52 protein-coding genes and 5 tRNA genes (2 of these 57 running past the window's edge) are annotated in these 56,059 nt (G+C 65.6%); 31 read left to right on the forward strand and 26 right to left on the reverse strand.

Translation table 11 applies throughout. The features are described from left to right. The 5 genes in view from QCE48_RS06255 to tssJ are tightly spaced (at most 24 nt apart) and all read left to right on the forward strand, a layout consistent with a single transcriptional unit that may run on beyond the window. Positions 1–631, forward strand: the 3' end of a protein-coding gene (locus tag QCE48_RS06255) for a hypothetical protein (protein ID WP_309785670.1). Its footprint begins 647 nt before the window's first position; the window shows 631 of its 1,278 coding nt (coding positions 648–1,278); its start codon lies beyond the left edge, outside the window; it ends in the stop codon at positions 629–631. After that, the gene (locus QCE48_RS06260) at positions 612–2,840 is read left to right on the forward strand and encodes an ImcF-related family protein (protein ID WP_309785669.1); all 2,229 of its coding nucleotides are present in this window, start codon (positions 612–614) and stop codon (positions 2,838–2,840) included. Before QCE48_RS06255 ends, QCE48_RS06260 begins: the two co-directional genes overlap by 20 nt. Before the next feature lie 24 nt (positions 2,841–2,864). Then, entirely contained in the window at positions 2,865–4,319 is a 1,455-nt protein-coding gene (locus QCE48_RS06265; RefSeq protein WP_309785668.1) for a type VI secretion IcmF C-terminal domain-containing protein, read from the forward strand. Further along, positions 4,316–6,175 carry a type VI secretion system baseplate subunit TssF gene (tssF, locus tag QCE48_RS06270; RefSeq protein WP_309785667.1) on the forward strand — a complete coding sequence of 620 codons (1,860 nt, stop codon included), beginning with the start codon at positions 4,316–4,318 and terminating at the stop codon, positions 6,173–6,175. The genes QCE48_RS06265 and tssF overlap by 4 nt, the downstream gene beginning before the upstream one ends. A 14-nt stretch (positions 6,176–6,189) precedes the next feature. Then, positions 6,190–6,690 (forward strand): type VI secretion system lipoprotein TssJ, encoded by a 501-nt coding sequence (tssJ, locus tag QCE48_RS06275; protein ID WP_309785666.1) that lies wholly within the window; start codon positions 6,190–6,192, stop codon positions 6,688–6,690. Positions 6,691–6,885: 195 nt separating this feature from the next. Here tssJ and QCE48_RS06280 read toward each other — a convergent pair whose 3' ends face one another. The 9 genes from QCE48_RS06280 to QCE48_RS06320 form a co-directional block, all read right to left on the reverse strand. After that, a complete protein-coding gene (locus QCE48_RS06280) occupies positions 6,886–7,635 on the reverse strand; it encodes a M48 family metallopeptidase (RefSeq protein ID WP_309785665.1) in 750 nt (249 codons plus the stop codon). Between the two features lie 236 nt (positions 7,636–7,871). Continuing rightward, positions 7,872–8,810, reverse strand: coding sequence for a malonate decarboxylase subunit epsilon (gene mdcH / locus QCE48_RS06285; protein WP_309785664.1), 939 nt, complete (start codon positions 8,808–8,810; stop codon positions 7,872–7,874). Next, a complete protein-coding gene (locus tag QCE48_RS06290; protein WP_309785663.1) occupies positions 8,807–9,451 on the reverse strand; it encodes a malonate decarboxylase holo-ACP synthase in 645 nt (214 codons plus the stop codon). The genes mdcH and QCE48_RS06290 overlap by 4 nt, the downstream gene beginning before the upstream one ends. Then, positions 9,436–10,257, reverse strand: coding sequence for a biotin-independent malonate decarboxylase subunit gamma (mdcE, locus tag QCE48_RS06295; RefSeq protein ID WP_309785662.1), 822 nt, complete (start codon positions 10,255–10,257; stop codon positions 9,436–9,438). Before mdcE ends, QCE48_RS06290 begins: the two co-directional genes overlap by 16 nt. After that, entirely contained in the window at positions 10,254–11,102 is an 849-nt protein-coding gene (locus QCE48_RS06300; RefSeq protein ID WP_309785661.1) for a biotin-independent malonate decarboxylase subunit beta, read from the reverse strand. Before QCE48_RS06300 ends, mdcE begins: the two co-directional genes overlap by 4 nt. Further along, positions 11,099–11,401, reverse strand: a complete 303-nt coding sequence (locus tag QCE48_RS06305; protein WP_309785660.1) for a malonate decarboxylase subunit delta — start codon at positions 11,399–11,401, stop codon at positions 11,099–11,101. Before QCE48_RS06305 ends, QCE48_RS06300 begins: the two co-directional genes overlap by 4 nt. Positions 11,402–11,414: 13 nt before the next feature. Next, positions 11,415–12,275 carry a triphosphoribosyl-dephospho-CoA synthase gene (locus QCE48_RS06310; RefSeq protein ID WP_309785659.1) on the reverse strand — a complete coding sequence of 287 codons (861 nt, stop codon included), beginning with the start codon at positions 12,273–12,275 and terminating at the stop codon, positions 11,415–11,417. Positions 12,276–12,280: 5 nt separating this feature from the next. Beyond that, positions 12,281–13,942 carry a malonate decarboxylase subunit alpha gene (gene mdcA, locus QCE48_RS06315; protein ID WP_309785658.1) on the reverse strand — a complete coding sequence of 554 codons (1,662 nt, stop codon included), beginning with the start codon at positions 13,940–13,942 and terminating at the stop codon, positions 12,281–12,283. Continuing rightward, the gene (locus tag QCE48_RS06320; RefSeq protein ID WP_309785656.1) at positions 13,939–14,721 is read right to left on the reverse strand and encodes a GntR family transcriptional regulator; all 783 of its coding nucleotides are present in this window, start codon (positions 14,719–14,721) and stop codon (positions 13,939–13,941) included. Before QCE48_RS06320 ends, mdcA begins: the two co-directional genes overlap by 4 nt. Before the next feature lie 214 nt (positions 14,722–14,935). On the opposite strand from QCE48_RS06320, the gene QCE48_RS06325 reads away from it, so the two are divergent. The 3 genes from QCE48_RS06325 (at position 14,936) to QCE48_RS06335 (ending at position 17,351) form a co-directional block, all read left to right on the forward strand. Then, positions 14,936–16,261: an MFS transporter gene (locus tag QCE48_RS06325; protein WP_309785655.1), complete on the forward strand. Its 1,326-nt coding sequence runs from the start codon at positions 14,936–14,938 to the stop codon at positions 16,259–16,261. Between the two features lie 151 nt (positions 16,262–16,412). Continuing rightward, entirely contained in the window at positions 16,413–16,763 is a 351-nt protein-coding gene (locus QCE48_RS06330; protein WP_309785654.1) for a hypothetical protein, read from the forward strand. Between the two features lie 222 nt (positions 16,764–16,985). Further along, entirely contained in the window at positions 16,986–17,351 is a 366-nt protein-coding gene (locus QCE48_RS06335; protein WP_309785652.1) for a hypothetical protein, read from the forward strand. A gap of 71 nt (positions 17,352–17,422) precedes the next feature. Here the strand turns inward: QCE48_RS06335 and fabI are convergent, their stop codons facing one another. Next, a complete protein-coding gene (gene fabI, locus QCE48_RS06340) occupies positions 17,423–18,214 on the reverse strand; it encodes an enoyl-ACP reductase FabI (protein ID WP_309785651.1) in 792 nt (263 codons plus the stop codon). A 271-nt stretch (positions 18,215–18,485) separates the two neighbouring features. Between fabI and QCE48_RS06345 the strand changes: the two genes are divergently transcribed. The 5 genes from QCE48_RS06345 (at position 18,486) to QCE48_RS06365 (ending at position 24,870) form a co-directional block, all read left to right on the forward strand. After that, positions 18,486–20,276, forward strand: coding sequence for an extracellular solute-binding protein (locus tag QCE48_RS06345; RefSeq protein WP_309788256.1), 1,791 nt, complete (start codon positions 18,486–18,488; stop codon positions 20,274–20,276). Positions 20,277–20,307: 31 nt separating this feature from the next. Further along, on the forward strand, positions 20,308–21,345 hold the full coding sequence (locus tag QCE48_RS06350) for an ABC transporter permease subunit (RefSeq protein ID WP_309785649.1): 1,038 nt from the start codon (positions 20,308–20,310) through the stop codon (positions 21,343–21,345). A gap of 1 nt (position 21,346) precedes the next feature. Further along, positions 21,347–22,456, forward strand: coding sequence for an ABC transporter permease (locus QCE48_RS06355; RefSeq protein ID WP_404982695.1), 1,110 nt, complete (start codon positions 21,347–21,349; stop codon positions 22,454–22,456). Next, on the forward strand, positions 22,453–24,051 hold the full coding sequence (locus tag QCE48_RS06360) for a dipeptide ABC transporter ATP-binding protein (protein ID WP_309785648.1): 1,599 nt from the start codon (positions 22,453–22,455) through the stop codon (positions 24,049–24,051). Before QCE48_RS06355 ends, QCE48_RS06360 begins: the two co-directional genes overlap by 4 nt. A gap of 144 nt (positions 24,052–24,195) precedes the next feature. Beyond that, positions 24,196–24,870, forward strand: a complete 675-nt coding sequence (locus QCE48_RS06365) for a C40 family peptidase (protein ID WP_309785647.1) — start codon at positions 24,196–24,198, stop codon at positions 24,868–24,870. A gap of 93 nt (positions 24,871–24,963) precedes the next feature. On the opposite strand, the gene QCE48_RS06370 is transcribed toward QCE48_RS06365, so the two are convergent. Continuing rightward, the gene (locus QCE48_RS06370; RefSeq protein ID WP_404982692.1) at positions 24,964–25,944 is read right to left on the reverse strand and encodes a patatin-like phospholipase family protein; all 981 of its coding nucleotides are present in this window, start codon (positions 25,942–25,944) and stop codon (positions 24,964–24,966) included. Positions 25,945–26,216: 272 nt separating this feature from the next. Here QCE48_RS06370 and gltX point away from each other — a divergent pair, with 272 nt between their 5' ends. From gltX to QCE48_RS06405, 7 genes are all read left to right on the forward strand, one after another. Then, on the forward strand, positions 26,217–27,626 hold the full coding sequence (gene gltX / locus QCE48_RS06375; RefSeq protein WP_309785645.1) for a glutamate--tRNA ligase: 1,410 nt from the start codon (positions 26,217–26,219) through the stop codon (positions 27,624–27,626). A gap of 142 nt (positions 27,627–27,768) precedes the next feature. After that, positions 27,769–27,844: transfer RNA gene (locus QCE48_RS06380), tRNA-Ala, on the forward strand. A 168-nt stretch (positions 27,845–28,012) separates the two neighbouring features. Further along, positions 28,013–28,088, forward strand: a tRNA-Glu gene (locus QCE48_RS06385). 72 nt (positions 28,089–28,160) lie between these two features. Beyond that, positions 28,161–28,237: transfer RNA gene (locus tag QCE48_RS06390), tRNA-Asp, on the forward strand. A 74-nt stretch (positions 28,238–28,311) separates the two neighbouring features. Next, positions 28,312–28,387 (forward strand) — tRNA-Glu (locus QCE48_RS06395). A gap of 7 nt (positions 28,388–28,394) precedes the next feature. Continuing rightward, positions 28,395–28,471 (forward strand) — tRNA-Asp (locus QCE48_RS06400). 179 nt (positions 28,472–28,650) lie between these two features. After that, on the forward strand, positions 28,651–29,115 hold the full coding sequence (locus tag QCE48_RS06405; RefSeq protein ID WP_309785644.1) for a GNAT family N-acetyltransferase: 465 nt from the start codon (positions 28,651–28,653) through the stop codon (positions 29,113–29,115). Positions 29,116–29,145: 30 nt separating this feature from the next. On the opposite strand, the gene QCE48_RS06410 is transcribed toward QCE48_RS06405, so the two are convergent. Continuing rightward, on the reverse strand, positions 29,146–29,976 hold the full coding sequence (locus QCE48_RS06410; RefSeq protein WP_309785643.1) for a helix-turn-helix transcriptional regulator: 831 nt from the start codon (positions 29,974–29,976) through the stop codon (positions 29,146–29,148). A 114-nt stretch (positions 29,977–30,090) separates the two neighbouring features. On the opposite strand from QCE48_RS06410, the gene QCE48_RS06415 reads away from it, so the two are divergent. Further along, positions 30,091–30,504: a gamma-glutamylcyclotransferase family protein gene (locus tag QCE48_RS06415; RefSeq protein ID WP_309785642.1), complete on the forward strand. Its 414-nt coding sequence runs from the start codon at positions 30,091–30,093 to the stop codon at positions 30,502–30,504. Positions 30,505–30,554: 50 nt separating this feature from the next. Here the strand turns inward: QCE48_RS06415 and aceB are convergent, their stop codons facing one another. Continuing rightward, positions 30,555–32,147, reverse strand: a complete 1,593-nt coding sequence (aceB, locus tag QCE48_RS06420; RefSeq protein ID WP_309785641.1) for a malate synthase A — start codon at positions 32,145–32,147, stop codon at positions 30,555–30,557. A 69-nt stretch (positions 32,148–32,216) separates the two neighbouring features. After that, complete coding sequence (locus QCE48_RS06425) at positions 32,217–32,999, reverse strand: haloacid dehalogenase type II (RefSeq protein ID WP_309785640.1); 783 nt, start codon at positions 32,997–32,999, stop codon at positions 32,217–32,219. A 137-nt stretch (positions 33,000–33,136) separates the two neighbouring features. Between QCE48_RS06425 and QCE48_RS06430 the strand changes: the two genes are divergently transcribed. Together QCE48_RS06430 and QCE48_RS06435 are read left to right on the forward strand one after the other, a co-directional pair. Then, a complete protein-coding gene (locus QCE48_RS06430; protein WP_309785639.1) occupies positions 33,137–34,039 on the forward strand; it encodes a LysR family transcriptional regulator in 903 nt (300 codons plus the stop codon). Between the two features lie 70 nt (positions 34,040–34,109). Then, the gene (locus QCE48_RS06435; protein ID WP_309785638.1) at positions 34,110–34,544 is read left to right on the forward strand and encodes a universal stress protein; all 435 of its coding nucleotides are present in this window, start codon (positions 34,110–34,112) and stop codon (positions 34,542–34,544) included. A 146-nt stretch (positions 34,545–34,690) separates the two neighbouring features. Here the strand turns inward: QCE48_RS06435 and aceA are convergent, their stop codons facing one another. The 3 genes from aceA to QCE48_RS06450 all read right to left on the reverse strand — a co-directional run bounded on the left by aceA (position 34,691) and on the right by QCE48_RS06450 (position 38,723). Next, the gene (gene aceA / locus QCE48_RS06440; protein WP_309785637.1) at positions 34,691–35,995 is read right to left on the reverse strand and encodes an isocitrate lyase; all 1,305 of its coding nucleotides are present in this window, start codon (positions 35,993–35,995) and stop codon (positions 34,691–34,693) included. 411 nt (positions 35,996–36,406) lie between these two features. Next, positions 36,407–38,011 carry a DEAD/DEAH box helicase gene (locus tag QCE48_RS06445; protein ID WP_309785636.1) on the reverse strand — a complete coding sequence of 535 codons (1,605 nt, stop codon included), beginning with the start codon at positions 38,009–38,011 and terminating at the stop codon, positions 36,407–36,409. A gap of 442 nt (positions 38,012–38,453) precedes the next feature. Then, the gene (locus tag QCE48_RS06450; protein WP_309785635.1) at positions 38,454–38,723 is read right to left on the reverse strand and encodes an acyl-CoA-binding protein; all 270 of its coding nucleotides are present in this window, start codon (positions 38,721–38,723) and stop codon (positions 38,454–38,456) included. A gap of 151 nt (positions 38,724–38,874) precedes the next feature. Between QCE48_RS06450 and tsaB the strand changes: the two genes are divergently transcribed. Genes tsaB through QCE48_RS06470 form a run of 4 tightly spaced genes read left to right on the forward strand, consistent with a single transcriptional unit; the run spans position 38,875 to position 42,113 of the window. Continuing rightward, positions 38,875–39,690 carry a tRNA (adenosine(37)-N6)-threonylcarbamoyltransferase complex dimerization subunit type 1 TsaB gene (gene tsaB / locus QCE48_RS06455; RefSeq protein WP_309785633.1) on the forward strand — a complete coding sequence of 272 codons (816 nt, stop codon included), beginning with the start codon at positions 38,875–38,877 and terminating at the stop codon, positions 39,688–39,690. After that, positions 39,687–40,181: a ribosomal protein S18-alanine N-acetyltransferase gene (gene rimI, locus QCE48_RS06460; RefSeq protein WP_116561754.1), complete on the forward strand. Its 495-nt coding sequence runs from the start codon at positions 39,687–39,689 to the stop codon at positions 40,179–40,181. The genes tsaB and rimI overlap by 4 nt, the downstream gene beginning before the upstream one ends. Further along, positions 40,168–41,127: a uracil-DNA glycosylase family protein gene (locus QCE48_RS06465; RefSeq protein WP_309785632.1), complete on the forward strand. Its 960-nt coding sequence runs from the start codon at positions 40,168–40,170 to the stop codon at positions 41,125–41,127. Before rimI ends, QCE48_RS06465 begins: the two co-directional genes overlap by 14 nt. Beyond that, complete coding sequence (locus tag QCE48_RS06470) at positions 41,127–42,113, forward strand: DUF1853 family protein (protein WP_309785631.1); 987 nt, start codon at positions 41,127–41,129, stop codon at positions 42,111–42,113. The genes QCE48_RS06465 and QCE48_RS06470 overlap by 1 nt, the downstream gene beginning before the upstream one ends. On the opposite strand, the gene thiD is transcribed toward QCE48_RS06470, so the two are convergent. The 4 genes from thiD to lplT are packed head-to-tail and all read right to left on the reverse strand — an operon-like array spanning position 42,100 to position 45,722. Next, positions 42,100–42,906, reverse strand: coding sequence for a bifunctional hydroxymethylpyrimidine kinase/phosphomethylpyrimidine kinase (thiD, locus tag QCE48_RS06475; RefSeq protein ID WP_309785630.1), 807 nt, complete (start codon positions 42,904–42,906; stop codon positions 42,100–42,102). The genes QCE48_RS06470 and thiD overlap by 14 nt on opposite strands. 14 nt (positions 42,907–42,920) lie before the next feature. After that, entirely contained in the window at positions 42,921–43,568 is a 648-nt protein-coding gene (thiE, locus tag QCE48_RS06480; protein WP_309785629.1) for a thiamine phosphate synthase, read from the reverse strand. 1 nt (position 43,569) lies between these two features. Next, positions 43,570–44,382, reverse strand: coding sequence for a hydroxyethylthiazole kinase (thiM, locus tag QCE48_RS06485; protein WP_309785627.1), 813 nt, complete (start codon positions 44,380–44,382; stop codon positions 43,570–43,572). 32 nt (positions 44,383–44,414) lie between these two features. Then, a complete protein-coding gene (gene lplT / locus QCE48_RS06490) occupies positions 44,415–45,722 on the reverse strand; it encodes a lysophospholipid transporter LplT (protein ID WP_309785626.1) in 1,308 nt (435 codons plus the stop codon). A gap of 254 nt (positions 45,723–45,976) precedes the next feature. Here lplT and alr point away from each other — a divergent pair, with 254 nt between their 5' ends. From alr to QCE48_RS06505, 3 genes are all read left to right on the forward strand, one after another. After that, entirely contained in the window at positions 45,977–47,047 is a 1,071-nt protein-coding gene (gene alr, locus QCE48_RS06495; RefSeq protein ID WP_309785625.1) for an alanine racemase, read from the forward strand. Positions 47,048–47,099: 52 nt separating this feature from the next. Beyond that, complete coding sequence (gene radA, locus QCE48_RS06500) at positions 47,100–48,482, forward strand: DNA repair protein RadA (RefSeq protein ID WP_309788254.1); 1,383 nt, start codon at positions 47,100–47,102, stop codon at positions 48,480–48,482. Positions 48,483–48,606: 124 nt separating this feature from the next. Next, on the forward strand, positions 48,607–48,870 hold the full coding sequence (locus tag QCE48_RS06505) for a DUF2866 domain-containing protein (protein WP_116561746.1): 264 nt from the start codon (positions 48,607–48,609) through the stop codon (positions 48,868–48,870). Here QCE48_RS06505 and QCE48_RS06510 read toward each other — a convergent pair. Then, entirely contained in the window at positions 48,867–49,892 is a 1,026-nt protein-coding gene (locus tag QCE48_RS06510) for a CaiB/BaiF CoA-transferase family protein (protein WP_309785624.1), read from the reverse strand. The genes QCE48_RS06505 and QCE48_RS06510 overlap by 4 nt on opposite strands. 26 nt (positions 49,893–49,918) lie before the next feature. After that, entirely contained in the window at positions 49,919–51,850 is a 1,932-nt protein-coding gene (locus QCE48_RS06515; protein ID WP_309785623.1) for an ATP-binding cassette domain-containing protein, read from the reverse strand. 144 nt (positions 51,851–51,994) lie between these two features. Here QCE48_RS06515 and QCE48_RS06520 point away from each other — a divergent pair, with 144 nt between their 5' ends. Further along, positions 51,995–52,474 (forward strand): glutathione peroxidase, encoded by a 480-nt coding sequence (locus QCE48_RS06520; RefSeq protein ID WP_309785622.1) that lies wholly within the window; start codon positions 51,995–51,997, stop codon positions 52,472–52,474. A gap of 4 nt (positions 52,475–52,478) precedes the next feature. Here QCE48_RS06520 and cls read toward each other — a convergent pair whose 3' ends face one another. From cls to dapE, 3 genes are all read right to left on the reverse strand, one after another. Further along, on the reverse strand, positions 52,479–53,957 hold the full coding sequence (gene cls, locus QCE48_RS06525) for a cardiolipin synthase (protein WP_309785621.1): 1,479 nt from the start codon (positions 53,955–53,957) through the stop codon (positions 52,479–52,481). 158 nt (positions 53,958–54,115) lie between these two features. Next, a complete protein-coding gene (prmB, locus tag QCE48_RS06530) occupies positions 54,116–55,000 on the reverse strand; it encodes a 50S ribosomal protein L3 N(5)-glutamine methyltransferase (RefSeq protein WP_309785620.1) in 885 nt (294 codons plus the stop codon). Positions 55,001–55,018: 18 nt separating this feature from the next. Further along, a protein-coding gene (gene dapE, locus QCE48_RS06535; protein WP_309785619.1) for a succinyl-diaminopimelate desuccinylase crosses the window boundary here: on the reverse strand, positions 55,019–56,059 show its 3' portion. The gene runs 99 nt beyond the window's last position; only the last 1,041 of its 1,140 coding nucleotides appear in the window; its start codon lies beyond the right edge, outside the window — the gene reads right to left on this strand; the stop codon is at positions 55,019–55,021.

Below are 56,059 nucleotides of genomic sequence, written 5' to 3' on the forward strand. Positions count from 1 at the left end.
GGAGGTTGCGAGCCTGCGTCTGGCCCAGGTTCGCGACGCGATGCGTCTGGCGGCGCTTCCGCCACTTGAGGTTCAGGCGGTCCCGGCTGCCGACGGGTTGCTGGTGGTCGATGCCTGGCTCGATGCGCGTGAGCACCGTCCACTTCTCGTTGTCGCGGCAGCATGGTACGACGATGACATTGATGAAGGCCTCGCTGAGGGATGCGCTGCCGTGCTGCTCGACGCAGGCTATTTCAGGCTTCCGCAGGAGGTCAGCAGAAAGGCGACGCTGCATAGGCCCATTGCGGACGATTCTGCTGAGCCCGAATATGGTTTCGCGAATGCCGCGATCTGGGGCAACACCGATGCCGCCGCGGTGACGCGCGCGTGGATCACCCGTGCAGTTGAAGGCTGCGACCGGGCCCTGCGTGCCGCCGGGTTTGTGGCCGCAGCAAAAGACCCCGCGCAATACCGGCTGGATCGTATTGTTGGCGACGTACGTTCAGCGAACGGCCTGCTGGCGATTGCCGGTGCTGTTGAATCCGGCGTCAGTGATGGACCGCAGCTTGTTGTCGACGGTCGGCAGTCGGCAATCCTCCACGTTATACCCGCAGTTCAAACGGCTTCAACGCATGACGATACCCAAAAATAACCTGCTGAAAATGGAGCCTCAAGCCGCCTCCTCCGGGGCGGCTCCGAGCCTGGTTGCAATCTGGGGCCTGCCCCTCGCAGCCCTGGTTCTTGACATTGCTGCACTCGTGCTGGTCTGGTTCCGGAGCGAACGTCTCGGCATTCCAGATGGAACGCCTCGCACGCTGGTACTGGTTAGCATTCCAGTGTTACTTGTCGTCATCGTGATCGTTCATCTGGTCGCGATATCCACCGGCGCGTATGTGGGTGCTGCGAGATTGTTCCGTCTCGAAACAGGCGAAAAGGGGGTAACCACAACGCCGAAACCGCTCAAGCGCGATGCACGGCTGCAACGCGTCTATGACGACCTGCGCGTCTCGCAAGGCTGGTTCTGGCGCCGGCGCCTGCGCTGGCTGCTAGTGAACGGTACGGACGAACGCGTCGATCAGGCCGCGCCCGGGCTGAAGCAGGCGGGCGTCATGCACGTGGGCGAAACCGTTTTGGTCCATGCGTCACCGGACGGGGTCGAGGCGGCGAAGTGGCTGCGCCAGATCCGGCAGTTGGGCCACCGTTGCGCAGTCGATGGTCTCGTACACGTGACGCGCGCCGATGAGACCGATACCGATCTACCCCGAACGCTCTCGACGCTTGGCGCCGCGCTCGGCCGCGACGCACCCGTTACGTTCCTGCATCTGGTGCAAGCGCACGGCAGCGCGACGGAGCCGTTCGATGCCATCGGCGCCTTCATGCCGAACGCTGCGCGCGGACAGGCGCAGACCGCCGTGGCAAGACTGGCGCGGCTGCTTGTGGAGGTCGAGCAGACAGCGGCGGACGCGGGTGTGCGCCTGTGTGCTGAGCCGCATCGGACCTCCTGGATGCTGGAGATCTCAAAGTACGTCGGCGACCATCGCGAGCGGATGGCTGAGAGCCTGCGCGCGCTGGCTGCGTCGAACTGGCTGCGCGCGCCGCTGGCGGGCGTCATGTTCGCGCCGGTCTTCCCGAGCGCGGCCGTCGTACCGGTGCCGCTCATCGATACGGACGGTACTCCCGGCCAGCCTGTCGACGCACCAGCGATGCAGACGGTGGCCCGCGAACAACCTGCCGCCCTGCTACCGGTATGGCGGGAGATCGCGGCAAGGTCACCTCACTATCGGGGCCGGCGCGCCGGCTTTTATTGGCCCAGTGCGCTTGCGATGTGCGTCCTCGCCGGGGCGGTCGCATGGACGGTCGCCCTGATCGTGTCGGGCCTTGGAAACCGGGCGCTCGTGCAGGAAGCGCAAACGACCGCCGCGGTGGCGCTCGCCGCGACGCCGGGTACACCGCAGGCGCCGCGCACGCAACTCGCCTTGCAGCGGCAGATCGAGACACTCGAATACCGCCAGCGGCATGGCACGCCTTGGTATCTGCGTGCGGGCCTGTCGCATAACGCCGACCTGTTCGACGCACTCTGGCGGCCCTACGGGACCGTCGCCGTGCGGAACCTGCAGCAACCGGTCGTGCAGGCGCTGGAGGACCAGCTCGGTCAGCTTGCGCAGGTTCGCGCCGACGAGCAACAAAGCCATGATGCGCAGCAGGCAGCCTACAACCGGCTCAAGGCGTACCTGATGCTCGCTACGCCCGCGCGCACCGACGCCGCGTTCCTCAAGGCGCAACTGCTGGACGTGTGGCCCGCGCCTGCCGGTATGCGCGAGGGAGAATGGCTCGACACCTCGAAGCAACTCGCGGGCTTCTGGGCCGGCCACCTCAGGGCGCATCCTGACTGGCGCGCCGGCACGTCAATGCCACTAGTCACTCAGATGCGCTCGACGCTCATCAACCAGATCGGGTTGGCGGCGAGCGACGATGTGCTCTATCAGAGCGTACTCGACGAGGCGCGTGGCAAGTACGCCGACGTGTCGCTCGCGACACTGCTCGCCGGAGCGGACGCGCATGGGCTTTTCACCACCACGCAGACGGTGCCGGGGCTGTTCACGCGCGCCGCGTGGGAAGGCGTAATCGAAAAGGCCATCGACGACGCCGCGAAGCAGCAGCACGTCGAGGGAGACTGGGTGCTGACCGATGACGGTCCGTCTGCCCAGGTCAACGCAACCACGGCGCAGGGAGCGATCGGTTCGGCGCGCGCCGTGCTCGACGCGAAGCGCGACACGGACGATCTCAGGCAGCGCTTGCGCTCGCGCTACTTCACCGACTATACGGCGGCATGGTCGACCATGCTCAACAGCTTCCAGTGAATTGCGTCGACCAATTTCTCAGGCGTGATCGACCAGCTTACGCGCCTGACCGATGCGCAGACTTCGCCGCTGCTGGCGGTCATGAAGTCGGTGCAGTACCAGGGCGAGGCGGGACGTCCTTCGCAGGCGCTCACCGATACGCTGGTGCGCAAGGCGCGAGGACTGCTCGCAGGCGCCGACAGTGGCGAGACGCAGCCGGTGGCGGTCAACCCGCTGGACAAGTCGTTCGGCCCGCTGCTGGCGCTAATGGGCGACGTGAACCCACCCGCGGCCAGCAATAATGCGGGCAACGCCCCGAGGGCGAATGCCGCCGCACTCGCCGGCGTCAGCCTCTCGCGCGTCTTGACCGCCGACACGACCGTGCGTCTGAAGCTGGGACAAATCCAGTCGAGCCCGGATGCCCAGGCGATGGCGCGGGGTCTCGCGCAGGCGGTGTTTCAGGGCAAGCTCTCGGACCTGTCGCAGGCGCGCGACGACGCGGCGCTGACTGCCGCGAGCCTCGGCGCGCAATGGGCCGGTTTCGGGCAGACGATGTTCGTGCAGCCGCTCGACGCGGCGTGGCAGGCCGTGCTCCAGCCGGCCGCCGCGAGCCTGAACGACGCGTGGCGCGCGGGCGTGACGGCACCTTTCGCGTCGACGTTCGCCTCGCGCTATCCGTTCTCGCCGTCCACGGCGGACGCGTCCTTTGCCGAGTTCGGCCGTTACGTGCGGCCCGATACCGGGCTGATCAACCGCTTTATCGAAGTCGAACTGTCCGGTGTGCTCAAGCGTCAGGGCGACCAGTGGGTGCCGAACGAACTCGCCCCGCAGTCGCTGCAGTTCGACCCGAAATTCCTCGCCATGTTGCGGCTGCTCGGGCCGATGGGGACGCACCTCTATGCGCAGGGCCAGGCGGGGTATCGCGTCGAGATGATGCCGCTGCCGGCGCCGGATGTGACGCGCACCGAACTGACAGTCGATGGTCAGCAGATCGTGTATTTCAACCAGCGAGAGACCTGGACACCGCTCGCGTGGCCCGGCAACGGGCTGAACGGCCACGCGTTGCTGACCTGGCAGACGCTCAACGGAGGCCTGCGGGTCGCCTCCGACGCGACCGGCGACTGGGCGTTCCTGCGGATGCTCGAGAAAGCCCGGGTGAAGCCGCTCGACGATACGCGCTTCGAACTGGTTTGGCATGGCGCAGCTTCCGCCGCTGAAACGAAGGCAGCTCCGGCCGTGACAATCACCACGCGCGGTGACGATTGGACAGCGGCCAGCGGCGACACGAAGGCAGCTTCGGCCGTGAGTAGTACCACGCGCGGTGACGACACCGCGGCGCCACTGCGCTACCTGCTGCGCGTGCAGGCGGGTGCGGGGCCGCTGGATCTGCTGAAGCTGCGCGGCTTCCGGATGCCGGAGCGCATCTTCGTGACGGGCCGCGCGGGAGTGATATCCGGATTGACCTCCCTGCCACCGTTGCCACCGGAGTTACAGCCATGACTGCGCCGTGGAAATCGCTTCAGCAGGAAGGCGCGAATCCGTTCCTGAAATATTTCGATGCCGAGATGCGCTACCTGCGTGAGGCTGGCCGCGAGTTCGCACGCGACCAGCCCGACGCCGCGCGCCGTCTCGGCATGCTTTATGGTCAGGATGACGAGCAGGTCCGGGCGGTCAACGAAGCCTTTGCGTTCCTGGTGGCGCCCACGCGCATGAAGCTCGACGACGCGATGCCGGAACTCACCGAGGGATTGCTCGACAACCTCTATGAACATATGGCGCGGGCGATTCCGTCGCTGTCGATTATCGAATGCACGCCCCTGAGCCGCCAGCGTTCGGCCACGGCGCGGATTCCTGCCGGGGCCGTGGTGCGCTCGGCGCCGGTCGGTCCCGACGGCGTGCAGTGCCCGTTTCGCACGACGCAGGCGGTCGAACTGCTGCCGCTGTCGGTCGAGGACGCGGCGCTGGGGGTACGCGCGGACGGGCGCACCGTCATCCGCCTTACCCTGGGCCTCTGGTTCGGGGAGCAGCGCGAGCACGCGGACCTGTCGCGCATTCGCCTGTATCTGCACGGCTACCGGCCCGCGGCCGCTGCGCTGTACGCGGCGCTCACGCGCCAGGTGGCCGCGATCGGGCTGCGCCTGCCATCGAAACACGACGGCGCGCTGCAGCCGCTGGCCGGGGTGTACTTCGAGGCGGCGGGGTTCGGTCCGTCGACTCGGCTGTGGCCCGTCACGAACGCCGAGCGCAACCAGCAGCTCGATCGCGAGCAGACGCTGCTGGAGTATTTCGTGTTCCCGCAGAAGTTTCACTTCGTCGATCTGTGCGGCTTCGATAGCGCGACGGTGCCGGCGGGGGAAACGCGGATGACCCTCGAAATCGAACTGGATGCCGGCATGCCCGGCGACCAGCCGGTGGGAAGAGAGAGCTTTCGCCTGTTCTGCACGCCCGTGATCAATCTGTTCGAAGTCGATGCGCTGCCGGTGAAGCCCGCCGACTGGCATGATAAGGAGCACCGCGTGCGCGTGCAGCCTGTCGTGGCAGCTCACGTCGAGCCGTATGACGTGCTGGCGGTGATCGCCGCCGATCCGGACGGCAGCGCCCGGCACGCCTACCAGGCGTTCACGAGCTTCCGGCATCGCGGCTGGACGCCGCGCTATGAGAAACCGGAGCGGTACTTCCATACCGCGATGCGCTACGGCGTGGTGGGCCGGGAACTGTGGGTCACGCTCGCGGGGCAGCGGTGGGCGGGGACGTATCGCCCTGCGCAGGATGACGAGAACGGTGCGCTGCTGGACCGCCATCTGACCGTGCGCGCGCTGGCGAACAACGGACACCTGCCGCGCCTGGCGCTTTCGGAGGCGACGATCAGCGAGACGGTGTCGGGCTTCACCGGCATCGCGTCGGTACGCAACCTGACGGGACCGAGCCTGCCGCAGTATCCGCCGCGTTACTACCCGGGCTACGAGCACCGCGCGCTGGGTCATTTCGCGGCGAACGGCGCGAACGAATTCAACCGGATGCTCGGGGAAGGTGCGCCCGTACTGCGCGAGGTGCTCGAACTCTACGACTGGACCGTGGACGACGCAGTTCCCCGGCGTATCGAGGCGATCAGCACAGTGCGTTTCTCGCGGGGCCAGGTCCTGCAGCGCGGCCGTCTGCTGCGGGTCCTGTGCATCCACGTTGAGCTTGACGCGGGCGGTTTCGACGGGCCGGGCGACGCCGCGCTGTTTGGCGACGTGCTGAACTACTTTTTGGGGCGCTACGCGAGCCTGCAGTGTTCCATGCAACTGGTACTGACCATCGATGGCCGCGAGACGATCTATCCGCGTACCGATTTCACGGGAGCGCCCTTCTGATGAGGACCAGAATCATGCGGAGTGCGCTCGGCGTGAGCCTCGTGCTGGCCGTGTCGGCGTGTGGCACGTGGCAGTCCGTCAAGGACGGCACCGTGAGCACGACGAAAGCGATTTTCGAGACGAAGGTCAAACAGATGAACCTCGTCGTGACGGCGCGCGGCGCGCTCAATCAGGACGCGCGCGGCGTGTCGCTGCCCGTCGTGCTGCGGATTTACCAGTTCAATGACGACAAGCCCTTTGCGACGGCGACCTATGAGCAAGTGCTTGGCGGCAACGACGCTCTGAAAGCGGCGACGCTCTGGAGCCGCGACATGACGCTCGGGCCGGGGCAGAAGCTGGAGGTATCCGAACCGATGGACGACGCGGCGAAATACGTGGGCGTGGCGGCGTTCTATCGCAACGCGGATAGCGCCGAGTGGTCCGTGCTGGTGCCCAAATCACAATGGAAGAAGACCGATCCGGTGAGGCTGTTGGTGTCGGAGCGGAGCCTGGAAATCGATACAGAGCACCGATGAAGTACTGCTTCAGAAAAAAATATCGATAAATCTCACTGACGGTGTTTGCTTGCTCTCCGCCCGCGATGGCAGAAAGAACCCCGCAGAGTCCAGGCTCTGCGGGGTTTTTGTTTTTGGGCGCTCGAACGACAGCCGCTTCTCTTCGTTCCCGTGAACGGCCTCGACGTCCGAGGCCGTTCCGCCGCTACACCTTCATCACTTCCCCGACGCAATCCGGTCCTGAATATGCTTCGCCCGCGCAGGCGAAGCCGGGTGCGAACTGAGCATGCTCGACTGACCGCCATCGACCTTCGCGAGCTTGTTGAACGCCGTCACGAGCCCCGAAGGATCAAGTCCCTTTTTCTTCTGCATATCGAACGAATAATCGTCGGCGGCGCTTTCCTGGGACTGCGAGAATTGCGCGTTGACGAACTTCTCGGAGAGATCGCCCAACTGCGACGACGACAGGCTCGCGACCACACCCGTCGCCGACGACGCCACCGAGCGCACCGCCGACGCCGCGTATGCCACCTGCATCGCCTTCTTCGTGTGCCCGAGCGCGACGTGGCCCATCTCGTGTCCGACGACACCGCGCACTTCGTCGTCGTTCATCAGGTCCATGAGGCCGCTATAGACGCGCACGCAGCCGTTGCCCATCGCCCACGCGTTGACGTCCTTCGTCATGTAGACCTTGTAGTTGACCGGCACGCCGTTGATGTTGTTGCCGAGCTGCGCGGCGATCTTGTTCAGACGTTTCGTGTACGCGCTGTTGGCCGGCGCGATGGTGTTCTCCTTGTCGAGCTGCGTGCAGGATTTGTCGGAGAGGGTGCGCACGTCGGCGTCGCTGAGCATGGCGGCCTGCGTCGCGAGCGTGCCCGATTGCACGAGCGCGTTCGGATCCATGCCCGCACAGCCGGCGAGCGTCGCGCAAAATGAAGCGGCGATGAAAAAACGGTGAAATTTCATTGTTTGCTTTCCTGTGTAGAAGAACCTCGACAGCGGCAAGCGCCGCCTGTGCGCGATGGTCGACAGAAGGAAAGGGCAGCGCTACCCGATGTTTCCTAATTGCTTACACCGTCGAGTCAGCGGACAGGCGTGCGACGGTTGTCGTAAGGAGAATGTTAGCAAGCGAGCGGACGCGCGCATATCCGGCGACCGGCGCAACAGAGGAAATCGGAGAGGCAGTCGCTACGAGCGCGGCTTCAACCGCCACTGCGGGCGATGGCCGCGCGCACGCGCGCCGCAGCGGACCCGATCGTCGATTGCTCGACGGCAACCGTCGCGATGTCGGGCAAGGCTTCGTCGGCGAGCTGGGTGAGCGTGCGTCCCGGCGGCATCTCGACGAACACGCGGGCGCCGAGTTCACCGAGCACCACGGACGCATCGTGCCATCGCACCGGATGACGCAGGTTGGTCGCGAGATCGTCGCGGACGGCGTCGGCGGTGCGCAGCACGCGTGCGCCCCGATTGCCGATGTACGGAACGCGCGGCGCATCGAACCGGACCTCGCGCGCGGCATCGGTCAATTGGCGGGCGGCGTCGTCGAGCAGTTCGCAGTGCGACGGCACGCTCACCGCGAGCCGCTCCGCACGGCGCGCCCCGCGTTCGAGCACGCATTGCCGCACGCGTTCGAGTCCCGCGTCGCTGCCAGCGAGCACGATCTGACGCGGCGCGTTCAGGTTGCCGACATAGACATCGCCGACGCCGCTTTGCGCGATGGCCGCGTCGATTTCGCGTTCGTTCAGTCCAACCACGGCGAGCATGCCGTAGCCCGTCGGATACGCGTTCTCCATCAGTTGCGCGCGACGTTGCACGAGCCGCAGCGCATCGTCGAACGCGATCGCACCGCTCGCGACCGCCGCGCCATACGCGCCCACGGACAGGCCCGCGGCCGCCTCGGGTTCGATGCCGACGGCCCGCAGCGCGCGCATCGCCGCCACGCCCGCGACAACGAGCGCGATCTGAACCGCGACGGTCGAACGCAGCGCAGCGGCGCTGTCGAGATCGAGCACGTTCAGCTTCAGAACGTCGGACGCTTCGGACACCGTGGCCGCGATGTGCGGATGCGGATCGCCGCCGCCGAGCGCATGCAGGAATCCGGGAACCTGCGCCCCCTGGCCGGGAAACAGGAACGCGATCATGCGAGCGGCTCCGCGCGCCACGGATCGGCGACGAGCTTCGGGCCGGCGGCGCTTTTCAGCATCACGCGCGCAGCCGAGCGCGCGAATTCGCCGAGCGAGAACGCTGCATCGCCGGTGTCGATTTGCACGTCGATGCGTGTGGCGGCGTCGCGGGCCGCGTTCGAAAGCGCATCGAACAACGCGGCGGCGTGCGCGCGAGCAAGCGGCTCGGGCGCGCGCATCACGAGATCGAGATCGCTCGCGGGCGTGACGGTCGCGATGCCGCTCGCGAGTTCGAAGCCCATGCTGCCTGTCGGTCCCCACTGGCAACCGGTGGCGTCGAGCAGGGGCGTCACCGCGCGAAGGAGCGCGAAGGCGGGCAGCGTCGATGCGCGCGTCGCCGCCGCGCGCAGATCCTCGGGTGCGACGACGCGTCCGACATCGCGCGGATGAAGCCACGTCCCGAAGCGCTCGCTACGCGTCGCGCCGCGCACGCCGACGGCAATCGCATCGGCGAGCCGCGGCGCGCGGCGCACGACGACCCACGGCGCGCGCGCCAGCGCATCGGTCACCCACGCGGGCGCGTCGGCGAAGGCGGGCGCGTCGGGCGCGAGGCGCAGCAAGTCGTGCGGGCGGAACTCCGAGGTCACGGCGAGCCCCATTGTTCGGCCATCCGCCGGCGCGCTTCGATCGAAGCCGCGCGCGTGCGTTTCGCCTCGGCGGAAGCGAGACGGTTCGACAGATCTGGCGGACCTCGCCGCGCATCCTTCACCGCGTCGATCAGCGAGGCGCGCACGCGTTCGATATCGGCCTCGGCGGGCGCGTCGGCATCGAGGCCTTCGATCAGCTCGTGCAACAGCCCGAGCTTCGCATACGCGCTCATCTTGTACGACATCGGCAGCACCGTATCGCCGAGCGCATCGAGCCCTTCGACGCTGCGGCGCGTCACCCGCGCGGCGGCTTCGCGCCCCATTGCGTGGACGGCGATGCCGGGCGCGTCGAGCGCGACGATGCGGTTCGCCTGATAGCCGTGCGCGAGATACGCACCGGACATCGCCGGTCCGACGATCAGCGCGATCACCGGATGACCCGCGAGCCGCGCCTGGGCGTAGGCATCGACGGCCGCGGCGCACGCCAGATGCACGCCCAACAGTTCCTCGCGGCGGCCGTAGGCCTGGCTCTTCACGTCCACGATGGCGACGAGCGGGCGCTTGGCAGCGTCGCGATCGGCATCGAGCGCTTCGCGCACTGCACGCGCGAGCAGCCACCCCTGTTCGAGCCCGACGACGTTGTCCCGCGCGCGCGCAAAGCGGTTGTGCGGATCGGGCACGACCGCGATGAAACGCGCGGTCTCGTCGCCGAGCGGCGCATCGGCGGCGCGGACTGGGCCCTTTTGCTGCGCACCGGCGTGCGACGTGAGCGCGTCGAACCAGCGCTGTCCGCGTGAATTGGAAACGGCGTCGGTCATCGTAAATCTCCTTGCCAGAGCGTGCGCAGCGTGTCGGGATCGATGGCGTCCGGGTTCACGCGCGCGAGCCGTCCGAGTTGCCGCTCCACCTCCTCGCTGCGATGCCGCGCCGGCACGCCGCGTTCGAAAGCCGCGATGACCGCCGCGCGCACTTCGCCGCTGTCGTCTTCGACGAGCGTATCCGCGAGCCCGACCGCGACGCGCTCCTCGCCGCCGATCATCGACCAGATCAGCTTGCGGTCGGACGCGTCCAGTTCCTCGATGCCCGCTTCCTGCTCGATCACTTCGGGGCCGTTCATGCCGAGCCGCGCCTGCCGCGTCATCACGAGCGCGGTGCAGAGCGCGGCCGCGAGCGACATCCCGCCGAAGCAGCCGACCATCCCGCCGATCACGCCGACGACCGGCACATATCGCCGCAACGCAACGATCGCCGCCTGAATTTCCGCGATGACGGCGAGCCCGAGGTTGGCCTCCTGCAGACGCACGCCGCCGGTTTCGAACAGGATCACCGGACGGATCGCGCGGCCCTGTTCGAATTCGCGCGCAGCGAGTTCGAGCGCGGCGGCGATCTTCGTGCCCGACACTTCGCCGATGCTGCCGCCCTGGAACGCCGGTTCGATCGCGGCCACGACGGCCGGCTCGCCGCCGAGCGTGCCGCGCGCGATGACCACGCCGTCGTCGGACTGGCAGACGACGTTCTGCATCGCGAGCCACGGCGATTCGAGTCGGTCGAACGGTCCGAGCAGTTCGCGGAAGGTGCCACGGTCGAGGAGCGCGATCGCGCGCTCGCGCGCCGTCAGTTCGATGAAACTGTGCCGCGCGATAAAGGTGTCGTGTGCGTTCATGGCGCGTCGTCCTCGCTCGCTTCGACGGCTTCCGCGAGCCGCAGCATCACGACGCCGGGCGTCGCACCGAAGTCGTTGAGTTCGATTTTCGCGGCGCCGTCGTAGCGCGTGAAAAAGCGTTCGAGCACGCTCTTCCAGACGTGTCCGTAACCATCGACGCTCGTGCGGATGATCACTTCCGCGTGCGCCTCGCCGGAAGGCGAGAGCAGCACTTCGAGATCGCCCGAACCGACCACGCCGACGTGCGCGCGCCGCTTCACGGGCCGCGTCGCGGGATACTCGTAACGCATGTTTTCCATGGTTCGTTCCTCTTCAGTTGAGGCGCAGCAGGCGGTCGAGAAAAAGTGTCGCGGCGAGCAGGTCCGCGGCGCCGCCGGGCGATGCGTTGAGCGCGAGAAGCGTGCGGTCGAGTTGCGCGAGCGCGGTGCGGCCCGCTGCACGCCCGACGCCGCCCGCTTCAATGACACGCCGCGCGCCGTGCTGGGCGGCGCGCAGTGCTTCGAGTCCGCCGCGATGCAAAAGACAGGTGTCGTCGAGCGATGCGACGATCGCAATCAGCGCTTCGAGACGGGCATCGTCTTCGTTCAAGTGTCTGGCCCGCGCATTCCGGAGCGCGGGCAGGCCGATGCGCGAAACATGCGGAAAGCCTTCGCGCGCTTCGCCCCGCGCGCCCGCGACGCCGTATCGCTGCACGACGCGCGCGCCGTGGCTCGAGGCCGCGGCGTGCGGCGCGAAGCGGTCGTGAAAGCACGCGATGGCGGCCGCCGACGCGCAGATGGCGTCGCCATCGTCCGGCGCGTTCATCGCGGCGCCCGCGCACAGCAAGCCGACGATCCAGATCGCGCCGCGATGCGCGTTGCTGCCGCCGGTAGCCGCCATCATCGCGTGCTCGCCTTCGCGGCCGAGGCGCGCGAGCTGTTCGCGCAATGCCTGCGACGGCGCTTCGCCCGCCGCCGCGCGCGCGATCGCTGCGAAAGTGGGACGCAGGGCGTGCGCCGAACGCAGCATCGTCTCGAGATCGAGGTCGCGATGCGCGCCGCTGCCGCGCCGGTCGACGAGCGCGGGCTTCGGCGTGAGACACGCTTCGTCGATCAGCGCATCGACGGCGTAATCGGCGATGAACGCCGCATCGGCGGGGGCGTCGAATTTGAAAAGGGGAAGGGCGGCCGCCATCGTGTTCACCAGCTTCTGAACTTCGCCGGCGGCGCGTAGAGTCCGCCCGACCACGCGACGAGATCGTCGATGCTGCGTGCCGCGAGCAAGGACCGCTTCGCTTCGCCGCGCCGCACGCCGAGATCCTCGGGGAACGCGACGATGCCGCGCCGGCGCAGTTCGGCGGTCTTCGCGGGATCGGCGCGCATGCCGATCGGCGTGACGCCCGCGACCGCCGCGAGCGCCGCACGCCGTTCCTCGACGCCCTCGGCCGCGTGCAGGTACGCGATGCCTTCCTCGGTCACCACATGGCTCACGTCGTCGCCGTAGATCATGACGGGCGCGATCGGCATGCCGCTCTTCTCGCCGACGGCGATCGCATCGAGCGCGTCGACGATGGTCGGCTCGCCGCCCTTCTTGAACGTCTCGGCGGTCTGCACGACGAGCTTGTGGCCGCGTCCGATCGACGGATTCGGTCCGTCCGACTTCATCAGCTTAAGCCACGCTTCGCTCGAATGGCGGCGTCCGCGCGGATCGTGGCCCATGTTCGGCGCGCCGCCGAAGCCGGCGAGCCGGCCGAGCGTGACGGTCGAGGAATTGGCGTCGGCGTCCATCTGCAAGGTCGAGCCGATGAAAAGATCGACGCCGTATTGCCCGGCGAGCTGGCACAGCACGCGGTTCGAGCGCAGGCTGCCGTCGCGGCCGGTGAAGAAGACGTCCGAGCGCTCGGCGATGTAGTTCTCCATGCCGACTTCGCTGCCGAAGCAATGCACGCTCTCGACCCAGCCGCTTTCGATCGCGGGAATCAAGGTCGGATGCGGATTGAGCGCCCAGTTCCGGCAGATCTTGCCTTTCAGCCCGAGCGATTCGCCGTAGGTCGGAAGCAGCAGTTCGATGGCGGCGGTATCGAAGCCGATGCCGTGATTGAGCGTCGTCACGCCATAGCGTTCGTAGATGCCGCGAATGGTCATCATCGCCATCAGGATCTGCAGCTCGCCGATGTGGCGCGGATCGCGCGTGAAAAGCGGCTCGACCGCGAACGGCCGGTCCGCTTTCACGACCACGTCGACCCAGGAGGCGGGAATATCGACGCGCGGCAGTTGATCGACGATCTCGTTGACCTGCGCGAGCACGATGCCGTGACGAAACGCGGTGGCCTCGACGATGGTCGGCGTGTCTTCGGTGTTCGCGCCGGTGTAGAGATTGCCCAGCCGGTCGGCCTGCACCGCGCACACGAGCGACACCTGCGGCGTGAGGTCGATGAACATGCGCGCATACAGCTCAATGTACGTATAAATCGCGCCGATCTCGAGCTTGCCGTCTTCGAGCAGTTGCGCGACGCGCAGGCTCTGCGGCCCCGCGAACGAAAAGTCGACCTTGTGCGCGATGCCGTTTTCGAAGAGCGCGAGATGTTCGGGCCGGCTGATGCTCGACAAGAGCAGATGTACGTCATGCACGCGCGTCGGGTCGACTTTCGCGAACGCGCGCGAGAGGAAGTCCGCCTGCTTCTGATTATTGCCTTCGAGCGCCACGCGATCGCCGGGGGCGATCAGCGCTTCGAGCGCATCGACGATGCGTTCCGACTTCAGCACGCCGCCGTCGAGCCACGGCGCGATCGACGCGAGACGACGCGCCTTCTCCTGCGCACGGGTATTCCATTGCCGCGGTTTCGGATCGGACGAGTTCATGGCTTGCCTTCGCCGGTGGAGGGAGTGGCGGCATCGCGCGCAGCCGGGCGGCGCCGCTTCTTCCTGTGAGTGGATTGCGCGAACGCCTGCGCTTCGCTCAGGAAACGATAGACGAGTTCGCCCGTTGCCAGCAAATGGCGCGCCACGAGCCGCTGCGCCGCTTCGATGTCGCGCGCGCACAGGGCTTCGAGGATCGCTTCGTGTTCGGCGTCGGACTGGCCCTTGAAGGTGGGCAGCCCAAACTTCACGCGCAGATAACGCTCACCGCGCCGGTGCATCTGACCGATCAATTCCATCAGGCGAGGGCGGTTCGCGGGCGCGTAGAGGCTCATGTGGAACTGTTCGTTACGCACGACGTAGAGCGCGGGATCGGGTTCGTTTGCCGCGGCTTCGAGCAGCGCGCGGCACGTGGCGAGCGTCGCGGGCGTGTGATGCTCGATCGCGATGCCGATCGCGAGGCTTTCCAGCGACGCTCGGATCTCGTAGATCTCGCGTGCCTCGTCAGCGGATTGCAAGCTGACCGACGCACCGCGATTCGGCTCGATCGTCACCCAGCCTTCGCTGTCGAGCTGCCTGAAGGCCTCGCGCACGGGAATCGCGCTCACCGAGAACTGGCGCGCGATCGCGTCCTGCCGCAACGGCTCGCCCGGCAACAGCGATCCCTCGACGATCGCCGCGCGCAACGCATCGGCAATGAAGCGCGACGTGCTCTGGCGCGGCTCGAACTGCGCCTCGCGAAACGAGCTTGCTGCGATCACATCGGGCTTTTTGGTCGTCATGGCTAGGTAGAAGTGCGGACTTGTCGTCGGTGCGAGTTCAAATATTATATATAAAGTGGCATCGCTGCTTTTATGGTGCTTACCCTAGAAACGACGCCAGTTGTATAGAACCAGAACCGGAAAAAGCGCGTCGGGAAGTTTCCGCAATTCCCTTGTGTGCGACCGGAGTAAGCGCTAAAGGCTAACTCCGGCCGGCCGACAGGAGACACACGTCATGCCAACTACGGTGGATCGCCCTGTACCTTCCGTCCAACGCACCCGCACGCCCCTCAACCGTTCCCAAATCACGGGTTTCTGGGGCGCGTGGGCCGGCTGGACGCTCGATGGCATGGATTCGTTCATCTACGCGCTCGTGCTCGCGCCTGCGCTCACGGAACTCCTGCCGCGCTCGGGCCATGCGGCGACGCCCGCGAACGTCGGACTCGCGGGGTCGATACTCTTCGCGCTGTTCCTCGTCGGCTGGGGTCTGTCGTTCATCTGGGGCCCGCTCGCGGACCGCTTCGGCCGCACGAAAGTGCTCGCCGCGACCATCTTCACGTTCGCGATCTTCACCGGGCTCGCGGCCACCTCGCATTCGGTCTGGGAACTGGGCATCTACCGGTTCCTCGCGGGCGTGGGCATCGGCGGAGAGTGGGCGCTCGCGGGCACCTACGTCGCCGAGGCCTGGCCGGAGGATCGCCGCAAGATGGGCGCGGGCTATTTGCAGACGGGCTATTACGCCGGCTTCTTCCTCGCCGCGGCGCTCAACTACACGATCGGCGCGACGTTCGGCTGGCGCGCGATGTTTCTCGTCGGGCTGTTTCCGGTCGTCGTGTCGATCTTGGTGCTGTTGCGCGTCAAGGAAACCGACAAGTGGCAGCGCGCCGAAGCGAGCACGGTCAAGACGGCGAGCGCCGTGAGGCACGCGAGTCCGTTGCGCACCATCTTCTCGCCGCAATACCGGCGGCGCACGGTGGTGGCCGCGACGCTCCTGACGGTCGCGATCATCGGCCTGTGGGCGGGCGCGGTCTACGAGCCGTCGGCCGTGATCCAGCTCGCGACGAAAGCCGGCATGGGCAAGGCTGAAGCGGCGCGCACCGCGTCGATCGCGACGGGGCTGCTGTCGATTGGCACGATCGTCGGCTGCCTCGCATTGCCGCCGATGGCCGAGCGCATCGGCCGCAGGAAGACGCTCGCGGTGTATTTCGTCGGCATGGCTGTGTCGATCGCGCTGGCGTTCGGCTGGGCGTTCTATCTGCCGAACGGGCTCGTGCCGTTCATCGCGCTGCTCGTGGTGCTCGGTTTTTTCGGCGGCAACTTCGCGCTCTTCAGCCTGTGGCTGCCGGAACAGTTCGAAACCCGCGTGCGGGCGACGGCGTTCGCGTTCTGCACGTCGGTGGGACGCTTCGTCGGGGCGATCGTGAACTTCGGCATCGGCGCGATGGTGCTCAACATGAAGACGCTCGGCGTGCCCATCGCGCTCACCTCCGTCGCCTTCCTGATCGGTCTCGCGGTGATACCATTCGCCCCCGAAACGAAGGGGCAGGAGTTGCCGAACTGAGGACGCGGGCATCCCGCGAGCGCCTTACTGGGCGTAAGGTTGCGGGTCGAGGAAAGACGGTAATACGAGGTTACCAGCCTGAAACAACTCGCCCGGACCGATCCGCTATATTGCTTCAACACAATAAACAACCGGTCGAGGTGTGCTTCACATGAACAAGGTATCAAAGATTTCGTTGCTGGCAGGGGTCATTGCAGTCGGCAGTCTGGGTGTGTCGGGGGCGGCATTCGCGCAGGTGCATATCGGGGTGAACATCGGGGTTCCCGCGCCGGTTTATGTCGCGCCGCAACCGGTCTACGCGCCGCCGCCGCCGCCCGTCGTCTACGCGCCGCCTCCGCCGGTGTACGCGGCGCCGGCCATCGTCATCGGCTGGCATGGCGACCGTTACTACGACGGCCGTCGCTACTGGGACCGCGACGACTGGTATCGCCGTCATCCGGATCACTACGACCACGGACACGGCGGTCATCACGACAACGGGCGTCACAACGGCTGGCACTGAACGCCGCGCCGGCTGAAAGTTTCGCGCTTGCATAAAGAGCCATCCGATGTGAATCGGGTGGCTTTTTTTGTTGCTTTGGCGCTATCGTCCGATGTAACAAAAGGTAAGCTTTCTCCAGACAAGACGGTTCTTCGCGCAAGAACTTACAAAGCTGAAATACTGGGCTGAAAGCTATCCGTTATATTCGCGTCGACCACAACAAGATCTCGCCGAGGTACGCAATTGACGACCAGCAAAACAATCCGCCACTCCTCCACGCTCTCGCTCGCCTTCGTCGCGCTCTGCGCAAGCGGTGCCACGTATGCAGCGGACGTGCACGTCGGGGTGAACATCGGCGTTCCGACGCCTGTGTACGTTGTGCCGCAGCCGATTTATGCGCCGCCTCCGCCGCCTGTGATCTACCAGCCGGCGCCCGTCTACGTGCGCCCGCCGGTGGTGATCGGCTGGCACGGCAACCGCTACTACGACGGCCGGCGCTATTGGGACCGCGACGACTGGTATCGCCAGCACGGCCGCGGCCATGACAAGCATCATGGTCACGGAAACGGTCACGGCAACGGTCACGGCCACGACAAGCATCATCACTGAGCGCGGGCCGAAAAAAAACCGTCCCCTGCGATGGGGACGGTTCTCTGAGAAGCCGAAGCGCTGGAACGCGCTTATTCCGCCAACGCAGCCATCCCGCCGACGACCGCATTGAAGCCGCCGTCGACGTGCATGATTTCCGCGCTGACGCCCGCCGCAAGGTCCGACAGCAGGAACGCCGCCACGTTGCCGACCTGCTCGATCGTCACGTTGCGCTTGAGCGGCGCATTGTTCTCGACGAAATCCAGAATCTTGCCGAAGCCCTTGATGCCGCTTGCCGCGAGTGTCTTGATCGGACCGGCCGAAATGCCGTTCACGCGCACGCCCTTCGCGCCGAGCGATACGGCGAGATAGCGCACGCTCGCTTCGAGCGACGCTTTCGCGAGACCCATCGTGTTGTAGTTCGGGATCGCGCGCTCGGCGCCGAGATAGGAGAGCGTGAGCAGCGACGCATCCGGCGCGAGCATCGACTGCGCGGCCTTCGCGAGGGCGGGGAAGCTGTACGCGGAGATGTCGTGGGCGATGCGGAAGTTCTCGCGCGTCATGCCGTCGAGAAAGTCGCCCGCGATCGCTTCGCGCGGCGCGAAGCCGATGGAGTGCACGATGCCGTCGAGCGAATCCCAGCGTTCTTTCAGCGACGCGAAGAGCGCGTCGATCTGCGCATCTTCGGCGACGTCGCACGGAAAGACGAGGTCGCTGCCGAATTCGGTGGCGAACTCGGTGATGCGGTCCTTGAAGCGCTCGCCGACATAGGTGAACGCCAGTTCCGCGCCTTCGCGCTTGCAGGCTTCGGCGATGCCGTAAGCGATCGAACGGTTGGACAGCAAGCCCGTCAGCAGAATTCGTTTTCCAGCGAGAAAGCCCATGAAAGCTCCTTTGTAGTCAATGTCGCGTGTGCGCCGTGTTTGCCATGAGCCGGTCGCCGCCACGGCCGGGCGGCAACACACGAGCGGAACCGCCTCTGATTTGGGTAGAATTCTCTCACATTGCGATGCCCGCCCTAAGCCTCACGCGGTGTTCGCGCCATCGGCCAATGCTTATTTTTCCTCGAAAGGGCTTATGACGACTCGCATCCCGACCGCGTCGCGACGGATCCCGCGTGTTCTCTTCGCGAGCGCGTTCATCGGGGCGATCGGCATGGTATTGCCGCACGCGGCGTCCGCCGTCTACGCGATCGCGCAATACGGCGAGCCCAAATATCCGCCGGGCTTCAGGCATTTCGACTACGTGAATCCCGACGCGCCGCGCGGCGGAACCCTCGTGCTCGCCAACCCGAACCGCCTGACGAGCTTCGACAAATTCAATCCGTTCACCTTGCGCGGCAATCCGGCGCCCGGCTTGGGCTTCATGTTCGAAAGCCTGACGACGGGCAGTCTCGACGAGATGTCGACGGCCTACGGGCTCTTGGCCGACGACATCCGCGTCGCCGACGACGGCCTCTCGACCACGTTCCACATCAATCCGAAGGCGCGCTTCTCGAACGGCGACCCGGTGACGGCCGAAGACGTCAAGTTCTCGTTCGAAACCCTGAAAAGCCCGAAGGCCGCGCCGCAGTATGCGGTGTACTTCGGGCAGATCGCGCGCGCGGTTGTCGTCGATCCGCTCACGATCCGCTTCGAGTTCAAGGCGCGCACGCGCGAAATGCCGTTGCTCGCAGGCGGCATTCCGGTGTTCTCGCGCAAGTGGGGCATGAAGCCGGACGGCACGCGCATCGACTTCGACCAGATCGCGTTCCAGAAGCCGATCGGCAGCGGGCCGTATCTGATCGAGCGCTACGACAACGGCCGCACGATCACCTACAAGCGCAATCCCGACTACTGGGGCAAGCAGTTGCCGGTGCGCGTCGGCACGAATAACTTCGAGCGGATCGACTACAAGCTGTATTCGGATGGCGTCGCGCGGCTCGAAGCGTTCAAGGCGGGCGAATACGATGTGCTCGTCGAGAACGTCGCGCGCAACTGGGTGCGGCGCGACATCGGCAAGCGCTTCGACAGCGGCGAGCTCATCAAGCGCGAGTTCCCGCATCACAACGGCAGCGGCATGCAGGGCTTCTTCATGAACGTGCGCCGGCCGATTTTCCAGGACGTGCGCGTGCGGCAGGCGCTCGATCTCGCGCTCGACTTCGAGTGGCTCAACCGGCAGCTTTTCTTCAACCAGTACAAGCGCACCGACAGCTTTTTCGTCAATACCGATCTTCAGGCGAAGGGCGTGCCGAGCGACGGCGAACTCGCGCTGCTGTCGCCGCTGCGCTCGCAGCTCGATCCATCCGTGTTCGGCGAGATGGTGCAGCAGCCGCGCACTTCGCCGCCGCCGGACGCGTTGCGCGCGAATCTGATCAAGGCGCGCCAGTTGCTTGCGGACGCGGGATGGACTTATCGCGACGGCGCGCTGCGCAACGCGAAAGGCGAGCCGTTCGTGTTCGAGATCCTCGACGATACCGGCGGCGGCGCGTCGATGGAGCCGGTCGCCGCGGCATTCGCGCGCAATCTGCAGAAGCTCGGCATCGTGTGCAACTTCCGCACGGTCGACTACGCGCTGATCCAGAAGCGGCTCGACGCGTTCGACTTCGACATGACGAGCGTGCGCATGCCCGACGTGCAGGTGCCGGGCACGGAGCAGGTTTCGCGCTTTAGCAGCAAGTCCGCCGACGAGCAGGGCTCGGACAATCTCTCGGGCGTGAAGTCGCCGGCCGTCGACAAGATTTTGCAGGCGGTGGTTTCGGCACAGACGCGCGAGCAACTCGTCGACGCCACGCACGCGCTCGACCGGGTGCTGATGCACGGCTACTATGTGGTCCCGCACTGGTATTCGGCGACGCACCGCGTGGCGTATCGCAATACGCTCGCCTTGCCGTCGACGCTGCCGCTCTACTACACCGCCGAGGACTGGATCACGTCGACCTGGTGGTTCAAGCCTGCCCAGAAGTAGTTGCATTGCTAACCAAACCGGACCGCCACCCATGTGGAGCTACATCCTCAAACGCATCCTGCTCATGATCCCGACGTTGCTCGGCGTGCTCACGCTGACTTTCGCCGTGATCCAGTTCGTGCCGGGCGGTCCCGTCGAGCAGGCGGTGCACGATCTTCGTCGCGGCGGCGAGCAGGGCGGCGCGTTCGGCATGAGGACGCATACGGGCGTCGATGCGCAGCAGGTCGCGCAACTGAAAGCGCTCTACGGCTTCGACAAACCGCCGCTCGAACGCTATGTCTCGATGCTCGGCAAGTTCGCGCGCTTCGATCTCGGCGAGAGCTACTTCCGGCATCAGAGCGTGTGGTCGCTGATCGTGTCGAAGCTGCCGGTGTCGATCAGCATCGGCGTGTGGACGTTCTTCATCACGTATCTAATCTCGGTGCCGCTCGGCATTGCCAAGGCAGTGAGGAACGGCTCGAACTTCGATGTCGCGACGAGCCTCGTCGTGCTGATCGGCTTCGCGATTCCGGGCTTCGTGCTGGGCGTGCTCTTGCTTGTGCTGTTCGGCGGCGGCACGTTCTGGCAACTGTTCCCGCTGCGCAATCTCACCTCCGACAACTGGGCGACGCTCTCGCTCGCCGGCAAGATCGTCGACTATCTCTGGCATATCACGTTGCCGATCGTCGCGTCGGTGGTCGGGAGCTTCGCCGTCATCACGATGCTCACGAAAAACGCCTTCCTCGACGAGATCCGCAAGCAATACGTGCTGACCGCACGGGCGAAGGGCTTGTCCGAGCGGCGCGTGCTGTGGAAACACGTGTTCCGCAATGCGCTTCTGCCGCTGATCGTGGGTTTTCCGGGTGCGTTCATCGGCGCGTTCTTTACCGGCAGCCTCCTGATCGAAACGCTTTTCTCGCTCGACGGCCTCGGCCTCTTGTCCTACGAGTCGGTGGTGCGGCGCGATTACCCGGTCGTGCTCGGCACGCTGTATCTCTTCACGCTGATCGGGCTTGCGACCAAGCTGATCTCGGACCTGTGCTACGTCTGGGTCGATCCGCGGATTCAATTCGAACAACTGGAGCGCTGACTTGAACCGAGCCGCCTCGTCGCGCCGAACCGCCGCCACCGACGGCCAGCCGCTTCGCCCCCCCGTGTCGATGAAGCCGGGACGCCGCGTCTGGCTGCGCTTCAAGCAGCATCGGCTCGGCTACTGGAGCCTCATCGTGTTCGTCGTCGCGTTCGCGATCAGTCTCGCCGGGCCGCTGTGGTCGAACGACAAGCCGCTCGTCGTGCGCTATCAGGGGCATCTCTACTTTCCGCTCGTCGCGACCTATGCGGAAACGACGTTCGGCGGCGACTTCCCGACGCCCGCCGACTATCTCGATCCCTATATCCGCGACCGCTTCAGCGCGCCGGGCAACTTCGCGGTCTATCCGCCGAATCACTACTACTACGACACGCTCAATTACTTCTCGAAGGGCTCGAATCCGGCGCCGCCGTCGCGCGAGAACTGGCTCGGCACCGACGATCGCGGCCGCGACGTCTTCGCGCGACTCGTGTACGGCTTTCGCGTCTCGGTGCTGTTCGCGCTCGTGCTGACCGCGATCGGCACGGTGCTCGGCGTGCTCGCGGGCGCGGTGCAGGGCTACTTCGGCGGCCGGACCGACATCACCGGACAGCGGCTGATCGAAATCTGGAGCGCGCTGCCCGAGCTTTATCTGCTGATCATCTTCGCGTCGATCTTCGAGCCGAGTCTCTTGCTGCTCGTGATCCTGCTGTCGCTCTTCGGCTGGATCGGCCTTTCGGACTACGTGCGCGCCGAGTTCCTGCGCAACCGCACGCAGGATTACGTGCGCGCCGCGCGCGCGATGGGCCTTTCGAACTGGCAGATCATCTGGCGCCACGTGCTGCCGAATAGCCTCACGCCCGTCATCACGTTCCTGCCGTTTCGCATGAGCGGCGCGATCCTCGCGTTGACGAGCCTCGATTTTCTCGGCCTGGGCGTCCCCTCGCCGACGCCTTCGCTCGGCGAACTGCTCGCGCAAGGCAAGGCGAATCTCGACGCGTGGTGGATCTCGCTGTCGACGTTTGGTGTGCTGGTTGCGACGCTCTTGCTCCTCACGTTCATGGGCGACGCGCTGCGCAACGCGCTGGATACGCGCATCGCGGACGCGGTCAAGGCCGGAGGCGGCCGATGAGCGAACCGCTGCTGCACATCGACCGCTTGCGCGTGCGTTTCGGCGAGACGCTCGCCGTCGACGACGTGAGCCTCTCGATCGAAGCGGGCGAGCGCGTGGCGCTGGTCGGCGAATCGGGGTCGGGCAAGAGCGTGACGGCGCTGTCGATCCTGCGCCTCTTGCGCGATGCCGAGCTGTCCGGCTCGATCCGCTTCGCCGGGGAAGAGCTGCTCACGAAAAGCGAGCACGCGATGCGCGGCCTGCGCGGCTCGGACATCGCGATGATCTTCCAGGAGCCGATGACCGCGCTCAATCCGCTCTACACGGTCGGCGACCAGATCGTCGAGACGATCCGGCTGCACGACGGCGTTTCGCCGCGCGAGGCACGAAAGCGCGCGATCGAACTGCTCGCGCGCACCGGCATCACGGAGCCGCAACGCCGTATCGACAGCTATCCGCACCAGTTGTCCGGCGGCCAGCGACAACGCGTGATGATCGCGATGGCGCTCGCGTGCCGCCCGCGGCTCCTGCTCGCCGACGAGCCGACCACCGCGCTCGACGTGACGATCCGCGCGCAGATCGTCGATCTGCTACTGGAACTGCAACGCGACGAAGCCGAGAAGCGCGGCATGGCCGTGTTGCTGATCACGCACGACCTGAATCTCGTGCGTCGGTTCGCGCAGCGCATCGCGGTGATGGAAAAGGGCTTGCTCGTCGAGAGCGGGACGGTGGAGGAAATCTTCACGTCGCCACAGCATCCTTATACCCAGCGGCTGCTCGCGAGCCGGCCGCAACGCGCGGTGCTGCCGGTGCTGCCGCTCTCGCCCGTGCTGCTCGACGCGAAGGGCGTCTCGGTCGACTACGCGACGAAGCTCTCCGGTTTCGCCGGCTGGTTCCGGCGCGGCGCGTTCAAGGCGGTGGACAACGTGTCGGTGTCGGTGCGACAGGGCGAGACGCTCGGGATCGTCGGCGAGTCGGGTTCGGGTAAATCCACGCTCGCGATGGCGCTGCTCGGCCTGCAGCGCGTTTCGCATGGCGAGGTGGAATTTCAGGGCAGGGCGCTCGCCGACTATCGCGGACGCGAGAAGACCGTGCTGCGTTCGAACATGCAGGTCGTATTTCAGGATCCGTTCAGTTCGCTGTCGCCGCGGCACACGATCGAGCGGATCGTCGGCGAGGGGCTCGCGCTGCATCGTCCGGAACTCGATGCGGCCGCGCGCCATGCGAAAGTGGTGTCGGTGCTGCGCGAAGTCGGCATGGACCGCACCGCGCTTGCCCGCTACCCGCACGAGTTCTCGGGCGGCCAGCGCCAGCGCATCGCGATTGCGCGCGCGCTCGTGCTGGAACCGCGCATCCTGATCCTCGACGAGCCGACCAGCGCGCTCGACGTATCGATCCAGATGCAGGTGCTGAAACTCCTCGCCGACCTGCAAAAAAAGTACAACCTTGGCTACGTTTTCATCAGCCACGATCTGGAAGTGATCGGGGCGATGGCGCACCGCGTGGCGGTGATGCAGAACGGTTTCGTCGTCGAAAGCGGCGATGTGGAGCAAATCTTTTCGACGCCGTTGCACGACTACACTCGGAAACTTCTCAAAGCATCGTTGGCTGCCTGAATTTCACTCTTCTCACCAATTAGGTGCGACCAGCGATTGATTTTCTCTATATCTTTTGACATGCAAATAATTACTGGCTAGTATCGTCCAAACTTTACATATGCCTCTGATTTTTCAGACTTTCTTCGCAAAAACTACCGACCGATGCAGCCAATTTCCTTGACTCAGACATGCGCACGCGCCGCCGCGGGCATGTTGATCGGCCTACTGATGACAGCAACTTCGGGTGCGTTCGCCGACGAAGTGAACAATTACAGTCAAAATGCCAGCAATGGCATTTTTTCGTCGTCGAAGGCTAACGACGTCTACCCGGTCGCGGACTCGGGCAATTCCGCTTCCGCGCCCTCGGGCACCAAATCTTTCCTCTCGGGCATGGCGAGCAAGGCGGGCGACGTCGTCGTCGGCGCGCTGAACATGATCGGCGTGCGTTACCGCTGGGGCGGCGACACGCCGGATTCGGGCCTCGACTGCAGCGGCTTCGTGCGCTACGTGTTCCAGGACACGCTCGGCATGACGCTGCCGCGCCGTGCCGAGGAAATGAGCCGCGTCGGCGAGAAGGTTCGCGTGAGCGAACTGAAGCCCGGCGACCTCGTGTTCTTCAATACGATGCGCCGCTCGTTCTCGCACGTGGGCATCTATATCGGCGACAACAAGTTTGTGCATTCGCCGTCGACTGGCAGCACGATCCGCGTCGACGACATGGAGAACGCCTACTGGGAAAAGCGCTACACCGGCGCGCGCCGCATCGAAGCGGCATTCCCGATGGACGGCAACGATCTGCGCCAGCGCGTGAGCGCTACCATCGGCGGCAACCAGTAAGCTTGCCGGTTCGGCCGGTGCAAGGAAGCCCGCTTCGAGAGAAGCGGGCTTTTTGTTCTTGCCGAGCCGGCCGAGCCGGCCGAGCCTGTCGACTCAGGCCGTCGCGCCCTTCGCCGCCAGCTTGCGCTGCAACTCCGGCCAGATCTTCGCCACGGCTTCTTCGCCCGCGAGAATCGCGGCATTGCGCTGGCCGAAGTCGCTGCCGCTCATCGCCGCGAGATTCGGGCGGATCACGAAATCAGCGTATTTGTCGAGCTCGTAGGCCTTGATCGTCTGGCCCATGATCGTGAAGGTCTGCATCAGCACGTCGAACGAGCTTTGCGTGAGCGCCGATTCCGGCCGCGCCGAGATGTCGACCGCGATCACGAAATCCGCGCCCATCTTGTGCGCGAACGCGGCCGGCACCGGGCTCACGAGGCCGCCGTCCACGTATTCGTGCGCGCCGATCGTCACCGGCTCGAAGATCGACGGAACGCTGCACGACGCCCGCACCGCGATGCCGGTGTTGCCCCGCTGGAAGAGAATCGGCTGGCCGTTTCTCAGGTCCGTCGCGACGATGCCAAGCGGCTTCGCCATCTTTTCGATCGGCCGGTTGTCGAGCGTCTTGTTGAGATAATTCTGAAGCGCGACGCCCTGCAGGATGCCGCGCGTGCGAAAGGGCATGGCCCAGTCGCTGATCGACGCTTCGTCCATCGAGAGCGCGAGCTTGTTGATCGCGATGCCGCTCATGCCCGATGCCGACAACGCCGCGATCACCGATCCCGCGCTCGTCCCCGCGAGCAGGTCCACGCGCACGTTGCGCGCCTCCAGCGCCTTGATGACGCCGATATGCGCGAAACCGCGCGCGGCGCCGCCGCCGAGCGCAAGCCCGACGCGCAAGGCGCGCGGCGGTTCGTTCTTCGACGGCGGATTCGTGGCGCCCGTTCGCGCGTTGTCGGTGCCGGTGATGGTGCTGCCGGTCGTCGTGCACGCGGCGAGTGCGGCGGACGCGGCCGCGATCGAGAACGCGCGGCGCGACAGTCGGGAAGGCGATGATTTCAAGTAATTCTCCGGCGGCGCACGATGGCGGATCAAAACGCTTCTTTGCCGCCTGGGACGCGGGATCGTCCCGAAAACGGCGCGCACATCATAAAGCAACTCGGCGCGCCGTCGCCGGTAAAAAGCGGGCGGCGAGTATAATTCCGTCTCATTTTGATCGGTCGTCCGGCGCGAATTCCAGGCCGCATCGGAGCGCGACGCCGATCGTCGACGCATCGTTCGCGCCGCGCAGCCCGTGCTGCTGCGCTCGAAGCCGCCTCCGGCGACCGACACACGCGAACGCATTCCGCCATCGAGTACACACGCCCATGACCACGCAAGTCCGCACCCGCTTCGCTCCGAGCCCGACCGGCTTCATCCATCTCGGCAACATCCGCTCCGCGCTCTATCCGTGGGCGTTCGCGCGCAAGATGAAAGGCACTTTCGTGCTGCGCATCGAAGACACCGACGTCGAGCGCTCGAGCGAGGCGTCCGTCGACGCGATCCTCGAAGGGATGGACTGGCTCGGCCTCGATTTCGACGAAGGCCCGTTCTATCAGATGCAGCGGATGGAGCGCTATCGCGAGGTCGTGCGGCAGATGCTCGACAAGGGCCTCGCGTACCACTGCTACATGTCGACGGAAGAACTCGACGCGCTGCGCGAGCGTCAGCGCGCGGCCGGCGAGAAGCCGCGCTACGACGGCACGTGGCGCCCGGAGCCGGGCAAGACGCTGCCGCCGGTGCCGGAGGGCGTGGCGCCCGTCGTGCGGTTTTGCAATCCGGAGCACGGCGTCGTGAGCTGGGACGACGCGGTGAAGGGCACGGTCGAGATCTCGAACGAGGAACTGGACGATCTCGTGATCGCGCGCCCGGACGGCACGCCGACCTACAATTTCTGCGTGGTTGTCGACGATCTCGACATGAAGATCACCCACGTCATCCGCGGCGACGATCACGTGAACAACACGCCGCGCCAGATCAACATCCTGCGCGCGCTCGGCGGCGAGGTGCCGGTCTACGCGCATCTGCCGACCGTGCTCAACGAGCAGGGCGAGAAGATGAGCAAGCGGCACGGCGCGATGAGCGTCGTCGGTTATCGCGACGAAGGGTATCTCCCCGAGGCGGTCGTGAACTACCTCGCGCGTCTCGGCTGGTCGCACGGCGATGCGGAAATTTTCACGCGCGAGCAGTTCGTTGAATGGTTCGATCTCGATCACCTCGGCAAGTCGCCCGCGCAATACGACCACGCCAAGCTGAACTGGCTGAACGCGCACTACATCAAGGAAGCCGACAACGCGCGCCTCGCGACGCTCGTCACGCCGTTCCTGACGCAGCTCGGCATCGACGCGGCGGCGATCGAACAGGGCGCGCCGCTCGAACTGGTGATCGGCCTCTTGAAGGATCGCGCGTCGACGGTGAAGGAAATCGCCGAGAACGCGGCGATGTTCTACAAGGAGCCGGCGATCGAAGCGGACGCCTTCGCGCAGCACGTCACGGACGCGGTGCGCCCGGCGCTCGCGGATCTGCGCGCGGCGCTCGCGGACGTCGAATGGACGAAGGAAGCGATCTCGGCCGCTCTTAAGGCGACGCTCGCGGCGCACAAGCTCAAGATGCCGCATCTCGCGATGCCGGTGCGGCTGCTCGTCGCGGGCACGACGCATACGCCCTCGATCGATGCAGTGCTGGTGCTGTTCGGCCGTGAGACGGTGCTGGCACGTCTCGACAAGGCGAATGCGTAGGATGGTCTGGAGCCGCCGCGTTCGCGCGCGGTGGCGGCCTGGTCGGACGCAATCGCAAGAGATAAAAAAATTTCCGACGAGTGCACCCAAAGGTATTTACAACTTCAAAAGTGCCCTTTAGAATCTCGTTTCTGTTCTGCAAGGGGGTATAGCTCAGCTGGGAGAGCGCTTGCATGGCATGCAAGAGGTCAGCGGTTCGATCCCGCTTACCTCCACCACAGAACGGTTTGAGGTCAAGATTGAGGTGTTTGAAACTGCTCGTTGAGTTTCAGTCGTCGCAAAAAAGACTTCACAAGTAACAAAAAGTTGTATATAGTTTCGGTCTTCGCTGAAGCAGTCGAATCAGAGCGAAGCAAGTAGCAAGACAGAGATTGACCCAAGTTTCTGTCCCCTTCGTCTAGAGGCCTAGGACATCACCCTTTCACGGTGAGTACAGGGGTTCGAATCCCCTAGGGGACGCCAAAACATCGGCGGCTGCTAGAAGCGCTGCAAACTCGCGGGAGTTTAAAACTTCTGCGAAACGATGGATGAGTTGGAGCGGTAGTTCAGTTGGTTAGAATACCGGCCTGTCACGCCGGGGGTCGCGGGTTCGAGTCCCGTCCGCTCCGCCAACAAGCCTCGTGTGCAGAAGAGAATCCGGCTGATGAGCCGGTTTTTTTTCGCCGCAGGCGATACGAGTTTTTCTGTCCCCTTCGTCTAGAGGCCTAGGACATCACCCTTTCACGGTGAGTACAGGGGTTCGAATCCCCTAGGGGACGCCAGTCTGCTGGAGCGGTAGTTCAGTTGGTTAGAATACCGGCCTGTCACGCCGGGGGTCGCGGGTTCGAGTCCCGTCCGCTCCGCCAGCAAGTCGTTTCAAGAAAATCCAGCCATGCGCTGGATTTTTTTTCGCCCGTCGATTCCATCGCTTTTTGGTCCGTCTCACGCCCGGTATTGCGAAAGCCGATTTTCGTGAAACTCGCCATTGCCACGCCCGGCGCTCTGACTTAGTGTTGGAGTCTTTCCCGTGCCCTGAGCCCGCGCGATGCTCGATCCCACAGAAGATCTGCCGCTGTATCGATTGCGTCAGGCGACGATGGACGATTTCCCCTTCGCCGAATCGCTCACGCACAAGAATATGGACGGCTATTACCGTCGGCACAATCTCGTTTGGCGCGGCGATCTCTTTCTGTGCAGCTGGCGCGAATCGGAGAATTTCGTGCTGGAAGTGGATGGCGCGCCCGTCGGCGTGATGCGCGTCACCGAGGAAAACGACTCGCTGCATATCCGCGACGTGCAGATCGCGGAAGGTTGGCGCGGGCAGGGCGCCGGGACTTTCCTGCTCAACACCGCGCATCGCTGGGCGCGCGCGCGTGGTCTCGCCGAATGCCAGTTGCGCGTATTCGTCGATAACCCGGCGGCGCGGCTCTATATCCGCATGGGCTATCGGCCGGCGGGTTCGCGCCTCGCGCAGCTCGGCGCGATCCGGCACATGGCGCGGCGCGTATGACCGGCCGCGCACTGCGTCGACGCTGAACGTTCACGCGGCATCGCTGCTCGCGGTTTCCTCCGCCGAAGCGCGCCCGTCGCGGACGAAGAACGCGCGCGGACTCTCACCGAACGCCCGTCTGAACATCGCGGAAAACGCGCTCTGGCTCTGGTAACCGAGTTCGCGTGCCACCTGCGCGAGCGGGCGCCCCGCGCTCAGCAGCGGAATCGCGCGCGCGAGCACGGCCTGCTGACGCCATTGCGAGAAGCTCACGCCGAGTTCCCGCCGGAAAAGCCGCGCGATCGTGCGCGTGCTCGCGCCCGCTTCGGCAGCCCACGCTTCGAGCGAATCGGCGCGGCCGGGGTCGGCGAGCACCGCTTCGCAGAGCGCGCGCAGGCGCTTCTCGTCGGGCATCGGCACGGAAAGCGGCAGCGGTTCCGAGCGCGTGATTTCGTCGAGTGCGAGCGTGCCGAGCAGACGCTCCCGATGCTGCGACACGCCGCGATCGTCGAGCGCGGCGATCACTTCGCGCAACAGCGGCGACACTTCCACGACGCGGCACGCGTCGAGTCCCGGCGGCACGACGCTCGCATCGAGATAGAGCGTGCGCAGATACGCATCTTCGACGATCACGACTTCGTGCGTCACGTTCGGCGGCACCCAGATTGCGCGCGAGGGCGGCACCATCCAGGTCGAATCGGTCGTGGCGACGCGCAGCACGCCGCGCGTCGCGTAGGCGAGCTGCGCCCACGCATGCGTGTGCAGCGCGATGCGCACGCCGGCCGCGACCGGCCTCGCCCGCACGCAGATCGGACGCGCGTGGGTCGGCGAATGTTCGACGGGGATATCGAGGTCTTCGACGGTTTCAGCGGGCGTGCTCATTCGATGGACGATATCTGACAGCAAAATTCGATGGTAATTTGATTCGGCGCAACACGCCGACGCGCTTGGCATAATGCGCGAAGAAAAAGCCAGCAAGAACGGAGCGTTCGACCGATGCAACACGTATTCATCTACGGCACCTTGCGCGCCGGCGAGATCAACGACATCAACCGCGCGGCCGAGCGGCACGGCATCGCGAAGCCGCAGCAGATCGGCATCGCGCACGTGCGCGGGCGGCTTTTCGACTTCGGCCGTTATCCGGGCCTCGTGCTCGATCCCGAAGGCGAGCCGGTTCGCGGCGACGTCTATCGTATCGACGACGCGCTCGTGCCCGTGCTCGACGACATCGAACAGGTGTACCCGGGCGTCGAGGGCCTGTTTCGATCCCACCGGCTGCATGTGATGGTCGATATCGAAGGCACCGAACAGCACGTCGATTGCCTGCTGTATCCGGTGGCTGCGCATTCGGTCGATGGACTGCCGCGCATCGAAGGCGGCGACTGGGTCGAGCATCGCGCGCGCAAATAAAAAACCGCTCCGGATGAGGGAGCGGCTTCAAGGCCGAGCTTAAGACAAACTCAGATTTCTTCGTAGAGCGGCAACGTCAGAAACTCGGTGAAGTTCTCCGACGTCGACATCTGTTCGAAGATTTTCGCTGCGCGCTCGTAAGGCTTCGTGTCCCCGCCGACGGCGAGCTTCACCTTCTCCAGTTCGTCGATGGTGATCTCGCGCACCATCGCGGCGGTGATCTTGCGACCGTCGTCGAGCTTGCCCTTCGGCGAGCGAATCCACTGCCACACCTGGGAGCGCGAGATTTCCGCGGTCGCCGCGTCTTCCATCAGGTTGTGGATCGGCACGCAGCCGTTGCCCGCGAGCCACGAGCCGAGATAGTGGATGCCGACGTTGACGTTGTTGCGCACGCCCGCTTCGGTAATCGGCGCTTCCGGACGGAAGTCGAGCAGGTCCGTCGCCGTCACCTGGACGTCGGTGCGTTGCTTGCCAATCTGGTTCGGCTTGTCGCCTAGCACCTTCACGAACTCTTCCATCGCGACCGGCACGAGGCCCGGATGCGCGACCCAGCCGCCGTCGTAACCGTCGCCGGCATCGCGCGCCTTGTCCGAGCGCACGCCGCCCATCGCCTTTTCGTTCGCCGCCGGATCGTTCTTGATCGGGATCAGCGCGCTCATGCCGCCGATCGCCGGTGCGTTGCGCTTGTGGCACGTCTTCAGCAATTCGAGCGCATAGGCGCGCATGAACGGCACGGTCATCGTGATCTTCGCGCGGTCGGCGAGACAGAAGTCCGGGTCGCTCTTGAACTTCTTGATCGCCGAGAAAATGTAGTCCCAGCGGCCGGCGTTCAGCCCCGAGCTGTGTTCGCGCAGTTCATACAGGATCTCGTCCATCTCGAACGCGGCGAGAATCGTTTCGACGAGCACCGTCGCGCGAATCGAGCCACGCGGCACGCCGACCGCTTCCTGCGCCGCCACGAAGATCTCGTTCCACAGGCGCGCTTCGAGGTGACTCTCTAGCTTCGGCAGATAGAAGAACGGGCCGGCGCCGCGCGCGAGCTGCTCGCGCGCGTTGTGGAAGAGGAAGAGCGCGAAGTCGAAAATGCCGCCCGAGACGCGCTGGCCGTCGACGGTCACGTGCTTTTCGTCGAGATGCCAGCCGCGCGGACGCACGATCAGCGTCGCGACCTTATCGTTCAGCCTGTACGACTTGCCGTTCTGTTCGAGCGAAATCGTGCCGCGCACGGCTTCCTTCAGGTTGATCTGGCCGGTGATCTGGTTGTTCCAGTTCGGCGCGTTCGAGTCCTCGAAGTCGGTCATGTACGCGTCCGCGCCCGAGTTGAGCGCGTTGATGATCATCTTGCGCTCGACCGGTCCCGTGATCTCAACGCGACGGCATTCCAGCGCACGCGGCAGCGGTGCGATGGTCCAGTCGCCTTCGCGGATCGATTTCGTGTCCGGCAGAAAATCGGGACGCTCGCCGGCGTCCAGGCGTTTCGTGCGTTCGACGCGCGCCGCGAGCAGTTGCTGGCGGCGCGGCTCGAACTGCCGGTGCAGTTGGGCGACGAGTTCGAGCGCTTCGCGTGTGAGGATCGCGTCGAAGCCGGGTTGCATGTCGGCGGTGATTGCCATCCCCTGCGGCAGATTCAGCGAGTGGGCCATGTGGTTTTCTCCTTGGTCGGTCAGACGGTTTTGCGTGATGCAATCAGGCGCGTTGAAGATCGATGACGCTCAGGTGCCGGGGCCCTGGCGCATTCGTGTCGGGCGTTTTGCGGGGGTGGGGGAATCCTGTTGCCGGCAGCCGCCCTCGATGAAGCCGACGAGGTCGCTCATGCCGCGTCCGGTGCCACGCGGCGCGACGCCGAGTTCCTCGGCGGGAAGGCCTGCGCGGTTGATCCAGAAAGTCGTGTAGCCGAACCACGAGGCGCCCGCGACGTCCCAGCCGTTCGACGAGACGAACACCAGTTCGCGCGCGGCGCAGCCGAACGCCTGCGTGCCGAGCGCGTAGGACGCCGGCGCGGGCTTGTAGGCGCGCACGGCGTCGACGGAAAGCACGTGGTCGAAAAGGCCCGTCATGCCGGCGCTTTTCACGGCGATGTCCAGCATCTGCGGGTTGCCGTTCGAGAGGATCGCAAGTTCGCACCGCGTGCGCTCGCGCAGCGCCCGCAACGCGCCGACGACGTCCGGAAACGCGGAAAGACACGCGTATTCGTCCATCAGCCGTTTTTCGGCGGTGCTCGACAGCGCATCGGCGAGATTCAGGCGCGAGGCGGCAAAGCGCAGCGCGTCGAGCGTGATCGCCCAGAACGGCTCGTAGCGGCTGCCCGACGGATCGGCGAGCGTGCGCAACTGCGTGTACTCGATCTGCTTCTGGCGCCACAACTGCGAGAGCGCGTCGCCGTGGCCGGGAAACAGTTGCTCGGCGGCAGCAACGACGGAATGCACGTCGAAAAGCGTGCCGTAGGCGTCGAAAATCACTGCGCGGGGAGGGGAATGTGTCGTTATGGCCGACATAGCCGTGCGCTCCGTGTAGAGGTCGAGAGGGATTCTATTCGTGATCAACTTGCATAAAAAGTCGATGCGGATCACTTGATCTTTTACTTTTTCGTACTTAATCTCTTCGCGTTGGCGTTGAAACAGGAATATCTCGCATGGATCGCTTCAAGCAAATCGAGACGTTCGCGGCCGTCGCGGCGAAAGGCAGCCTGTCGGCGGCGGCGCAGACCGAAGGCGTCGCGCCTGCCGTGATCGGGCGGCGGCTCGACGCGCTCGAGGAGCGGCTCGGCGTCAAACTGCTGGTGCGCACGACGCGCCGGATCACGCTGACGTTCGAAGGCTCGGCGTTCCTCGAAGACTGTCTGCGCGTCATCAACGACATGCAGAACGCCGAGGCGAGCGTGTCGGCCGGCGGCGTGAAGGCGAGCGGGCATCTGCGGGTGTCGGCGCCGGCCGGTTTCGGGCGGCGCCACGTCGCGGCGCTGGTGCCGGAATTCACGACGCGCCATCCCGACGTTTCGATTTCGCTCGATCTCACCGACCGCATGGTCGATCTCGTCAACGAAGGGTTCGATTGCGCGGTGCGGCTTGGCGAACTGCCGGATTCGTCGCTCGTGTCGCTCAAGCTCGGCGAGAACCGGCGCGTGTGCGTCGCGTCGCCCATCTATCTGCAGCGCCGCGGCAAGCCCGCCGATCTCGCTTCGCTTGGCGGACACAATTGCCTCGCGCTCGGTGCATCGGCGAATCAGCAGCGCGGCTGGATGTTCCAGCACGACGGCAAGGTCGTGACGATCAAGGTCTCCGGCACGATGGAATGTTCCGACGGCGCCGTGCTTCACGACTGGTGTCTCGCGGGATACGGGCTCGCGTGGCGCTCGTGGTGGGAAGTCGGCGACGACGTCGCGGCCGGGCAACTCGTCACCGTGCTCGACGATTTCGCCGCGCCGCCGATCGGCATTCATGCGGTCTTTCCGCAACGCCGTCATTTGCCGCTGCGCGTGCGGCTCTTTCTCGATCTGCTCAAGCATACTTACAGCGCTCCGGGGTATTGGGGCTGAATTACTGGAACGAGCGAGCACCGGTAGTTACTACAATGAAAGAGCGCAACGACGTTCCAAGGAGGACGCCATGTTCAAGCACATCCTGGTTCCGACCGACGGCTCCGAGCTATCTCAAAAAGCAATCGATGGCGCGATCGACCTGGCGCAATCCGTCGGCGCGCGCATCACGGCCTACGCGTGCCTGCCGCAGTATCCGTACTCGCCGTTCGCGGACGTCGCCGTCGAACCGCCCGACGACTTCCACGCCCGCGCCGAGCGCGAGGCGCGCGAGCATCTGCACGCGGTCGAGCGCGCGGCGGAAGACGCGGGCGTGCCCTGCGACAGCGTGACGAGCATCGATTCCGCGCCGTACATCGGCATCATCGAGGCGGCGGAGTCGGGCGGGTGCGACGTGATCCTGATGGCGTCGCACGGACGCCGCGGGCTCGGCAGCCTGCTCATCGGCAGCGAGACGCAACGCGTGCTCACGCACACGAAGATTCCGGTGATCGTGTATCGATAAAACCGGCAACGCTCAAAACGAAGCGCGCAGTCCGGGAAACGAACCCCGGGCGGCGCGCTTTGTTTTGGCGGCTTGCGCCGTCCGGCTGTAAAAGCCGGACGGCGCTGCCGCACTATTCACGGCTCTCCCTGATTACGCCTTCCTGATCACGCCACCTTTTTGTCGAAGAACTGCTCGTCTTCGGTCGAGCCGTGCAGGGCGGTCGTCGAAGCGTCGCGCTCGACCGTTTGCGTCACGGCGTCGAAGTAGCCCGTGCCCACTTCGCGCTGATGCTTGACCGCGGTGAAACCCTTCTCGGCGGCCGCGAACTCGGCCTGCTGCATCTCGACGAACGCCGTCATCTGGTTGCGCGCATAGCCGTGCGCGAGATTGAACATCGAGTAGTTGAGCGCGTGGAAGCCGGCCAGCGTGATGAACTGGAACTTGTAGCCCATCGCGCCGAGTTCGCGCTGGAACTTGGCGATCGTCGCGTCGTCGAGGTTCTTCTTCCAGTTGAACGACGGCGAGCAGTTGTACGACAGCAGTTGATCCGGGAACTCCTTGTGGATCGCGTCCGCGAATTTCTTCGCGAATTCCAGGTCCGGCTTGCCGGTTTCGCACCAGATCATGTCGGCGTAGGGCGCGTAGGCGAGACCGCGCGAGATCGCCTGCTCCAGGCCCGGACGCGTGCGATAAAAGCCTTCGACCGTGCGCTCGCCGGTCAAAAACGGCTTGTCGTTGTCGTCGATGTCGGAGGTGACGAGATCGGCGGCTTCGGCGTCGGTGCGGGCGAGGAGAACCGTCGGCGTGCCGCAGACGTCGGCGGCGAGGCGCGCGGCGGTCAGCTTTGCGATGTTCTCGCGCGTCGGCACGAGCACCTTGCCGCCCATGTGGCCGCACTTCTTGACCGACGCCAGCTGGTCTTCGAAGTGCACGCCGGCCGCACCCGCTTCGATCATCGCCTTCATCAGTTCGAACGCGTTCAGCACGCCGCCGAAGCCGGCTTCCGCATCGGCGACGATCGGCTGGAAGTAGTCCACAAAGCCTTCGTCGCCGGGATTCTTGCCTTCGGACCACTGGATCTGGTCGGCGCGCGTGAGCGTGTTGTTGATGCGCTTCACGACGAGCGGCACCGAGTTCGCCGGATACAGCGACTGGTCCGGATACATTTCGCCCGCGACGTTCGCATCGCCCGCGACTTGCCAGCCCGACAGATAGATCGCCTTGAGGCCGGCCTTGACCTGCTGCATCGCCTGATTGCCGGTCAGCGCGCCGAGCGAGTTGACGAACGGCTCGTTGTTCACCGATTCCCAGAGCTTTTCCGCGCCGCGCTTGGCGAGCGTGTGCTCGACTTGCAGCGAACCACGCAGACGCACGACGTCTTCAGCCGTATAGGTGCGCTTGATGCCTTTCCAGCGCGGATCGGTTTCCCATTGTTGTTGGAGTTGCTGTGCTTGTTGTTGACGTGACATTGCGTTTCTCCTTGAAGTCCTGAACGACGAATGGTGTTGAACTATCCCGAGCGACTTGAGCGCGATGCCGCGATTCGGATTCGGCGGCGTTTCGTTTGCTCAACTCTTATATAAGAGTCTAGGCAAAGTCGGTCTTGGGAAATAGTCCTGTCGGAGGCTTTTTCGGAGAAATATTGTTGTTTATTTTCAGCGCGTTAAGAATGAATTTTCACGATAAGAAACGTCGTTTTCTATCTTGCAATGCGCTTCGTTGTGCCGCGCAGCACAGACTTTTGCGACGCAAAAAGCCTTTCCGCATCGTGAAATATGGAGCGTAGACGAAAAAAAACCGATGCGCGAGGCATCGGTTTTTTTAGTGGCTCCGGCTGGAAGGCAATACAGCGCGCCTTCCGGAGTCAACCCGCGTGCTGCTTAGCTGCCACGGCGCGGAGCGCGCGGACCGTCGCTGCGGCGTGCGCTGTAACCGTCGCGCGAACCGCTGCCAAAGCCGCTGCCGCCGTCACGTGAACCGCCGCGATAGCCGCCGTCGCTGTTGCCGCCGCGATAACCGCCATCGCGCGAGCCGGCGCCTGCCGACTTGTTGCCCCAGCCGCCCGGCTTGCCCGCGCCGCCGGTGCCTGCACCGGCGCCGCTACCGTAGCGACGGCCACCCGTCGAACCGCCGCCCGGACGGCCGCGTCCGCCGCCGAAACCGCCACGGCCGCCGCTCGGGGCCGACTTGCGCGGCTCGAAACCGGCGATGACGTTGACCGGCAGCGGTGCGCGCACGAAGCGCTCGATGCGCTTAAGCGCGCCTTGCTCGGCGTGGTGCACGAGGCTCACCGCGATGCCGCTGCGGCCCGCGCGGCCGGTACGGCCGATGCGGTGCACGTAGTCTTCGGCGAACTTCGGCAAGTCGTAGTTGAACACGTGCGTGATGCCCGGAATGTCGATGCCGCGCGCCGCGACGTCGGTCGCGACCAGCACGCGCACACGGCGCTCGCGCAGTGCGCGGATCGTGCGGTTACGCGCGCCTTGCGGCAGGTCGCCGTGCAGCGCAGCCGATTCGAAGCCGGCGTCGGCGAGGCGGATCGCGAGTTGGTCAGCGTCGTTCTTGGTCGCCGTGAAGACGATGGCCTGATCCAGTTCGGCGTCGCGCAGCAGATGGTCGAGCAGACGATCCTTGTGATCGCGGTCGTCGACGAAATGCACCGTTTGCGCGATGTTCTTCGCTTCGAGCTTCTGAACGATCTCGATGCGCTCCGGGTCCTTCAGCAGACGGCCGGTCAGCGAGCCGATCTTGCCGTCGATGGTTGCCGAGAACAGCAGCGTCTGGCGCGAAGCCGGCGTAGCGGCGACGATCGTTTCGATGTCGTCGATGAAGCCCATGTCGAGCATGCGATCGGCTTCGTCGAGGACGAGCATCGTCAGGTTCGACAGGTCGATACGGCCGCGTTCCAGGTGATCGAGCAGACGGCCCGGCGTCGCGACGAGGATTTCAGGGTTCTTCGCGAGCAGCATCAGCTGCTGGCCGTAGGCCACGCCGCCGAGAATGCTGACGGTGCGCAGACGGCGCAGGTGCTTGCCATACGTGGTCGCGGCGGCCGTGACCTGCATCGCGAGTTCGCGCGTCGGCGTGAGCACGAGCAGGCTCGGGCGCGCGACGGGTTGCTGGCGGCGCTGCGGGCGGGCGTTCGGGTCACGCGGTTCGCGCGGCTGCGATGCGGCCAGCTTTTCGAGCTGCGAGAAGCGCTCGATGGCGGGCAGCATGAACGCCGCGGTCTTGCCCGAACCGGTCGGGCTGGAAACGAGAAGGTCGCGTCCGGCGAGCGCTGCGGGAATCGCGCGCTGCTGCACGGGCGTCGGGACCTGATAGCCGGCGGCCGTCAGGGCGGAAACGATGTCGGCGGAAAGGCCGAGCGATTCGAAGCTCGGGCCGGCGGGCTGTGCCGGCTGCGTGGGTTCGGCGGCGATATCGGTGCCGAGTGCTTGTGCTGCAATATTGTCCAACGGGCTTTGGGTCATGCTCGAAGTCATGTCGATCCTTGAAACGGGAAATGAGGCGTCGGCGCCAATCGGCATACCCAAGTCGTCGGATTCAGCGAGCGAAGAAGCAGCGAGCAAATCGAAAAACGGGGGCAACTCGCGACAATGAAGGCGAGCTTTTTCGTTAGAAGCTGTATCGGATACGGCAGGCCCGGCGGGCGCTGTCGTCAGCCTGGTGCATGACGGGCCGAAAGTGGCCTAGCAAGGAGGGGACAGTTTCTAAACTGGATTGGAGCAAAACGCTACGAGACGCTGCGCTGCGAACTGGCGGGAATTCGGTAAAGGTCCGAACCGCGCGGGCCACAGTGAAGCGCAGACGACAGTATATAGAAATTTGTTGCACCGCGCCAGATATTAAGACGATTCCGGCGAATGAACACAAATTCAGAACGAGCGCGCCTCGCGCCGCGCCCGTGCCCGTGCCCGTAAGCGATTACGCCGACGCGCCGCTCTTCAGCGATTCGACGAGTTCCACATATTGCCGTTTGGCGTCGTCGGACGGCGTGCCTTTCAGCGCGGACCACGCTTCGTATTTGTATTTGCCGGCGATGTCGGCGAAACCGGGCTTGTCGCCCGTTACGTCGCCCGCGCTCGCCTGCTTGAAGAGCGCGTAGAGGCGCAGGAGCGTCAGGTTGCCGGGCCGCTCGGACAATTGCGTGACGTCCGTCTGCGCTTGCGCGAATTGTGCGTCGATGTCGCTCATCGTTCCTCCGTTTTTGAGGCGAACGATCATAACAAGCCGCTGCGTCGCGGCTCTGGAGGGTTTATTCCAGTCGATCGCGCGCGGCGAGCGCGTTTTGCCGCCTCGACGCCGCCGCGTTTTTCATGTGACGTCCCGCATTACAATGTCGCCTATGACACGCACCGTTCTGTTCGCCCTCGATACTTCGACCGAATTCTGCTCGGTCGCCTTGCTGCTCGCCGATGCCGCGCCGCCATCGGGCGCCGTCGCGGCGCACTACGTCGACGCGTCGACGCAGGTCTGGTTTCGTCACGAAGCGACCGGCGCGGTGTCGAGCACGCGTTTGTTGCCCGCCATCCGCGAACTCTTCGACGACGCGCGTCTTGCGCTCTCCGACTGCGACGCGATCGCGTTCGGCGCTGGTCCCGGCTCGTTCACGGGATTACGGACCGCGACGGGCGCGGCGCAAGGGCTTGCATTCGGGCTCGGCGTGCCGGTCGTGCCGGTCGGCACGTTGCTCGCGTGCGCGGAGTCCGCGCGCATGAGAGATCCGGCGGGCTCGCGCGTGCTGGCGGTCCTCGATGCCCGCATGGACGAAGTCTACTGGGCCGATTTCGCTTTCGACGCCGACACCGGCGACTGGCAAACGATCCGCGGCGCGTCGCTGGATGCACCCGGCGCGCTCGTTCTTCCCGATGCGCCTTTCACGCTCGCGGGCAATGCCGCCGTCGCCTTCGGCGAGCGGCTGCCGGCGCTGGCGGCGGCACGGCGCGTCGATCGCGAAGCGCTGCCGCATGCGCTGCCGGTGGCGCTCGCCGGCCTGCGCGCGTTGCGCGCGGGGCGCACCGTGCCACCGGATCAGGCCGCGCCGGAATACGTGCGCGACAAGGTCGCGCAGACCACCGCCGAGCGTCTCGAAGCGCGCGCGGCCAAGGACGCGAAGGACTTGCAGGGAACGTCGGCGACTCGTGAGGAGCCGGTGCGGTGAGCGGGGTGCTGCTCGCCGACCGCTATCTGTCGCCGATGACGGAAGTCGATCTCGACGAGGTCGCGGCCGTCGAAAAGCTCGCCTACGAATTTCCGTGGAGCCGCGGCAATTTCCAGGATTCGCTGCGCAATGGCTATTTCGGCGTGTGCATGCGCCATGTCACGGGGACGCTCATCGGATACTGCGTGCTGATGCCGGTTGTCGACGAGATGCATCTGCTCAACCTCTGCGTCGCGCCCGCCGCGCAGCATTCGGGCGCGGGGCTCGCGCTGCTGCGCGAAGCGGTGCGCATCGCGCGCGCGGAAAAGCTGGAGGGCATCCTGCTGGAAGTGCGGCCGTCGAATCCGCGCGCGATCCAGCTTTACGAGCGCTTCGGTTTCACGGCGATCGGGCGTCGCAAGAATTATTATCCCGCGCGGCACCGTTCGCGCGAGGACGCAATCGTCATGCGTCTGACGTTTTCGAAGGAGGGCGCGCATGGCGCTGCATGAATCGATGCTGGAAGAGTTTGGGCTCGGGCCTGTCTGGGTCAGGCGGCGCGCGGGCGGTCATTTATCCGCTGCGCCTGTAGCCGCCGAAGCGGTTCTGCCGGCCACGGAAAGCGCGGGCGCGGCCGTAACCAAGACCGCCCGCGATGCACAGCGCCCCTCGGGGCCGGCCACTAATGCCGCGCCCGTACCGCAGCGCGCGGATTTCGCGGCCGAATCGCGCACCGAAGCCGAGCCGTTCGATCCGCAGCCTTCGGACCGCCCGAGCGCCGCGCACGACGCCGACGATCTCCCCTGGCTCGACGAAGCCCCTGCGCCCGCCGACGCGCACGCCGTCGTCGATACGCCCGCCGACATCCACACGCTCGACTGGGACACGCTCGCCGCGCGCGTCGCGAACTGCGAGCGCTGCCGACTGTGCGAGCGGCGCACGAACGCGGTATTCGGCGTCGGCGACCGGGAAGCCGACTGGATGCTGATCGGCGAGGCGCCCGGCGAAAACGAGGACAAGCTCGGCGAACCCTTCGTCGGCCAGGCGGGGCGGCTGCTCGACAGCATGCTGCGCGCCGTCGCGCTCTCGCGCGAATCGAACGTGTATATCGCGAACGTGATCAAGTGCCGGCCGCCCGGCAACCGCAATCCGGAACTCGACGAAGTCGCGCGTTGCGAGCCGTATCTGCAAAGACAAGTCGCGCTCGTCAAGCCGAAGGTGATCGTCGCGCTCGGCCGCTTCGCCGCGCAGAGCCTGCTCAAGAGCGAAGCGAGCATCGCGTCGCTGCGGGGGCGCGTGCACCGCTACGAGGGCGTGCCGGTGATCGTCACCTATCACCCGGCCTATTTGCTGCGCAGCCTGCCCGACAAGGCGAAGGCGTGGGCCGATCTGTGTCTCGCGAGGGAAACCTATCGAGCGTCGCTCGAGGCGTCTGGAGTCGTCCCGGGCGGCCAGTGATGGCGGACTCCGGGCGCCTCGCCGATCACGCGGTCCATCGTCTCGTCGATCGATACGGCGACGTCACCGTCCGCGATCTCGCGTGGCTGCTCTTCGCACCCGATCTGCTGCGCGCGAGCCACGCGGGCGCGCCGCTCGCCCATCCGTTCGAAACGCCCGTCGAGCGCGACGCGACGCTCGCCTGGCTCGACGACCTCGATCGCGATCCGCATCCGCTGCACGCGCGCTCGCGCAATCCCAAGCTGACGCGGCTCGGTTTCTACGCCGAAAGCCTGCTCGAATTTTTCCTGACGCACGGCCCGGCGGCACGGCTCGTCGCGGCGAACGTGCCGTTGAGGAAGCACCGCCGCACGATCGGCGAATGCGACTTTCTGTTGCAGACCGCGTCGGGCGCGCGCCTGCACTGGGAAATGGCGGTGAAGTTCTATTTGCACATCGGCGACGGATCGGGCGATGCCGCGCGCTTGTCGGACTATGTCGGCCCGAACCTGCAGGACCGGTTCGACCTGAAACATGGGCGGCTCATCACGCACCAGCTTGCGCTGAGTTCGCGAGAGGAGTTCGCCTCGCTCGGGTTCGGGAGTGCGTGGACGGCGCAGTTGTACATCAAGGGGCGGCTCTTCTATCACGGCGCGGGCGTGACGCCCGCGCCCGAACTCGGCGACGATCATCTGCGCGGCTGGTGGCTCACCGTGTCGGAGTGGAGCGCCGCGCACGGAACGGCGGCGGCCTGTTACGACGAAGCCTGGGTCGTGCAGCCGCGCCTCGCCTGGCTGGCTTCGCGCAGGCTCGCCGCGGCCGACGCCGGCGCGCTGCTCGCCGATGCCGCCGCGATCCACGAACGCCTGCGCAGCGCCGTTTCCCCGACGATGGTCGCGTCCTACGCGCGCGACGCCGACGGCGGATGGAGCGAGCGCTCGCGCGGCTTCATCGTGCCGGACGACTGGCCGGAGCGCGCGCGAACCTACGCGCTTACCACCATCTGAAGAAGTGATGCACCGGCCCGACGCCGTGCCCGACGTCGAGGCGCGCGCTCTGTTCGATCGCGCCTGTCAGATAGCGCTTGGCGTCGGCGGTGGCGGTGGCGAGGCTGTCGGTTTGCGGGATCAGCGCGGCAATCGCCGATGACAGCGTGCAGCCGGTCCCGTGGGTGTTTTTCAGCGGCACGCGCACGCCGCCCAGCCGCACCGCGCCGGCCGGTTGGACGAGCCAGTCCGGGCTGTCGGCGGAAGCGAGATGGCCGCCTTTCATCAGCACCGCGCGCGCGCCGTGCGCGAGGAGCGTTTCGCCCTGGCGGACCATCGCGTCCTCGTCGGCGGCGGCGGACGTGCCGAGGAGCGCGGCCGCCTCCGGCAGGTTCGGCGTGACGAGCGTCGCGAGCGGCAGCAGTTCGTCGCGCAGCGCGGCGACCGCTTCCGGCGCGAGCAGCGCGTGATTGCTCTTCGAGATCATCACGGTATCGAGCACGACGTGTTCCGGCCGATGCCGCCGCAGTGCATCCGCGACCGCGCGCACGATGTCGGCGTTCGCGAGCATGCCGATCTTCACGGCGTCGATGCGGATGTCGTCGAACACGGCGTCGAGCTGCGCGCTGATGAAGGCCGCGTCGGGCGTGTGGATCGCGCTGACGCCGCGCGTGTTCTGCGCGGTGAGCGCGGTGATCACGCTCGCGCCGTAGGCGCCGAGCGCCGAAAACGCCTTCAGGTCGGCCTGGATGCCCGCGCCGCCGCCCGAATCGGAGCCGGCGATCGTGAGGACGTTGGGGATGCGTTGTGTCATGGCTTGGCGTTCGGTTACGGTTGGGCGCGTGAGATCGTCTCGCGCAGACGGGCGGCGGCCTCGCGCGCATCCGGCGCCTTGCAGATCGCGGACACCACCGCGAGGCCCGCGGGCTTGGCGCGCATGACGTCGGCGGCGTTGTGCAACTGGATGCCGCCGATCGCGACCGTCGGATAGCGCGCACGCGCGCACAGCGCCGCGAGACCGTCGATGCCGCAGGGCGCCGACCCATCGGTCTTGGTGGGCGTCGCGAAAACGGGGCCGGCGCCGAGATAGTCGATCGTATCGCCGAGCGTGTTCGCTTCGTCGACCTCGCGCATCTGCGACACCGACAGCCCGATCAGCGCATCCGGCCCGAGCAGTTTGCGGGCGACGTGCGCGGGCAGGTCGCGCTGGCCGACGTGCACGCCGTCGGCACCGGCGGCGAGCGCGATATCGAGATGATCGTCGATGATGAGCGGCACGCGAGCCGCGCGGGTTAGCGGCAGCAGGTCGCGGGCGAGCGCGAGCCACGCGCGCTTGTGCCATTCGGGCGCGCGCAGTTGCACGACGGTCGCGCCGCCTTCGAGCGCCGCGCGCGCGACCTCGAGCGATGCCGCGTGCCCGCCGCACTGCACCGGATCGAGCACGAGATAGACGGAAAGGTCGAAAGCGGGGCGCATGTCAGACGGCGGCAATGTCGCGTGCGACGAGCGTCGCCGCGAACGCGCCGGCATCGAGCGAGGCGAGCCGGTCCAGATACGCGACGGCGAAGCTGCCGGGCAACGCGGCGTCGCGCGCAGCGAGTTCGCCCGCGATGGTCGAATACGCGACGGCCGCGACGGTTGCGAGCCAGTGTTCGCCGCTCCCGTCCGCCGCACCGACGAACGCCGCGACCGTCGCCGAGAGCGCGCAGCCGACGCCCGTCACGCGCGTCATCAGCGGCGAGCCGTTCGAGAGCGCGATGGTTCGCCGGCCATCGGTGATGTAGTCGGTGGCGCCCGTCACGGCGACCGTCGCCTGGGTTTTCAGCGCCAGGATCTGCGCGGCGTCGAGCGCAGCGTCGGTGGCGGCGGTGCTGTCGACGCCGCGTCCGCTTGCCGTGCCGCCCGCGAGACTGATGATCTCCGACGCGTTGCCGCGAATCACCGCCGGCTTCGATTCGAGCAGATCGAGCGCGAATTCCGTGCGGAACGCGAGCGGCCCGACCGCGACCGGATCGAGCACCCACGGCTTGCCGGCGGCGTTGGCGGCATCGACTGCAATGCGGATCGCCTTCGACTGCGGCACGTCGAGCGTGCCGAGGTTCACCGAGAGCGCGTGGGCGATGGCCGCGAACTCGCCGGCTTCCTCGCGCGCGACGACCATCGCGGGCGCGGCGCCGATCGCGAGCAGGACGTTGGCGGTGAAGTTGGTGACGACGAGATTCGTCAGGCAGTGGACGAGCGGTACGTGCTCACGCACGCGCGTCGCGAACGAATGGAGATCGGCGTGCATGGTCGGCAAAGAGAGAAGTGAGGCGGCGCGGATCAGTGCCGCGCCTCGCCGATCAGCGCGACGGAATCGAACGCGCGCTGATTCGCCTGATGCCGGCGCATCACGAAATACATCATCAGGCAGACGAAGGAGCCGAACAGCACGATCACGAACTGGATCGGCACGTCGAGCCAGACGAGCACGGCGTAGAGACACAGCATCACGAGGACGGACAGGTTCTCGTTGAAGTTCTGCACGGCGATCGAGTGGCCGGCGGAGAGCAGTACGTGGCCGCGATGCTGGAGCAGCGCGTTCATCGGCACGACGAAAAAGCCCGACAGGCCGCCGACGATCATCAGGAACAGGTACGCGATCAGCAGATAGCCCGGCATGCGCATTTCGCCGATCTGCAGGCCCCAGCCGGCCGGGAACAGATCGCGGGTATAGAAGGCCATCAGCATCACGGCGATGCCCATCATGATGCCGACCGGCAGCACCGAGAGCGAGCGCTTGAGCGGCACGCGCGCCGCCGCGAGCACCGCGCCGACCGCCACGCCGACCGCGATCACCGCCTGCAGGATCGCCGCCTGCGACAGCGACATCCCGAGCGACACTTCCGCCCATTTCAGCACGATGAACTGCAGCGTCGCGCCCGCACCCCAGAAGAGCGTCGTGACCGCGAGCGAAATCTGGCCCAGCTTGTCGCGCCAGAGGGTGATAAAGCAGTCGGCGAAATCGGTGATGAGCTTGATGGGCCGCGTTTCCTGTTTCGGATAGCGCGCGCCGGTGTCGGGAATGCGCAGGTTGAACATCGCGGCAATGATGTACATCACCACGATCACGATCATCGCGGCCTCGGCGGGCGTGTGGATGCGCGGAATGTTCAGGCCGAGCAGATGCCCGGCGATGTGCGGACTGATGAGCGCGCCGCCCATCACGGTGCCGAGGATGATCGAGCCGACCGTCGTGCCTTCGATCCACCCGTTTGCCGCGACGAGCCGGTCGGGCGGCAGCAGTTCGGTGAGAATGCCGTATTTCGCGGGCGAGTACGCGGCGGCGCCGAATCCGACGATGCCGTAGGCGACGAGCGGATGCGCGCCGAACAGCATCGTGAGGCAGCCGACCACCTTGATGGTGTTGGTGACGAACATCACCTGGCCTTTGGGCCGGGAATCTGCGAAGGCGCCGACGAACGCGGCAAGAACGACATACGACAGGACGAAGAACAGCTTGAGCAGCGGCGTCATCCAGTTCGGGGCGTGAAGATCTTTCAGCAGTGCAATAGCAGCGATCAGAAGGGCATTGTCGGCCAGCGAAGAGAAAAACTGCGCGGCCATGATGGTGTAAAAACCTTTTTTCATCTGATCCGAAGCTTTCCTCACTGCGGGTGATCCGCCCCGGTCGCCGGGGGTGCACTCGGGCTTATTCCGTTCGAAATGGGTTGTGTGCACGGCTTTATAACACGAAAATAGGCGCATTCTGACTAGCAGTAATCTCGATTCGGTGTTGCAAAACACACGACCGTGCTGCGAGTCCTTCATAAGATACTGATTCGCAAGGCGTCTTGAACCGTCGTTTCGCCTCGCGCTCCAACAGCGTTTTAACCCGAACTCTCATGCCGCGCCCCCTTTCCGCCACGATCCACACCGCCGCACTCGCCAACAACCTCGCCGTCGCGCGCAAGTACGCGCCGAAATCCAAGATCTGGGCTGTCGTCAAGGCCAATGCCTACGGCCACGGATTGTCGCGGGCGTTCCCCGGACTGCGCGCAACGGACGGCTTCGGACTACTCGACCTCGAAGAAGCCGTGAAGTTGCGTGAATTGGGCTGGGCGGGCCCGATTCTTTTGCTGGAAGGTTTTTTCCGGCCGACCGACATCGACGTGATCGACCGTTACAGCCTGACGACCGCCGTCCATTGCGACGAGCAGTTGCGCATGCTGGAAATGGCGCGGCTCTCGAAGCCGGTCAACATCCAGATGAAGATGAATAGCGGCATGAACCGCCTGGGCTACGTGCCGGAGCGTTTTCGCGCCGCGTGGGAGCGGGCGCGCGCGTGCCAGGGCGTCGGTCAGATCACGCTCATGACCCATTTTTCCGATGCCGACAGCGAGCGCGGCATCGCCTACCAGCTCGAAGCGTTCGAGCGCGGCGCGGAGGGCATCGCCGGCGCGCGCAGCCTCGCGAATTCGGCCGCGACGCTCTGGCATCCCGCCGCGCATTTCGACTGGGTGCGCCCGGGCATCATTTTGTACGGCGCGTCGCCGTCGGGCGTGACGGCCGATATCGCCGACACCGGCCTGCGCCCCGCGATGACGCTCAATTCGGAACTGATCGCCGTGCAGTCGGTCGATCCGGGCCACACCATCGGCTACGGCTCGACCTACAAGGTGGGCAAGCAGATGAAGATCGGCGTGGTCGCGTGCGGCTATGCGGACGGCTATCCGCGCATCGCGCCGGAAGGCACGCCCGTGGTGGTCGAGGGGATTCGCACGAAGATCGTCGGGCGCGTGTCGATGGACATGCTCACCGTCGACCTGACGCCGTGCCCGACGGCAGGCGTCGGCACGCGGGTGGAACTGTGGGGAACGCACCTTCCGATCGACGACGTCGCGCAGGCGTGCGGCACGATCGGCTACGAGCTGATGTGCGCGATCGCGCAACGCGTGCCGGTGCGCGCGGAATAATTCAGACGATTTAGAGAAATAACGAGAAGAATTGGGAATACGCGTGGCGAAAGTGGCGAAGGCGAAGACGCTGTACATCTGTAGCGAATGCGGCGGACAGGCGCCGAAATGGCAGGGCCAGTGCCCCGCGTGCGGCGCGTGGAACACGTTGGTGGAGTCGGTGGCGGAAACGCCGTCCGCGCACCGTTTCCAGGCGCTTGCGAAAAGCACGCCCGTCAAACGGCTCTCCGAGATCGAGGCGTCCGACGTGCCGCGCTTCACGACCGGCATCGGCGAATTCGACCGCGTGCTCGGCGGCGGGCTGGTCGCGGGCGGCGTCGTGCTGATCGGCGGCGATCCGGGCATCGGCAAATCGACGCTCTTGTTGCAGTCGCTGGCGGAGATCGCCCGCGAGCGGCCCGCGCTCTACATCAGCGGCGAGGAATCCGGCGCGCAGATCGCGTTGCGCGCGCAGCGGCTTGGGTTGCTTGGGAGCGCCGAGTCGGCCGCGCCCGATCTTCAGCTGCTCGCCGAAATCCAGCTCGAAAAAATCCAGGCGACGATCGACGCCGAACGGCCCGAAGTCGCCGTCATCGATTCGATCCAGACGGTCTATTCCGAAGCGCTGACGTCCGCGCCCGGCTCGGTCGCGCAGGTGCGCGAGTGCGCGGCGCAACTCACGCGCATCGCCAAGCAGACGGGCACCGCGATCATCATGGTCGGCCACGTGACGAAGGAGGGCAACCTCGCGGGGCCGCGCGTGCTGGAACATATCGTCGATACGGTGCTGTACTTCGAAGGCGACACGCATTCGTCGTTTCGCCTCGTGCGCGCGTTCAAGAACCGCTTCGGCGCGGTGAACGAACTCGGCGTCTTCGCGATGACCGAGCGCGGCCTGCGCGGCGTCGCGAATCCGTCGGCACTCTTTCTCTCGCAGCACGCGCAAAGCGTGCCGGGTTCGTGCGTGCTCGTGACGCAGGAAGGCTCGCGGCCGTTGCTCGTCGAAGTGCAGGCGCTGGTCGATACCGCGCACGTGCCCAATCCGCGGCGGCTTGCGGTCGGGCTGGAGCAGAACCGGCTCGCGCTGTTGCTCGCGGTGCTTCACAGGCACGCGGGCATCGCGTGCTTCGATCAGGACGTGTTTCTGAACGCGGTGGGCGGCGTGAAGATCACCGAGCCCGCCGCCGATCTGGCCGTGCTGCTCGCGATTCATTCGTCGATGCGCAACAAGGCGCTGCCGAAGGGGCTGATCGTGTTCGGCGAAGTGGGGCTGGCGGGCGAAATCCGGCCGTCGCCGCGCGGGCAGGATCGTCTGAAGGAAGCGGCGAAGCTCGGTTTTTCGATTGCGTTGATTCCCAAGGCCAACGCGCCGAAGCAGCCGATCGACGGGCTGGAGGTGATCGCGGTGGACCGCATCGAGGAAGCGATCGACCGGGTGCGCACGCTCGAAGGCTGACGTTCCGTCCCTTCGTAATCTTGTGTAAAAGAAGCGACCGTGGCTGTAACCCACGCGGTGCGTGATTTTCCTATGCTTGCACGGCTACAAGAACGGCTGCAGTGCACGAGCAAAGGACCACGCCTTGAAACACTCAGATCACTCCACTCCGGCTTCATCGTTTCACCTGCGCGGCTGCCGCGTTTCTGCGCCGATTTTGCAGCCGTGGGGCGGCGAATGCCGGATCGTCGAATGGATCGACGCCGAAGGGCAGATTTCGCGCCGCGTCGTGGCAGCGGACGTGACGGAAGACCAGGTCGTCGCGACGATCCGCCATCACGTCACCGGCCGCAAACACATGCTCATCGACGACGAGCGCATGCCGCGCCAGACCTTGCCGCGCCGTTAATCCTTCGCGAAAAGCGGATGCGCGGCCGCTTCGGCGGGCGTTAGCACCGGCGCCACGCAGCAGTTGAGCGGTTCGAGCAGCGCAATCCATTCGTCGCGCGTGCGCTCGCGGAAAATCGCCGCGAGCGACTGCGTAAGTGCGACGGCATCGGCGCCGCCCGCCGCCTGACCGAGGCTCCAGTGCTTCGCGGACCATTCGGGCCGGCCGAGCGCGTGGCACAAGGTTTCCCAGAACTTCAGTTCCAGCGCGCCGAGCGCGACGAACCGGTCGTCCTTCGTGCGATAGACGTTGTAGCAGGGCGCGCCGCCGTTGAGCAGCCCGGCGCCCGCGCGCGTCGTTGCGTACGCGTGGTTTTCGAGTGCAATATGCGCCATCACGTTGTGCGCATGGACCGCGTGCGTCATCGAGACATTCAGGCAATGCCCTTCGCCGCCGCGCGCGACGTGCCATAGCGCCGCCAGAATCTGTGTGACGGCGGCAAGCGCGCCGCCCAGCAAATCCGCGATCTGGAAATTCGGCACGATGGGCGTGCCGTTGTTCGACGCGAGCTGGTCGAGCACGCCTGCATACGCAATGTAGTTCAGGTCGTGGCCCGGTGTGTCGACGAACGGGCCTTCGGCGCCGAAACCCGTGATCGCGCAATAGACGAGCTTCGGATTCGCTTCGCGCAGCACGTCGTAGCCGACGCCGAGCCGCGCCATCACCGAAGGGCGAAAACTCTCGACGAGCACGTCCGATTCTCGCGCGAGGCGGATCAGCTCCGCGCGGCCCGCTTCGGTCTTCAGATCGAGCGTGAGCGCCCGCTTGCCGCGATTAACCAGCCGATAAAACGCGCTCGGCGTGCCGGCGGCGCGGTCGGCGTCGCTTTGCAGCATCGTGCGGGCGTAGTCGCCTTCGCCGGGGGCTTCGATCTTCAGCACGTCGGCGCCGAGTTCCGCCAGCCGCAACGTGGCGACCGGGCCGGGCAACAGGCGCGTGAGGTCGAGCACGCGCAGGCCTTCGAGCAATGGTGTTTGCGACAAGACATGCCCTCCGTGAGTGGGATGCTTCAGCCGATCTGCTCCAGTTCGTCATGCGCTTCGAGCCATTCGTGTTCGAGCGTGTCGAGCCGCGCGTTCACGTCGGCCTGGCGGCGGATCGAATCGGTCAGCTTCGTCTTCATGGCCGGCTCGTAGCTCGCGGAATCGGCGACGAACGCATCGAGCGCCGCCTTCTCCTCCTGCAACGCGTCCATTTCCTTCTCGATCTTCGCGATCTTCGATTGCAGCGGCTTCTTCAAATGCGAGAGCTTCTGCCGCTCCTGCGCCTCCAGCCGGCGCTGCTCCTTGCGGCTCTGCGACGAATCCTGCCCGCCATCGGCCGAGCCGTTCGCGTCCTTCGCCGCGGCGCGCGCTTCGGCGGCGTGCTGCAGGAGCCAGTCGCGATAGTCGTCGAGATCGCCGTCGAACGGCTGCAGGCGGTGCTTCGCGACCAGCATGAAGATGTCGGTGGTCGCTCTCAAGAGCGCGCGGTCGTGCGAGACCAGGATGAGCGTGCCCTCGAACTGGGCGAGCGCCATCGTCAGCGCGTGGCGGGTTTCGAGGTCGAGGTGGTTGGTCGGCTCGTCGAGCAAAAGCAGGTTCGGCTTCTGCCAGATGATCAGCGCGAGTGCGAGCCGCGCCTTTTCGCCGCCGGAGAACGGCGCGATCTTCGCGGTCGCCATCTCGCCGGAGAAGTTGAAACCGCCGAGGAAGTCGCGCAGTTCCTGCTCGCGCGTGTCGGGCGCGAGGCGCGCGAGATGCTGGATTGGGGAATCGTCGGGACGCAGGGTTTCGAGCTGATGCTGCGCAAAATAGCCGATGCGCAAGCCCTTGCCCTGGCGCACGGTGCCGGCGAGCGCGTCGAGCGTGGCGGCGAGCGTCTTGATGAGCGTCGACTTGCCTTGTCCGTTCGCGCCCAGAAGACCGATGCGCTGCCCGTTCTGGATCGACAGTGTCACGTCTTCGACGATCGGCACGTCGCCGTTTTCCGTGTGATAGCCGCAGCGCACCTCGTCCATCACGATCATCGGGTTGGGCGCGGCGTCGGGCGTGCGGAATTCAAACGTGAACGGCGAGCTCGCGTGCGCGGGCGCGATCAGTTCCATCTTTTCGAGCGCCTTCACGCGGCTTTGCGCCTGCTTCGCCTTGGTCGCCTTCGCCTTGAAGCGGTTGATGAAGCTCTGCAGATGCTCGACCGTCTTCTGCTGCTTCTCGTACGCGCTCTGCTGCAACGCGATCTGCTGCGCGCGCAGGATCTCGAACTGACTATAATTGCCGCCGTAGCGCTTGATCTGCCGGTTCTCCAGGTGCAGCGTGACATTGCAGACCGAATCGAGGAATTCGCGGTCGTGCGAAATCACGATCAGCGTTCCCGGGTAACGATGCAGCCAGTCTTCGAGCCAGACGATTGCGTCGAGGTCGAGGTGGTTGGTCGGTTCGTCGAGCAGCAGCAGGTCGGAGCGGCACATCAGCGCCTGCGCGAGATTCAGGCGCATGCGCCAGCCGCCGGAAAAGCTCGATACGGACTCGCGCGTCTGGGCAAGCGTGAAGCCGAGACCGAGCAGGAGCGCTTCGGCGCGCGCGGGTGCGGTGTAGCCGTCGGCGTCGGCGAAGGCGGCGTGTTCGTGCGCTTCCGCCGCGCCGTCGTGAGCCGCCGATGCGGCCGCGATGCGCGCTTCGATCGCCCGCAACTGCGCATCGCCGTCGAGCGTGTAGTCGAGCGCGGTGCGATCGACCGCCGGCGTCTCCTGTGCGACGTGCGCGATCTGCCACGAAGGCGGCATCGAAAAATCGCCGCCGTCCGCGTGCAGGTCGCCGCGCAGCACGGAGAAGAGCGTCGACTTGCCCGCGCCGTTCGCGCCGACGAGACCGGCCTTTTCGCCCGGATTGAGGGCGAACGTGGTCGCATCGAAGAGCGGCTTGGTGCCGCGGGCAAGGCTGAATTGGTTGAAGCGAATCACGACGTGACGACCGGGCTTAAGGGAAAGCGCTATTTTAGACCGATGCATCGATGCCGCGCCCTCAGCCGTTCGGCCTACGCCATCTGGCTAGATGTCGTGCGCGGAGCTTTTCGCTTAGACTGGATTTTTTTGGTGGAGCATCGTATGGATAACCTCTACGCCTTTCAGGCAGAAACGCTCGACGGCGAAACCGTCGGCCTCGACCAGTACAGCGGCAAGGTGCTGCTCATCGTCAACGTGGCGAGCGAATGCGGTTTCACGCCGCAATACAAGGGTTTGCAGGATTTGTACGCGCGCTATGCGGCTCGCGGGCTGGAAGTGCTCGGCTTTCCGTGCAACCAGTTCGGCAAGCAGGAACCCGGCGACGCGGCCCAGATCGGCAGCTTCTGCGAGAAGAACTACGGCGTCACGTTTCCGATGTTCGCGAAAATCGACGTGAACGGCGCGAATGCGCATCCGCTCTACAAGTACCTGACCGGGAAGGAACCGGGCGTGCTCGGCATCGAGGCGATCAAGTGGAACTTCACGAAGTTTCTGGTCGACCGCAACGGCAACATCGTCAAGCGTTACGCGCCGATCACGAAACCCGAAGCCATCGCCGACGACGTGGAAAAGCTGCTGTAGCCGCTCAGAGGATCGGCGAGAAGAGGCGCGCGACGTGCATCGCCATGCGTCGCCACGCGGGCGAGTGGCGGTAGTCGTCGGGGCCGATTTCGTCGGCGAGCGCGAAGTCGTCGAGCAGCATGCCTTCCACTTCGCCCGCGAAACGCCGGTCGACGGTCAGCACCATGATCTCGAAGTTCAGGCGAAACGAGCGGTTGTCGAGATTCGCGCTGCCGATCGCGGCGGCGATGTCGTCGACGAGCACGACCTTCTGGTGCAGAAAGCCCGGCCGGTAGCGAAAGATGCGCACGCCGGCGAGGATCGCGTCGTACGCGTAGAGCTTCGATGCCGCGAATACCACGTGATGGTCGCGCCGGCTCGGAATCAGGATGCGCACGTCCACGCCGCGCATGACCGCGAGCCTCAGCGCCGAGAACACGGCCTCGTCGGGAATCAGGTAAGGGGTCGTGATCCAGACGCGCGTGCGCGCCGCGCTGATCGCTTCGACGAAGAAGAGCGAGCAGGTTTCCTGCTTGTCGGCGGGGCCGCTCGCGAGGACCATGCAATGCATGTCGTCCGGGCAGCGCGTGCTCGGGCCGACTTCCGGCAGGCGCTGGGTCGCCCAGTACCAGTCTTCGATGAAGACGAACTGGATGCTTGCAACCGCCGGGCCGCGCACCTCGATATGGGTGTCGCGCCAGGGCGAGAGCCGCGCATTGCCGCCGAGATACTCGACGCCCACGTTGTGGCCGCCGACGAACGCGCGCTCGCCATCGACCACGACGATCTTCCGATGATTACGAAAGTTGATCTGGAAGCGGTTGACGAACAGGCGTTTGGTCGCGAACGGATGAATCTCGACACCGGCCTGCTGCAGCGCGCTCACATAGCGGTGCGGCAGGTCGAAGCTGCCGATGCTGTCGTAGAGGAAATAGACGCGCACGCCCGCCTGCGCCTTCGCGACCAGCATGTCCTTGAGCAATTCGCCGAGCGCGTCCGCGCGCACGATGAAGAACTGGACGATCACGTAGCGCTCGGCCTGTTCGATCGCTTCGAGGATGGCGGAGAAGGTCGCGTCGCCGTTGATCAGCACGCGCACGGCGTTGCCCCGCAAAAACGGCATGCCGGAAAGGCGCGTGAGCGTGCGGATGACCGGGTGGCCGAGGTATTCCGCCGGGCCGGGCGCCGCCACGCCGCGCGCGCTGGAGATGTCGGGCAGGGTGCCGGTTTCGGTCGCGTCGCCGGATTCCCACTCGGTGGGATGCGAGCGGTTGCGCAGGATCTCGTTTTCGAGACGCCGTTCGTCGATATACCCGGCGAACTTGCTGCGCCCGAGAAACAGATACGGAATGAGCGTGAGATACGGCATCGCGACGAGCGACACGGCCCAGGCGACCGCCCCCTGCGACGTGCGCGTGTTGATGACGGCGTGAATCGCGGCCACCGCGCCGAGCACGTGTGCCGCCATCACGAGAGTGCCGAGGTGGAGCCAGTCTAGTTGCATGGATGCGCGCGGCCGAGCGTGGCTTCGGTTGGCGATGAGCCGGGAAAACGGCCGGCGCAGCGTTGCGATGCAAGGCGCCGGTCGGCGATGCGTCATCTTACCGAAGGCGGCACGTTCGATGCCGTCTCAATAATGCCGCCCCGCGCGCAGATCCTGTGTCAGTCCGGCAGGTCGGCCGCCTGGATCAGGAAGACATTGTCGTCGCCGGCGCTGGTCGAGAGCCAGACCAGATCCAGCCCGCCGAGCGATGCCTCGACGTTCTCGCGCTCGTTGCCGATCTCGACGACGAGCACGCCGTCCTCGGTCAGCCACTTGCGCGCTTCGGCCACGATCCGCCGCACGACGTCCATGCCGTCCGCGCCGCCCGCGAGTGCGAGTTCCGGCTCGTGACGGTATTCGGCCGGCAGGTTGCCCATCGCGGTCGCGTTCACGTAGGGCGGGTTCGTGATGATGACCTCGTAACGCCCGCCCGGCAGCGGCGCGAAGAGATCGCCTTCGTAGAGCGCGATGCGCTCGTCGAGGCCGTATTCGTCCACGTTGCGATGCGCGACTTCGAGTGCGGGCGCCGAAATGTCGACGGCGTCGATGTCCGCGTTCTGGAACGCCTGCGCCGCGAGAATCGCGAGACAGCCGGAGCCGGTGCACAGTTCGAGCACGTGCGACACCTGGTCCGGATCGGCGACGTACGGCTGCAAGCCGTCCTGCAGCAATTCGCCGATGAACGAACGCGGCACGATCACGCGCTCGTCCACGTAGAAGCGGTGGCCGTGCATCCACGCCTCGTGCGTGATGTACGCGGCCGGCACGCGATCTTTCGCGCGGCGCTCGATCACCTTCATGACGGCGTCGATTTCGGTGTCGAGCAGGCGCGCGTCGAGGAACGGGTCGAGCGTGTCGAGCGGCAGGTGCAGCGTGTGAAGAATCAGATAAGCGGCTTCGTCGTATGCATTCGACGAGCCGTGGCCGAACGACAGTCCGGCCTCGGTGAAGCGGGACACGCCGAAGCGCAGCAGGTCGCGCACGGTGGTGAAGGGTAGCGCCATCGCAAGGCTCCTTTGTTCTCAGGCGATCAGTTGTTCGAGCACGCGCCGGTACACGTTCTTCAGCGGCTCGATGAATTGGACTTCGATATGTTCGTCGATCTTGTGGATGCTGCCGTTCGGCGGCCCGAATTCCACCACTTGCTCGCAGATGCGCGCGATGAAGCGGCCGTCCGACGTTCCGCCCGTCGTAGACAACTCCGTGCGCACGCCGGTTTCATCGAAGATCGCGGTTTCGAGCGCATTCGAGAGCGAGCCGCGCGGCGTCAGGAACGGCAGTCCGCTCACGGTCCAGCTGAGGTCGTAGTCGAGTTCGTGCTTGTCCAGAATTGCGTGGACGCGGCGTTGCAGGTCTTCCACGGTGCTCGCCGTCGAGAAGCGGAAGTTGAACAGCAGTTCCGTGTGGCCCGGGATCACGTTTGTCGCGCCGGTGCCGCTCTTCAGGTTCGAGACCTGCCAGGTGGTCGGCGGAAAGTATTCGTTGCCTTCGTCCCAGTGCTCGGCGACGAGTTCGGCGAGCGCGGGCGCGAGCAAATGAATGGGATTCTTCGCGAGGTGCGGATACGCGATATGCCCCTGCACGCCCTTCACGACGAGCTTGCCCGACATCGAGCCGCGCCGGCCGTTCTTGACCATGTCGCCGAGCGTGGCCGAGGACGTCGGCTCGCCGACGATGCAGTAGTCTAGCCGTTCGCCGCGCGCCTTCAGCGCCTCGACCACTTTCACGGTGCCGTCGGTCGCCGGGCCTTCCTCGTCGCTCGTGATGAGGAACGCGAGCGAGCCGCGATGCGCGGGATGCGCCGCGACGAATTCCTCGCTCGATACGACGAACGCCGCGATCGACGTCTTCATGTCCGCCGCGCCGCGTCCGTAGAGCTTGCCGTCGCGATGGGTCGGCGTGAAGGGCGGCGAGGTCCATTGTTCGAGCGGGCCGGTCGGCACGACGTCGGTGTGGCCGGCGAACGCGAGCAGCTTGCCGTCGGCACCTTGCGTGCCACGCTTGACCGCCCACAGGTTCGTGACGCCGCCCGATTCGATGGTCTCGCATTCGAAGCCGATCGC

It is taken from the genome of Caballeronia sp. LZ024 (assembly GCF_031451455.1).
In the GTDB taxonomy this organism is placed as follows: Bacteria; Pseudomonadota; Gammaproteobacteria; order Burkholderiales; family Burkholderiaceae; genus Caballeronia; species Caballeronia telluris.

What these genes read in the sequence shown, in the direction of transcription:
- QCE48_RS06260 (WP_309785669.1), top strand. Translation starts at nt 612, where the DNA reads ATGACGATACCCAAAAATAACCTGCTGAAAATGGAGCCTCAAGCCGCC.
- tssF (WP_309785667.1), top strand. Translation starts at nt 4,316, where the DNA reads ATGACTGCGCCGTGGAAATCGCTTCAGCAGGAAGGCGCGAATCCGTTC.
- tssJ (WP_309785666.1), top strand. Translation starts at nt 6,190, where the DNA reads ATGCGGAGTGCGCTCGGCGTGAGCCTCGTGCTGGCCGTGTCGGCGTGT.
- QCE48_RS06280 (WP_309785665.1), bottom strand. Translation starts at nt 7,635, where the DNA reads ATGAAATTTCACCGTTTTTTCATCGCCGCTTCATTTTGCGCGACGCTC.
- mdcH (WP_309785664.1), bottom strand. Translation starts at nt 8,810, where the DNA reads ATGATCGCGTTCCTGTTTCCCGGCCAGGGGGCGCAGGTTCCCGGATTC.
- QCE48_RS06290 (WP_309785663.1), bottom strand. Translation starts at nt 9,451, where the DNA reads ATGGGGCTCGCCGTGACCTCGGAGTTCCGCCCGCACGACTTGCTGCGC.
- mdcE (WP_309785662.1), bottom strand. Translation starts at nt 10,257, where the DNA reads ATGACCGACGCCGTTTCCAATTCACGCGGACAGCGCTGGTTCGACGCG.
- QCE48_RS06300 (WP_309785661.1), bottom strand. Translation starts at nt 11,102, where the DNA reads ATGAACGCACACGACACCTTTATCGCGCGGCACAGTTTCATCGAACTG.
- QCE48_RS06305 (WP_309785660.1), bottom strand. Translation starts at nt 11,401, where the DNA reads ATGGAAAACATGCGTTACGAGTATCCCGCGACGCGGCCCGTGAAGCGG.
- QCE48_RS06310 (WP_309785659.1), bottom strand. Translation starts at nt 12,275, where the DNA reads ATGGCGGCCGCCCTTCCCCTTTTCAAATTCGACGCCCCCGCCGATGCG.
- mdcA (WP_309785658.1), bottom strand. Translation starts at nt 13,942, where the DNA reads ATGAACTCGTCCGATCCGAAACCGCGGCAATGGAATACCCGTGCGCAG.
- QCE48_RS06320 (WP_309785656.1), bottom strand. Translation starts at nt 14,721, where the DNA reads ATGACGACCAAAAAGCCCGATGTGATCGCAGCAAGCTCGTTTCGCGAG.
- QCE48_RS06325 (WP_309785655.1), top strand. Translation starts at nt 14,936, where the DNA reads ATGCCAACTACGGTGGATCGCCCTGTACCTTCCGTCCAACGCACCCGC.
- QCE48_RS06330 (WP_309785654.1), top strand. Translation starts at nt 16,413, where the DNA reads ATGAACAAGGTATCAAAGATTTCGTTGCTGGCAGGGGTCATTGCAGTC.
- fabI (WP_309785651.1), bottom strand. Translation starts at nt 18,214, where the DNA reads ATGGGCTTTCTCGCTGGAAAACGAATTCTGCTGACGGGCTTGCTGTCC.
- QCE48_RS06345 (WP_309788256.1), top strand. Translation starts at nt 18,486, where the DNA reads ATGGTATTGCCGCACGCGGCGTCCGCCGTCTACGCGATCGCGCAATAC.
- QCE48_RS06350 (WP_309785649.1), top strand. Translation starts at nt 20,308, where the DNA reads ATGTGGAGCTACATCCTCAAACGCATCCTGCTCATGATCCCGACGTTG.
- QCE48_RS06360 (WP_309785648.1), top strand. Translation starts at nt 22,453, where the DNA reads ATGAGCGAACCGCTGCTGCACATCGACCGCTTGCGCGTGCGTTTCGGC.
- QCE48_RS06365 (WP_309785647.1), top strand. Translation starts at nt 24,196, where the DNA reads ATGCAGCCAATTTCCTTGACTCAGACATGCGCACGCGCCGCCGCGGGC.
- gltX (WP_309785645.1), top strand. Translation starts at nt 26,217, where the DNA reads ATGACCACGCAAGTCCGCACCCGCTTCGCTCCGAGCCCGACCGGCTTC.
- QCE48_RS06405 (WP_309785644.1), top strand. Translation starts at nt 28,651, where the DNA reads ATGCTCGATCCCACAGAAGATCTGCCGCTGTATCGATTGCGTCAGGCG.
- QCE48_RS06410 (WP_309785643.1), bottom strand. Translation starts at nt 29,976, where the DNA reads ATGAGCACGCCCGCTGAAACCGTCGAAGACCTCGATATCCCCGTCGAA.
- QCE48_RS06415 (WP_309785642.1), top strand. Translation starts at nt 30,091, where the DNA reads ATGCAACACGTATTCATCTACGGCACCTTGCGCGCCGGCGAGATCAAC.
- aceB (WP_309785641.1), bottom strand. Translation starts at nt 32,147, where the DNA reads ATGGCCCACTCGCTGAATCTGCCGCAGGGGATGGCAATCACCGCCGAC.
- QCE48_RS06425 (WP_309785640.1), bottom strand. Translation starts at nt 32,999, where the DNA reads ATGTCGGCCATAACGACACATTCCCCTCCCCGCGCAGTGATTTTCGAC.
- QCE48_RS06430 (WP_309785639.1), top strand. Translation starts at nt 33,137, where the DNA reads ATGGATCGCTTCAAGCAAATCGAGACGTTCGCGGCCGTCGCGGCGAAA.
- QCE48_RS06435 (WP_309785638.1), top strand. Translation starts at nt 34,110, where the DNA reads ATGTTCAAGCACATCCTGGTTCCGACCGACGGCTCCGAGCTATCTCAA.
- aceA (WP_309785637.1), bottom strand. Translation starts at nt 35,995, where the DNA reads ATGTCACGTCAACAACAAGCACAGCAACTCCAACAACAATGGGAAACC.
- QCE48_RS06445 (WP_309785636.1), bottom strand. Translation starts at nt 38,011, where the DNA reads ATGACTTCGAGCATGACCCAAAGCCCGTTGGACAATATTGCAGCACAA.
- QCE48_RS06450 (WP_309785635.1), bottom strand. Translation starts at nt 38,723, where the DNA reads ATGAGCGACATCGACGCACAATTCGCGCAAGCGCAGACGGACGTCACG.
- tsaB (WP_309785633.1), top strand. Translation starts at nt 38,875, where the DNA reads ATGACACGCACCGTTCTGTTCGCCCTCGATACTTCGACCGAATTCTGC.
- QCE48_RS06465 (WP_309785632.1), top strand. Translation starts at nt 40,168, where the DNA reads ATGGCGCTGCATGAATCGATGCTGGAAGAGTTTGGGCTCGGGCCTGTC.
- QCE48_RS06470 (WP_309785631.1), top strand. Translation starts at nt 41,127, where the DNA reads ATGGCGGACTCCGGGCGCCTCGCCGATCACGCGGTCCATCGTCTCGTC.
- thiD (WP_309785630.1), bottom strand. Translation starts at nt 42,906, where the DNA reads ATGACACAACGCATCCCCAACGTCCTCACGATCGCCGGCTCCGATTCG.
- thiE (WP_309785629.1), bottom strand. Translation starts at nt 43,568, where the DNA reads ATGCGCCCCGCTTTCGACCTTTCCGTCTATCTCGTGCTCGATCCGGTG.
- thiM (WP_309785627.1), bottom strand. Translation starts at nt 44,382, where the DNA reads ATGCACGCCGATCTCCATTCGTTCGCGACGCGCGTGCGTGAGCACGTA.
- lplT (WP_309785626.1), bottom strand. Translation starts at nt 45,722, where the DNA reads ATGAAAAAAGGTTTTTACACCATCATGGCCGCGCAGTTTTTCTCTTCG.
- alr (WP_309785625.1), top strand. Translation starts at nt 45,977, where the DNA reads ATGCCGCGCCCCCTTTCCGCCACGATCCACACCGCCGCACTCGCCAAC.
- QCE48_RS06520 (WP_309785622.1), top strand. Translation starts at nt 51,995, where the DNA reads ATGGATAACCTCTACGCCTTTCAGGCAGAAACGCTCGACGGCGAAACC.
- cls (WP_309785621.1), bottom strand. Translation starts at nt 53,957, where the DNA reads ATGCAACTAGACTGGCTCCACCTCGGCACTCTCGTGATGGCGGCACAC.
- prmB (WP_309785620.1), bottom strand. Translation starts at nt 55,000, where the DNA reads ATGGCGCTACCCTTCACCACCGTGCGCGACCTGCTGCGCTTCGGCGTG.